The sequence below is a fragment of the Enterobacter sp. EC_50 genome, from assembly GCF_019584525.1.
GTDB lineage: Bacteria > Pseudomonadota > Gammaproteobacteria > Enterobacterales > Enterobacteriaceae > Enterobacter > Enterobacter roggenkampii.
On sequence record NZ_VDAF01000010.1, the window covers coordinates 57672 to 114502 of the forward strand.

Annotated in this window: 55 protein-coding genes (2 of these 55 cut by a window edge); 38 read left to right on the forward strand and 17 right to left on the reverse strand. The window is 56.5% G+C overall.

The window, feature by feature from the left end; all coding sequences use genetic code 11:
* Positions 1-705 carry the 5' portion of a LysR family transcriptional regulator gene (locus FHC48_RS10180; protein WP_059362448.1) on the reverse strand. It extends 207 nt beyond the left edge of the window, so only the first 705 of its 912 coding nucleotides appear in the window; the start codon lies at positions 703-705; its stop codon lies off the left edge, out of view.
* A gap of 175 nt (positions 706-880) precedes the next feature.
* Between FHC48_RS10180 and FHC48_RS10185 the strand changes: the two genes are divergently transcribed.
* The 7 genes from FHC48_RS10185 (at position 881) to uspE (ending at position 8056) form a co-directional block, all read left to right on the forward strand.
* Entirely contained in the window at positions 881-2191 is a 1311-nt protein-coding gene (locus tag FHC48_RS10185; RefSeq protein WP_045336041.1) for a M20 family metallo-hydrolase, read from the forward strand.
* Positions 2191-3636 carry a M20 family metallopeptidase gene (locus FHC48_RS10190; protein WP_045372886.1) on the forward strand — a complete coding sequence of 482 codons (1446 nt, stop codon included), beginning with the start codon at positions 2191-2193 and terminating at the stop codon, positions 3634-3636. Before FHC48_RS10185 ends, FHC48_RS10190 begins: the two co-directional genes overlap by 1 nt.
* Before the next feature lie 41 nt (positions 3637-3677).
* Complete coding sequence (gene abgT, locus FHC48_RS10195) at positions 3678-5204, forward strand: p-aminobenzoyl-glutamate transporter (protein ID WP_059362451.1); 1527 nt, start codon at positions 3678-3680, stop codon at positions 5202-5204.
* Positions 5205-5214: 10 nt separating this feature from the next.
* Positions 5215-5730, forward strand: a complete 516-nt coding sequence (gene ogt, locus FHC48_RS10200; RefSeq protein ID WP_021241159.1) for a methylated-DNA--[protein]-cysteine S-methyltransferase — start codon at positions 5215-5217, stop codon at positions 5728-5730.
* A 183-nt stretch (positions 5731-5913) separates the two neighbouring features.
* Positions 5914-6666: a fumarate/nitrate reduction transcriptional regulator Fnr gene (gene fnr, locus FHC48_RS10205; protein ID WP_006174991.1), complete on the forward strand. Its 753-nt coding sequence runs from the start codon at positions 5914-5916 to the stop codon at positions 6664-6666.
* A gap of 135 nt (positions 6667-6801) precedes the next feature.
* Positions 6802-6996 carry a hypothetical protein gene (locus FHC48_RS10210; protein ID WP_008500541.1) on the forward strand — a complete coding sequence of 65 codons (195 nt, stop codon included), beginning with the start codon at positions 6802-6804 and terminating at the stop codon, positions 6994-6996.
* Between the two features lie 109 nt (positions 6997-7105).
* Positions 7106-8056 (forward strand): universal stress protein UspE, encoded by a 951-nt coding sequence (gene uspE, locus FHC48_RS10215; RefSeq protein WP_008500542.1) that lies wholly within the window; start codon positions 7106-7108, stop codon positions 8054-8056.
* Positions 8057-8178: 122 nt separating this feature from the next.
* Here the strand turns inward: uspE and pntB are convergent, their stop codons facing one another.
* Positions 8179-9567: a Re/Si-specific NAD(P)(+) transhydrogenase subunit beta gene (pntB, locus tag FHC48_RS10220; RefSeq protein WP_021241158.1), complete on the reverse strand. Its 1389-nt coding sequence runs from the start codon at positions 9565-9567 to the stop codon at positions 8179-8181.
* Positions 9568-9577: 10 nt separating this feature from the next.
* Positions 9578-11107, reverse strand: a complete 1530-nt coding sequence (gene pntA / locus FHC48_RS10225; RefSeq protein ID WP_021241157.1) for a Re/Si-specific NAD(P)(+) transhydrogenase subunit alpha — start codon at positions 11105-11107, stop codon at positions 9578-9580.
* Between the two features lie 535 nt (positions 11108-11642).
* On the opposite strand from pntA, the gene ydgH reads away from it, so the two are divergent.
* The 3 genes from ydgH (at position 11643) to folM (ending at position 14916) form a co-directional block, all read left to right on the forward strand.
* On the forward strand, positions 11643-12587 hold the full coding sequence (ydgH, locus tag FHC48_RS10230; RefSeq protein ID WP_023327293.1) for a DUF1471 family protein YdgH: 945 nt from the start codon (positions 11643-11645) through the stop codon (positions 12585-12587).
* A 184-nt stretch (positions 12588-12771) separates the two neighbouring features.
* Positions 12772-14154, forward strand: a complete 1383-nt coding sequence (locus FHC48_RS10235; RefSeq protein WP_059363745.1) for an amino acid permease — start codon at positions 12772-12774, stop codon at positions 14152-14154.
* A 39-nt stretch (positions 14155-14193) separates the two neighbouring features.
* Complete coding sequence (folM, locus tag FHC48_RS10240; RefSeq protein ID WP_220420529.1) at positions 14194-14916, forward strand: dihydromonapterin reductase; 723 nt, start codon at positions 14194-14196, stop codon at positions 14914-14916.
* On the opposite strand, the gene FHC48_RS10245 is transcribed toward folM, so the two are convergent.
* Positions 14913-15248, reverse strand: coding sequence for a GlpM family protein (locus tag FHC48_RS10245; RefSeq protein WP_023617531.1), 336 nt, complete (start codon positions 15246-15248; stop codon positions 14913-14915). The genes folM and FHC48_RS10245 overlap by 4 nt on opposite strands.
* A 128-nt stretch (positions 15249-15376) precedes the next feature.
* Between FHC48_RS10245 and rstA the strand changes: the two genes are divergently transcribed.
* From rstA to tus, 4 genes are all read left to right on the forward strand, one after another.
* On the forward strand, positions 15377-16093 hold the full coding sequence (rstA, locus tag FHC48_RS10250) for a two-component system response regulator RstA (RefSeq protein ID WP_021241154.1): 717 nt from the start codon (positions 15377-15379) through the stop codon (positions 16091-16093).
* A gap of 244 nt (positions 16094-16337) precedes the next feature.
* Positions 16338-16598 carry a hypothetical protein gene (locus FHC48_RS10255; RefSeq protein ID WP_059363747.1) on the forward strand — a complete coding sequence of 87 codons (261 nt, stop codon included), beginning with the start codon at positions 16338-16340 and terminating at the stop codon, positions 16596-16598.
* Positions 16599-16673: 75 nt separating this feature from the next.
* Positions 16674-17972: a two-component system sensor histidine kinase RstB gene (gene rstB, locus FHC48_RS10260; RefSeq protein ID WP_008500552.1), complete on the forward strand. Its 1299-nt coding sequence runs from the start codon at positions 16674-16676 to the stop codon at positions 17970-17972.
* Between the two features lie 72 nt (positions 17973-18044).
* The gene (gene tus, locus FHC48_RS10265) at positions 18045-18974 is read left to right on the forward strand and encodes a DNA replication terminus site-binding protein (protein ID WP_059363748.1); all 930 of its coding nucleotides are present in this window, start codon (positions 18045-18047) and stop codon (positions 18972-18974) included.
* Here tus and fumC read toward each other — a convergent pair whose 3' ends face one another.
* Together fumC and fumA are read right to left on the reverse strand one after the other, a co-directional pair.
* Positions 18975-20369, reverse strand: a complete 1395-nt coding sequence (gene fumC / locus FHC48_RS10270) for a class II fumarate hydratase (RefSeq protein ID WP_059363749.1) — start codon at positions 20367-20369, stop codon at positions 18975-18977.
* A 183-nt stretch (positions 20370-20552) separates the two neighbouring features.
* A complete protein-coding gene (fumA, locus tag FHC48_RS10275; RefSeq protein WP_008500555.1) occupies positions 20553-22199 on the reverse strand; it encodes a class I fumarate hydratase FumA in 1647 nt (548 codons plus the stop codon).
* Positions 22200-22398: 199 nt separating this feature from the next.
* Here fumA and manA point away from each other — a divergent pair, with 199 nt between their 5' ends.
* The gene (gene manA, locus FHC48_RS10280) at positions 22399-23574 is read left to right on the forward strand and encodes a mannose-6-phosphate isomerase (RefSeq protein WP_059363750.1); all 1176 of its coding nucleotides are present in this window, start codon (positions 22399-22401) and stop codon (positions 23572-23574) included.
* 99 nt (positions 23575-23673) lie between these two features.
* Positions 23674-25206, forward strand: coding sequence for a YdgA family protein (locus FHC48_RS10285; protein WP_008500557.1), 1533 nt, complete (start codon positions 23674-23676; stop codon positions 25204-25206).
* A 124-nt stretch (positions 25207-25330) separates the two neighbouring features.
* Here FHC48_RS10285 and FHC48_RS10290 read toward each other — a convergent pair whose 3' ends face one another.
* Complete coding sequence (locus FHC48_RS10290; protein ID WP_032663672.1) at positions 25331-26359, reverse strand: Mal regulon transcriptional regulator MalI; 1029 nt, start codon at positions 26357-26359, stop codon at positions 25331-25333.
* Between the two features lie 179 nt (positions 26360-26538).
* Between FHC48_RS10290 and malX the strand changes: the two genes are divergently transcribed.
* The 3 genes from malX to add all read left to right on the forward strand — a co-directional run bounded on the left by malX (position 26539) and on the right by add (position 30450).
* Positions 26539-28131 (forward strand): maltose/glucose-specific PTS transporter subunit IIBC, encoded by a 1593-nt coding sequence (gene malX / locus FHC48_RS10295; RefSeq protein ID WP_023343984.1) that lies wholly within the window; start codon positions 26539-26541, stop codon positions 28129-28131.
* 48 nt (positions 28132-28179) lie between these two features.
* Positions 28180-29352 (forward strand): MalY/PatB family protein, encoded by a 1173-nt coding sequence (locus FHC48_RS10300; protein ID WP_220420530.1) that lies wholly within the window; start codon positions 28180-28182, stop codon positions 29350-29352.
* A gap of 96 nt (positions 29353-29448) precedes the next feature.
* Positions 29449-30450, forward strand: a complete 1002-nt coding sequence (gene add, locus FHC48_RS10305) for an adenosine deaminase (protein WP_023343982.1) — start codon at positions 29449-29451, stop codon at positions 30448-30450.
* Positions 30451-30505: 55 nt separating this feature from the next.
* Here the strand turns inward: add and FHC48_RS10310 are convergent, their stop codons facing one another.
* Positions 30506-31546 carry an oxidoreductase gene (locus tag FHC48_RS10310; protein ID WP_039023863.1) on the reverse strand — a complete coding sequence of 347 codons (1041 nt, stop codon included), beginning with the start codon at positions 31544-31546 and terminating at the stop codon, positions 30506-30508.
* A gap of 243 nt (positions 31547-31789) precedes the next feature.
* Here FHC48_RS10310 and blr point away from each other — a divergent pair, with 243 nt between their 5' ends.
* The 12 genes from blr to gstA all read left to right on the forward strand — a co-directional run bounded on the left by blr (position 31790) and on the right by gstA (position 41956).
* Positions 31790-31915, forward strand: a complete 126-nt coding sequence (gene blr / locus FHC48_RS10315) for a division septum protein Blr (protein WP_168112406.1) — start codon at positions 31790-31792, stop codon at positions 31913-31915.
* Positions 31916-32146: 231 nt separating this feature from the next.
* Positions 32147-32362 carry a transcription modulator YdgT gene (gene ydgT, locus FHC48_RS10320; RefSeq protein WP_006174966.1) on the forward strand — a complete coding sequence of 72 codons (216 nt, stop codon included), beginning with the start codon at positions 32147-32149 and terminating at the stop codon, positions 32360-32362.
* A gap of 86 nt (positions 32363-32448) precedes the next feature.
* Positions 32449-32889, forward strand: coding sequence for a DUF2569 domain-containing protein (locus FHC48_RS10325; protein WP_021241142.1), 441 nt, complete (start codon positions 32449-32451; stop codon positions 32887-32889).
* A gap of 76 nt (positions 32890-32965) precedes the next feature.
* Complete coding sequence (rsxA, locus tag FHC48_RS10330; RefSeq protein WP_008500564.1) at positions 32966-33547, forward strand: electron transport complex subunit RsxA; 582 nt, start codon at positions 32966-32968, stop codon at positions 33545-33547.
* Positions 33547-34125 (forward strand): electron transport complex subunit RsxB, encoded by a 579-nt coding sequence (rsxB, locus tag FHC48_RS10335; RefSeq protein WP_008500565.1) that lies wholly within the window; start codon positions 33547-33549, stop codon positions 34123-34125. Before rsxA ends, rsxB begins: the two co-directional genes overlap by 1 nt.
* Positions 34118-36139, forward strand: coding sequence for an electron transport complex subunit RsxC (gene rsxC, locus FHC48_RS10340; protein ID WP_059363753.1), 2022 nt, complete (start codon positions 34118-34120; stop codon positions 36137-36139). The genes rsxB and rsxC overlap by 8 nt, the downstream gene beginning before the upstream one ends.
* Entirely contained in the window at positions 36140-37192 is a 1053-nt protein-coding gene (gene rsxD / locus FHC48_RS10345) for an electron transport complex subunit RsxD (RefSeq protein WP_059363754.1), read from the forward strand.
* Positions 37193-37202: 10 nt separating this feature from the next.
* Entirely contained in the window at positions 37203-37823 is a 621-nt protein-coding gene (gene rsxG, locus FHC48_RS10350) for an electron transport complex subunit RsxG (protein WP_059363757.1), read from the forward strand.
* Positions 37824-37825: 2 nt separating this feature from the next.
* On the forward strand, positions 37826-38512 hold the full coding sequence (locus FHC48_RS10355; RefSeq protein WP_008500569.1) for an electron transport complex subunit E: 687 nt from the start codon (positions 37826-37828) through the stop codon (positions 38510-38512).
* A complete protein-coding gene (gene nth / locus FHC48_RS10360) occupies positions 38509-39144 on the forward strand; it encodes an endonuclease III (RefSeq protein ID WP_008500570.1) in 636 nt (211 codons plus the stop codon). The genes FHC48_RS10355 and nth overlap by 4 nt, the downstream gene beginning before the upstream one ends.
* A gap of 592 nt (positions 39145-39736) precedes the next feature.
* The gene (dtpA, locus tag FHC48_RS10365; RefSeq protein ID WP_059363759.1) at positions 39737-41245 is read left to right on the forward strand and encodes a dipeptide/tripeptide permease DtpA; all 1509 of its coding nucleotides are present in this window, start codon (positions 39737-39739) and stop codon (positions 41243-41245) included.
* A gap of 105 nt (positions 41246-41350) precedes the next feature.
* Positions 41351-41956 (forward strand): glutathione transferase GstA, encoded by a 606-nt coding sequence (gene gstA, locus FHC48_RS10370; RefSeq protein WP_008500572.1) that lies wholly within the window; start codon positions 41351-41353, stop codon positions 41954-41956.
* A 77-nt stretch (positions 41957-42033) separates the two neighbouring features.
* On the opposite strand, the gene pdxY is transcribed toward gstA, so the two are convergent.
* The 5 genes from pdxY to anmK all read right to left on the reverse strand — a co-directional run bounded on the left by pdxY (position 42034) and on the right by anmK (position 46616).
* On the reverse strand, positions 42034-42894 hold the full coding sequence (pdxY, locus tag FHC48_RS10375; protein ID WP_059359835.1) for a pyridoxal kinase PdxY: 861 nt from the start codon (positions 42892-42894) through the stop codon (positions 42034-42036).
* Between the two features lie 66 nt (positions 42895-42960).
* The gene (gene tyrS, locus FHC48_RS10380) at positions 42961-44235 is read right to left on the reverse strand and encodes a tyrosine--tRNA ligase (protein ID WP_059363762.1); all 1275 of its coding nucleotides are present in this window, start codon (positions 44233-44235) and stop codon (positions 42961-42963) included.
* A 125-nt stretch (positions 44236-44360) separates the two neighbouring features.
* Positions 44361-45017, reverse strand: a complete 657-nt coding sequence (gene pdxH, locus FHC48_RS10385; protein ID WP_008500575.1) for a pyridoxamine 5'-phosphate oxidase — start codon at positions 45015-45017, stop codon at positions 44361-44363.
* A gap of 57 nt (positions 45018-45074) precedes the next feature.
* On the reverse strand, positions 45075-45404 hold the full coding sequence (mliC, locus tag FHC48_RS10390; RefSeq protein ID WP_085930290.1) for a C-type lysozyme inhibitor: 330 nt from the start codon (positions 45402-45404) through the stop codon (positions 45075-45077).
* Between the two features lie 87 nt (positions 45405-45491).
* Positions 45492-46616, reverse strand: coding sequence for an anhydro-N-acetylmuramic acid kinase (gene anmK, locus FHC48_RS10395; RefSeq protein ID WP_059359831.1), 1125 nt, complete (start codon positions 46614-46616; stop codon positions 45492-45494).
* A gap of 255 nt (positions 46617-46871) precedes the next feature.
* On the opposite strand from anmK, the gene slyB reads away from it, so the two are divergent.
* Positions 46872-47339, forward strand: a complete 468-nt coding sequence (gene slyB / locus FHC48_RS10400) for an outer membrane lipoprotein SlyB (RefSeq protein WP_059363764.1) — start codon at positions 46872-46874, stop codon at positions 47337-47339.
* Between the two features lie 199 nt (positions 47340-47538).
* Entirely contained in the window at positions 47539-48900 is a 1362-nt protein-coding gene (locus tag FHC48_RS10405; RefSeq protein ID WP_059363765.1) for a GGDEF domain-containing protein, read from the forward strand.
* A gap of 35 nt (positions 48901-48935) precedes the next feature.
* Here FHC48_RS10405 and slyA read toward each other — a convergent pair whose 3' ends face one another.
* Complete coding sequence (gene slyA / locus FHC48_RS10410) at positions 48936-49376, reverse strand: transcriptional regulator SlyA (protein WP_021241135.1); 441 nt, start codon at positions 49374-49376, stop codon at positions 48936-48938.
* 186 nt (positions 49377-49562) lie between these two features.
* Between slyA and FHC48_RS10415 the strand changes: the two genes are divergently transcribed.
* From FHC48_RS10415 to FHC48_RS10425, 3 genes are read left to right on the forward strand one after another with little or no spacing between them, the layout of a single operon-like run.
* Positions 49563-49799: a DUF1656 domain-containing protein gene (locus tag FHC48_RS10415; protein WP_008500581.1), complete on the forward strand. Its 237-nt coding sequence runs from the start codon at positions 49563-49565 to the stop codon at positions 49797-49799.
* A gap of 2 nt (positions 49800-49801) precedes the next feature.
* Entirely contained in the window at positions 49802-50662 is an 861-nt protein-coding gene (locus FHC48_RS10420; protein ID WP_023292627.1) for an HlyD family secretion protein, read from the forward strand.
* Positions 50662-52695 (forward strand): FUSC family protein, encoded by a 2034-nt coding sequence (locus tag FHC48_RS10425; RefSeq protein ID WP_220418903.1) that lies wholly within the window; start codon positions 50662-50664, stop codon positions 52693-52695. Before FHC48_RS10420 ends, FHC48_RS10425 begins: the two co-directional genes overlap by 1 nt.
* Here the strand turns inward: FHC48_RS10425 and sodC are convergent.
* The 3 genes from sodC to FHC48_RS10440 all read right to left on the reverse strand — a co-directional run bounded on the left by sodC (position 52674) and on the right by FHC48_RS10440 (position 54457).
* Entirely contained in the window at positions 52674-53192 is a 519-nt protein-coding gene (gene sodC / locus FHC48_RS10430; RefSeq protein WP_010430333.1) for a superoxide dismutase [Cu-Zn] SodC, read from the reverse strand. The two genes, FHC48_RS10425 and sodC, sit on opposite strands and share 22 nt — an antisense overlap.
* Positions 53193-53272: 80 nt before the next feature.
* Positions 53273-54169, reverse strand: a complete 897-nt coding sequence (locus FHC48_RS10435) for an aldo/keto reductase family oxidoreductase (protein ID WP_021241132.1) — start codon at positions 54167-54169, stop codon at positions 53273-53275.
* A gap of 48 nt (positions 54170-54217) precedes the next feature.
* Positions 54218-54457, reverse strand: coding sequence for a DUF1289 domain-containing protein (locus tag FHC48_RS10440; RefSeq protein ID WP_008500587.1), 240 nt, complete (start codon positions 54455-54457; stop codon positions 54218-54220).
* A gap of 149 nt (positions 54458-54606) precedes the next feature.
* On the opposite strand from FHC48_RS10440, the gene eptA reads away from it, so the two are divergent.
* Both eptA and FHC48_RS10450 read left to right on the forward strand, forming a co-directional pair.
* A complete protein-coding gene (gene eptA / locus FHC48_RS10445; RefSeq protein ID WP_059363768.1) occupies positions 54607-56232 on the forward strand; it encodes a phosphoethanolamine transferase EptA in 1626 nt (541 codons plus the stop codon).
* Between the two features lie 41 nt (positions 56233-56273).
* Positions 56274-56831, forward strand: the 5' portion of a protein-coding gene (locus FHC48_RS10450) for a TetR/AcrR family transcriptional regulator (RefSeq protein WP_021241130.1). 42 nt of this gene lie beyond the right edge of the window; the window shows 558 of its 600 coding nt (coding positions 1-558); its start codon is at positions 56274-56276; its stop codon lies off the right edge, out of view.

Here is a 56831-nt window from a genome sequence, read left to right on the forward strand (position 1 = left end):
AACCAGGCTTATGCAGGAAGAAAAGGTTTCGCAGACCACACCAATTTGCGGTATTTGCGAGCGATGGCTAAATACCTCTTCTAGCTGCTTATAATAACTTCCCCGCGGCGTCGGCATTGTCCAGTTATAATGCAGGAGTTCGTTAATCGACGTTGCCCCCGTTGCCGGATGCCCTTCGCGACAAAATACCGCAAATGGCTTCTCAAAGAGTTTTTCAAACGTAAATTCCTGGTCGTAAGGTCCCTGATAATAAGTATTGATGGTGAAATCCAGCTCTCCCTGCCGTAATTCGTTGATCATCGACACCAGCTGCCCTTCCATTATCCGCACTTTGACCTGCGGATGTTGGGCATGAAAGCGGGTGATAACGGCGGGCATCAGGCTGCGCGAAACGCTGGCCCCCATCCCGATGTTGATCTGCCCGGCCTGTTCCCCCTGCCGCTGACGAATGTCATCCTGCGCCGCGCGCAGCTCTTCCAGAATTAACCGGGCGCGCTGGTAAAAACCCTCGCCGCATTCGGTCAACGCCACGCCCTTACTCCTGCGCACGAAAAGCTGCGCCGCCATGCCCTCCTCCAGCTCTTTGATGGATTTGGTCAGCGCCGGCTGCGAAAGATTCAGCGTCCTGCTGGCACCGCGAATGCTGCCCTGACGTGCGACTTCAACAAACGCCCGGAGATGATGGAATTTAACCTGAAATGACATAGCCCGACCGATAACCGTTGTTTATCAGAGTAAAGAAACTGTCATCTACTTTACTGGAAAGGGATGTGCGAGGGTAATTCCTGAACGGTTAAAACTGTGAAAAATCGGTTAGTGATAAGTAAAAACTATCACAGCGTGAAGCAGTTCACATATTTTCATGATGACAGGAACAGATATGGACACACTGGCGCAGTACATCCAGACGTTAACCCCGCAACTGAGCGCGTGGCGTCGCGATTTTCACCATTTTGCGGAATCCGGCTGGGTAGAGTTTCGTACCGCCGCGAAAGTTGCGGAGACCCTGAACTCGCTGGGTTACGAACTGGCGATGGGCCGTGACGTGGTCGATGCCGAAAGCCGGATGGGGCTGCCCGATGAGGCAACCCTGGCGCGAGAGTTTGCCCGCGCGCGGGCGCAAGGCGCGCCTGAGAAATGGCTGGCGCCGTTTGAAGGCGGCTTTACCGGCATTGTCGCCACCCTGAATACCGGCCGCCCGGGCCCAACCCTGGCGTTTCGCGTGGACATGGACGCCCTTGATTTAAGCGAAGCGCTCGACGACAGCCATCGCCCGTTCCGCGACGGGTTTGCCTCCTGCAATCCGGGTATGATGCACGCCTGCGCGCACGACGGCCACACCACCATTGGTCTGGGACTGGCACAGGTGCTTAAGCAGAATGAAGCCCGGCTCAACGGCACCATTAAGCTGATCTTCCAGCCTGCTGAAGAAGGCACGCGCGGCGCGCGCGCCATGGTTGCCGCCGGGGCGCTGGATGACGTGGACTATTTCACGGCCATTCATATTGGTACCGGCGTCCCTGCCGGTACGGTGATCTGCGGCAGCGATAACTTTATGGCCACCACCAAGTTCGACGTGAGCTTCACCGGCGTGGCCGCACACGCGGGCGGTAAGCCGGAGGACGGGCGTAACGCCCTGCTCGCCGCCGCGCAGGCCGCCCTCGCCCTGCACAGCATCGCCCCGCACAGCGACGGCGCATCCCGGGTGAACGTCGGCGTGATGCAGGCGGGCAGCGGGCGCAACGTGGTGCCCGCGAATGCCCTGATCAAAGTTGAAACCCGCGGCGAAAGCGAAGCGATTAATCAGTATGTCTTTGAACGCGCGCAGGCCGTCATTACCGGCGCGGCGGCGCTCTATGGCGTGAGCGCGGAGATGCGCCTGATGGGGGCTGCCACCTCCAGCGCGCCGACACCGGCGTGGGTGGATTATCTGCGCGAACAGGCGAGCCAGGTTTCCGGGGTTGTTCATGCCATCGATAAGGTGAAAGCGCCAGCGGGTTCCGAAGACGCCACGCTGATGATGGCCCGCGTGCAGCAGAACGGCGGCATGGCGTCCTATATGGTGTTTGGCACGGATTTGAGCGCCGGACATCACAACGAAAAATTCGACTTCGATGAGCAGGTCATGACTATCGCCATCGAAACGCTGGCGCGAACAGCGCTCAATTTCCCGTGGACGCGAGGTGTGTGATGCAGGAGAACTACGCTTTTATTGCCGATGCGATCGACACGCGATGTCGGACGTTAACCGATATTGCCGACGCGATCTGGGATCGTCCCGAAACCCGCTTTGAAGAGTTCTGGTCCGCCGAACGGCTGGCCAGCGAGCTGGAAGCAGAAGGCTTCACGCTGACCCGCGAGGCAGGCGGTATTCCCAATGCCTTTATCGCCAGCTTCGGCAGCGGAAAACCGGTTATCGCCCTGCTGGGCGAGTACGACGCGCTGGCCGGGTTAAGCCAGCAGGCACACTGCGCGACGGCGCAAACCGCCACGCCGGGGGCTAACGGCCACGGCTGCGGACATAATCTCTTAGGCACCGCAGCGCTTGCGGGCGCGGTGGCGGTGAAAAGCTGGCTGGAGCAGCACGGCGGCAGCGGAACGGTGCGTTTTTACGGCTGTCCCGGTGAAGAAGGCGGCTCCGGGAAAACCTTTATGGTGCGCGAAGGGCTGTTTGATGACGTCGATGCCGCCGTCACCTGGCACCCGGAAGCCTTTGCCGGGATGTTTAACGTCAGTACGCTGGCGAATATTCAGGCCGCCTGGCGTTTTCACGGCGTGGCGGCGCACGCGGCCAACTCCCCTCACCTGGGACGCAGCGCCCTGGACGCCGTGACGCTGATGACCACCGGCACCAACTTCCTTAACGAACACATCATCGAGAAAGCGCGCGTCCATTACGCCATTACCGACACCGGCGGGATTTCGCCCAACGTGGTGCAGGCGCAGGCCGAGGTGCTGTACCTGATCCGCGCCCCGGAGATGGCGGATGCGCAGCAGATCTACGAGCGCATCGAGAAAATCGCCCAGGGCGCGGCGATGATGACCGAAACGACCGTCGAGTGCCGCTTTGATAAAGCCTGCTCCAGCTACCTGCCGAACCGCACGCTTGAGGCCGCGATGTATCGCGCCCTGCAGCACTACGGCACGCCGGAGTGGACCGACGAAGAGCGAGAGTTTGCCCGCGAGATCCGCGCCACGCTGACGCCCAACGATCTGCAAAATAGCCTGAAAAATATTGCCGCCACGGGTGGTGAAGCGGGTAAAGCCTTTGCCCGTCGTCATCAGGCGACGCTGCTGGTGGATGAAGTCGCGCCTTATGCCGTCACCGACAACGTGCTGGCAGGTTCAACCGACGTGGGTGACGTCAGCTGGAAAATGCCGGTCGCCCAGTGCTTCAGCCCCTGCTTTACCGTCGGCACGCCGCTGCACACCTGGCAGCTGGTATCTCAGGGGCGAACCTCTATTGCCCACAAGGGCATGCTGCTGGCCGGGAAAGTGATGGGCGCGACCGCGCTCAATCTGCTGCAGGACGCCGCGCTGCTGAAAAAATGCCGTGAAGAGTTCGAACAACAACTAGAAGAAAAACCGTACGCGTGTCCGATCCCACCGGGCGTGACACCGTCACCTTTAAAATAAAAAAACACAACACAACAACACAACACTCCCGAGGAACGCCCATGAGTATGTCATCCATACCTTCGCATTCCCCATCCGGTAAGCTCTATGGCTGGGTTGAAAGGATCGGCAATAAAGTGCCGCACCCTTTCCTGCTTTTTATCTATCTGATTGTGATTTTGATGGTCGCCACCGCCGTGCTCTCCGCCTTTGATGTCAGCGTGCGCAGCCCGGCCGACGGCAGCCTGGTGGCGGTGAAAAACCTGCTGAGCATTGAAGGGCTGCACTGGTTTTTACCCAACGTGATTAAAAACTTCAGCGGATTCGCCCCGCTCGGCGCCATTCTGGCGCTGGTGCTGGGCGCCGGGCTGGCTGAACGCGTCGGCCTGTTGCCCGCATTGATGGTGAAGATGGCTTCTCACGTCAGCGCGCGCTACGCGAGCTACATGGTGCTGTTTATCGCCTTCTTCAGCCATATCTCCTCCGACGCCGCGCTGGTGATCATGCCGCCGATGGGGGCGCTGATCTTCCTCGCCGTCGGGCGCCATCCCGTGGCGGGCCTGCTGTCCGCGATTGCGGGGGTGGGCTGCGGTTTTACCGCTAACCTGCTGATCGTGACCACCGACGTGCTGCTCTCGGGCATCAGTACGGAGGCGGCGAAAACCATTGATGCGGCCATGCACGTCAGCGTGATCGACAACTGGTACTTTATGGCAAGCTCGGTCATTGTCCTGACGATTGTCGGCGGGCTGATTACCGATAAGATCGTCGAGCCGCGGCTGGGTAAATGGGAAGGCCGCAGTGATGAAAAGCTGGAAACCCTGAGCAAAGAGCAGCGCTTCGGCCTGCGCGTGGCGGGGATTGTCTCGCTGGCGTTTATTGCCGCGGTGGCGCTGATGGTGGTACCGGAAAACGGCATATTGCGCGATCCGGTTAAACATACGGTCCTGCCCTCGCCGTTTATTCAGGGCATCGTGCCGCTGATTATCCTCTTCTTCTTTGTTGTTTCGCTCGCCTACGGTATCGCCACCGGCAAAATCCGCCGCCAGAGTGACCTGCCGCAACTGATGATCGAGCCGATGAAGGAGATGGCGGGCTTTATCGTGATGGTGTTCCCGCTGGCCCAGTTTGTGGCGATGTTTAACTGGAGCAACATGGGCAAGTTTATGGCCGTGGGCCTCACCGACGCGCTGGAGGCTGCCGGGCTAAGCGGCGTGCCGGCGTTTGTCGGTCTGGCGCTGCTGTCATCCCTGCTGTGCATGTTTATCGCCAGCGGCTCCGCCATCTGGTCGATTCTGGCCCCGATCTTCGTGCCGATGTTTATGATGCTGGGGTTCCACCCGGCTTTCGCGCAGATCCTGTTCCGCATCGCGGACTCTTCGGTTATCCCGCTGGCGCCGGTTTCGCCGTTTGTTCCGCTGTTTTTAGGCTTCCTGCAGCGCTATAAACCCGAGGCCAAACTGGGTACCTACTATTCGCTGGTTTTACCCTACCCGCTTATCTTTTTAGGGGTATGGCTGGTGATGCTGGTGGCGTGGTATCTTGTCGGCCTGCCGATTGGGCCGGGGATCTACCCGAGGCTGAACTAAGGGAATGAGGATGCTGAGATTACTCGAAGACAAGATTGCGACGCCGCTTGGGCCGCTGTGGGTGATCGCGGACGAGCAGTTTTGCCTGCGCGCCGTTGAGTGGGAAGAGCACAGCGACCGCATGGAAGAACTGCTTGCGATTCACTACCGCGCCCAGGGGTATGAACGTATCCGCGCCACCAATCCGGGTGGACTGAGCGACAAGCTTGCAGCGTACTTCGAAGGCGATCTCAGCATCATCGACACGCTGCCCACCGCCACGGCGGGCACCCCTTTTCAGCGCGAAGTGTGGCAGGCGCTGCGGGCCATTCCCTGCGGACAGGTGATGCATTACGGCCAGCTCGCGGAGCAGTTAGGTCGCGCTGGGGCCGCACGTGCCGTAGGTGCCGCGAACGGCTCTAATCCGGTCAGCATCGTGGTGCCCTGCCATCGCGTTATTGGCCGCAACGGCACCCTCACCGGCTATGCCGGTGGCGTGCAGCGAAAAGAGTGGTTGCTGCGTCACGAAGGGTATCTCTTACTCTAGTTCCCAGGCTTTTTGTGCTTAATTTTCTTCCGGTTAGGCTAAAAATCCATAATCAAGCTGTGGAATTTCAAGAAGATGGCGACACATTGCCGTCTCTTGTCCTTATTGAGGGTTTGTCAGGCTTACGTACTTACCAAAAAGATGTTAAAATTGACCAATATCAATTAAGGCTTGAGCAAACCTATGATCCCGGAAAAGCGAATTATACGACGCATTCAGTCTGGCGGTTGTGCTATCCATTGCCAGGATTGCAGCATCAGCCAGCTCTGTATCCCGTTTACCCTGAATGAGCATGAACTCGATCAGCTTGATAATATCATCGAGCGTAAAAAGCCTATTCAGAAAGGGCAGACGCTGTTTAAAGCGGGAGACGAACTGAAATCGCTCTATGCTATCCGTTCTGGCACCATCAAGAGCTACACCATCACCGAGCAAGGTGATGAGCAGATTACCGGATTCCATCTGGCAGGTGACCTGGTAGGCTTTGATGCCATCGGTACGGGCCATCACCCGAGCTTTGCTCAGGCACTCGAAACCTCGATGGTTTGCGAAATTCCGTTTGAAACCCTGGACGATCTGTCCGGCAAGATGCCTAACCTGCGTCAGCAGATGATGCGTCTGATGAGCGGTGAGATCAAAGGCGATCAGGACATGATTCTGCTGCTTTCCAAAAAGAATGCAGAAGAGCGCCTGGCCGCGTTTATCTACAACCTCTCCCGCCGCTTCGCCGAGCGTGGCTTCTCGCCGCGTGAATTCCGTCTGACCATGACGCGTGGCGATATCGGTAACTACCTGGGTCTGACCGTGGAAACCATCAGCCGTCTGCTGGGTCGTTTCCAGAAAAGCGGGATGCTGGCCGTTAAGGGTAAATACATCACTATCGAAAACGGTGAAGCGCTGGCCGTTCTTGCCGGGCACGCCCGCAACGTGGCGTAAACGCCATACGTATACTGCCAGACCGATAAATTTTCCTGATTTATGGGTCTGGCCTGTTACCCCGTCTTATATCTGCACTTTTCACCGTAGCACGTCCCCACACAGCACCCAAAAGGGTCTCGTTGAGGTTATGAATTGAGAGAAAGTCTGTTTTTCGTTTCAGTCGTGATTGCCTCAGTGACCTTTATCTTCATCTGGATCATGCTTGTCGGCCCAATGAAGGGGGAGGAAAAAACCTACGTTCAGGACTCCACGACCTTTGCGATAGCGGTGATGGTGCTGCTGTTTATTGCGTTTATCGCGGTAACGACCACGGTGCTTTTCCTCTGATAAATTTTCATGAATTATTGATCTGGCAAAAGCTCTCCTCTGTTTCATTCAGGATATATAGGTTACTCTTTTAATTACAGACTGTGGTGACAGTAGTAAGGAGACCTGTATGGCCAAGTATCAAAACATGCTGGTAGCAATCGATCCGAATCAGGACGATCAGCCGGCATTACGACGTGCTGTGTATTTACATCAACGGATTGGTGGCAAAATCAAAGCGTTTTTGCCGATCTATGACTTCTCGTATGAGATGACCACCCTTCTGTCGCCTGACGAGCGCACCGCTATGCGTCAGGGCGTCATCAGCCAGCGTACCGCGTGGATCCGCGAACAGGCGAAGTATTACCTGGAAGCGGGCGTGCCCATTGATATCAAAGTGGTCTGGCACAACCGACCTTTCGAAGCCATCATTCAGGAAGTCGTTGCCGGTGGGCACGATCTGCTGCTGAAGATGGCGCACCAGCACGACAAGCTGGAATCCGTGATCTTCACCCCGACCGACTGGCACTTGCTGCGTAAATGCCCTTGCCCGGTCTGGATGGTGAAAGACCAGCCGTGGCCTGAAGGCGGGAAAGCCGTTGTGGCGGTAAACCTCGCCAGCGAAGAGGATTACCATAACTCGCTGAACGAGAAGCTGGTGAAGGAGACCCTCCAGCTTGCCGACCAAGTCAACCACACCGAAGTGCATCTGGTAGGTGCCTACCCGGTTACCCCGATTAACATCGCCATTGAGCTGCCGGAATTTGACCCGAGCGTGTATAACGACGCCATCCGCGGTCAGCACCTGCTGGCCATGAAAGCGCTGCGCCAGAAATTCAGCATCGATGAGAAAATGACCCACGTGGAAAAAGGGCTGCCTGAAGAGGTGATCCCGGACCTGGCTGAACACCTGCAGGCGGGGATTGTCGTGTTGGGTACCATTGGACGTACCGGTATTTCTGCCGCCTTCCTCGGCAACACCGCCGAGCAGGTGATCGACCATCTGCGCTGCGACCTGCTGGTTATCAAGCCGGATGAGTACCAGACGCCGGTTGAGCTTGACGATCCGGAAGACGATTGACCCGCAAGATGAAAAAAAACCGTCGGCGAACCGGCGGTTTTTTTTGCCGGGTGGCGGCTACGCCTTACCCGGCCTACGGGTTTGGTAGGCCCGGTAAGCTTGCGCCACCGGGCTTTACCCTGTCAGAGCGCTTTCAGAATCGCATCCACGCTGGCTTTGGCATCGCCAAACAGCATGTGGGTGTTCTCTTTGAAGAACAGCGGGTTCTGCACCCCGGCATAGCCGGTATTCATTGAACGTTTAAACACGATCACGTTCTGCGCCTTCCACACTTCCAGAACCGGCATCCCGGCGATTGGGCTACGCGGATCGTCCTGCGCCGCCGGGTTAACGGTGTCGTTAGCCCCAATGACCAGCACGGTGTCGGTGTCGGCGAAATCATCGTTGATCTCGTCCATCTCCAGCACGATGTCGTAAGGCACTTTCGCTTCCGCCAGCAGCACGTTCATGTGGCCTGGCAGACGCCCCGCCACCGGATGAATACCAAAACGCACCTTGATGCCGCGCGCGCGCAGCTTCTCGGTGATTTCCGCGACCGGATACTGCGCCTGTGCCACCGCCATGCCGTAGCCCGGGGTGATAATGACCGAGTGCGAGTTTTTGAGCATTTCGGCGGTATCTTCCGCGCTGATCTCACGGTGCTCACCCACTTCCTCATCGGAGCCGGTAGACGAGCCGTCAGAACCAAAGCCACCGGCGATGACGCTGATGAACGAGCGGTTCATCGCCTTACACATGATGTAAGACAGGATCGCACCCGAAGAACCCACCAGCGCACCGGTGACGATCAGCAGGTCGTTGCTCAGCATAAAGCCCGCCGCCGCCGCCGCCCAACCGGAGTAGGAGTTCAGCATGGAGACCACCACCGGCATATCCGCACCACCGATGGACGCCACCAGATGCCAGCCGAAGGCCAGCGCGATGATAGTCATCACCAGCAACGCCAGCACCTGCAGACCGACGCTTTCGGTACGCACGAAGACCACCAGCAGCACAAACGACACCACCAGCGCCGCCAGGTTCAGCTTATGGCGGTTTGGCAGCATCAGCGGCTTAGAGGAAATCTTCCCGCGCAGCTTGCCGAACGCGACAATGGAGCCGGTGAAGGTGACCGCACCGATGAAGATACCGAGGAACACTTCCGTCAGGTGAATATTCACCAGAATCGGTTCCAGACCAGGCGTGTGGTACAGGTAGCTGTTGAAGCCCACCAGCACTGCGGCCAGACCCACAAAGCTGTGCAGAATCGCCACCAGCTCCGGCATCTCGGTCATTTCAACGCGTTTCGCCAGGCGAATACCAATCGCACCGCCGATGATCATCGCCACCAGGATCCACGCCACGTTGCCGGTGTCCGGCCCGAAGATGGTGGCAATCAGCGCAATCGCCATCCCGGCGATACCAAAGTTATTCCCCTGCTGAGACGTTTCGTGTTTGGAAAGCCCCGCCAGACTGAAAATAAACAGGATTGCAGCAACAATGTATGCGGCTGTCACTAATCCTCCAGACATATGCTACCCCTTAGCCTTTACGAAACATTTTCAGCATGCGCTGAGTCACGGTGAAACCACCGAAAATATTGATACTGGCGATCAGCACCGCGATAAAGCTCAGGAAGCTGATCCAGCCGCCGTGGCCAATCTGCAGTAACGCCCCCACCACGATGATCCCGGAGATGGCGTTGGTTACCGACATCAGCGGCGTATGCAGCGCATGGGAGACGTTCCACACCACGTAGTAGCCCACGACGCAGGAGAGCGCGAAGACGGTAAAGTGGCCGAGGAACTCTTTCGGCGCGACGTCAGCCAGCCAGCCGAACAGAATAATCACCAGCGCCATGATCGCGTATTTGCGCCACGGGGAAGCCGGTTTGGCAGGTTCTTTTGGTTCAGGCGCCGCTTTAGGCGCTGCCTGAGGCTGGGCCGAAACCTGAATCGGTGGCGCAGGCCAGGTAATTTCACCTTCACGCACCACGGTCACACCGCGCACCACCACGTCGTCAAAATCGACGGTGATGTTGCCGTCTTTTTCTTTGCAAAGCAGCTTCAGCAGGTTAACGAGGTTGGTGCCGTACAGCTGAGACGATTGTGTCGGCAGGCGACCCGGCAGATCGGTATAGCCGATCACCTTCACGCCGTTTGCGGTCGTGGTCACCTGATTCGCTACGGTATATTCGCAGTTGCCGCCGTTTTGCGCGGCCAGGTCGACAATCACGCTGCCCGGCTTCATGGAGTCCACCATCTCACGGGTAATCAGCTTCGGCGCCGGTTTACCCGGGATAAGCGCGGTGGTCACAATGATGTCGACATCTTTCGCCTGCGCGGCGAAGAGTTCCATTTCGGCTTTGATAAAGGCTTCGGACATCACCTTCGCATAACCATCACCGCTGCCCGCTTCTTCCTTGAAGTCCAGCTCAAGGAATTCGGCCCCCATACTCTGGACCTGTTCTTTCACCTCAGGACGGGTATCAAACGCGCGAACGATAGCGCCCAGGCTGTTTGCCGCACCGATGGCAGCAAGTCCCGCCACGCCCGCGCCAATCACCATCACCTTCGCCGGAGGGACTTTACCCGCCGCGGTGATCTGACCGGTAAAGAAGCGACCAAATTCGTGGGCCGCTTCAACAATGGCGCGGTAGCCCGCAATGTTTGCCATCGAACTTAAGGCGTCCAGCGACTGGGCGCGCGAAATACGCGGCACGGAGTCCATCGCCATCACGGTGACGCCGCGCGCGGCCAGTTTTTCCATCAGCTCAGGATTTTGCGCAGGCCAGATAAAGCTCACCAGCGTGGTGCCCGGATTCAGCAGCGCAATCTCACTCTCTTCCGGTGCGTTGACCTTCAGAATAACCGGCGACTGCCACACGTCGGCACTGTCCACCACTTCCGCACCAGCCTGAATAAAGGCCTCGTCATCGAAACTCGCCAGTTTGCCCGCGCCGCTTTCAACTGCGACGGTAAAACCCAGCTTAAGCAGTTGCTCCACCGTTTTCGGTGTTGCCGCTACGCGGGTTTCATTGGCTAACCGTTCTTTTGGTACCCCAATACGCATAGTTTTCCCTTCCATCGGTTTTTGATGATGGTTTAACGATAAGTGCCCGCGGTTTGTATCATTTTTCGCCATCACGCAAGCAATGAGACACAATTCACCCCGGAAAATAAAACAGTAACAAACTGTCTATAACCTACTGAAAATAGCGGCCGTGATCTACCGCCAGAAAACACTATTTCTTACTTTATCTGTGAAAAATAAGCGATCGGCGTCACTGACAGTGATATTTACCTTAAATTCATCGCCAGAACCGATAATTCGCGCAAGCGAAGCGGTAAAAACATGATATAGCGCCATAAGAGAACAACTTATTAACATTAAATTAACTTGTAAAAGTCATAAGCTTTATCAGTTTTACTTGTCAAACGCGTGTTTTTTCAACATATCACTAAATGTTATCGAATAAGGTGATTCAGTGAGCACAGGCAGTGAAAAATGGCGCAGACAGCGACGGGTTTTAAATGCCATAATCGGGACCGTCTCAAATTAACAACAATACCAGTACATGGTTTGCGCAAGGCGAAGGATCATTTTTATGAAGCTTAAGAACACACTCCTGGCGTCCGCACTTCTCTCCGCGACCGCCCTGTCTGCGAATGCCGCAACAGAGTTAACGCCGGAGCAAGCGGCAGCGTTAAAACCTTTTGACCATAAGGTCATTGTGGGTCGTTATAATTCTATTGGCGACGCCGTCGCCGCTGCATCAAAGGCCGCTGATAAAAACGGGGCAGCCTCGTTTTATGTTGTTGACCAGTCTGATAACGGCAACAGCGGTAACCAGCGCGTGACCATTGCGCTGTATAAGGACAACGCGCCAAAAGCTGACGCACCGAAAAACCGCGTGATTAACGGTGTTGTTGAACTGCCGAAAGATCAGGCGATTGCGCTGGAACCGTACGACACCGTCACCGTTCAGGGCTTTTACCGCAGCCAGCCTGAAGTGAACGATGCCATCACCAAAGCCGCGAAAGAGAAAGGGGCCTACGCTTTCTACATCGTGCGTCAGGTCGATGCTAACCAGGGCGGCAACCAGCGTATTACCGCGTTCATCTATAAAGAAGATGCGAAGAAACGTGTTCTGCAGAGCCCGGATGCGATTCCGGCAAACTCAGAAGCCGGTCGCGCGGCGATAGCGAAAGGCGGCGAAGAAGCGAAGAAAGTGGAAATCCCAGGCGTCGCAACGACGGCTACGCCAAGCGCTGAAGTGGGCCGTTTCTTTGAAACGCAGTCCACGAAAGGTGGCCGTTATTCGGTTACGCTGCCAGACGGTACCAAAGTTGAAGAGCTGAACAACGCCACTGCCGCGCAGATGGTGCCGTTCGACAGCATCAAATTTACCGGCAACTACGGCAACATGACGGAAGTCTCTTACCAGGTCGCGAAGCGTGCGGCGAAGAAAGGGGCGAAGTTCTACCACATCACCCGCCAGTGGCAGGAACGTGGTAACAACGTGACCATCAGCGCCGATCTGTACAAGTAACAAAATCGTTTAAAAAAGGCGGCGCAATGCCGCCTTTTTTGTTACTTTTTTTGAATTTCTGCCACACGTCATTGCATGCTTTCGTTACACTCCGTAAAATCCCGCGCCTTAGTGTGATCCACCATTTTTATGCGCCTGAGCGAAATAATTATTCTGGATTTTGACCTTTCATAACAGGAAGCCAATGGAAAAGAAACTTGGCCTGAGTGCTCTGACTGCACTCGTTTTAAGCTCAATGCTGGGTGCGGGCGTATTCAGTTTGCCGCAAAATATGGCGGCCGTCGCCAGCCCGTCTGCCCTCATCATTGGCTGGGGCATTACGGGTGTCGGAATATTGCTGCTGGCCTTCGCCATGCTGCTGCTGACGCGCATTCGCCCGGATCTGGACGGCGGCATTTTCACCTATGCCCGGGAAGGTTTCGGCGAGCTGATTGGCTTCTGCTCCGCCTGGGGATACTGGCTGTGTGCGGTGATCGCCAACGTCTCCTATCTGGTGATCGTTTTCTCGGCCCTCAGTTTCTTTACCGATACGCCTGAGCTGCGCCTGTTTGGCGACGGGAATACCTGGCAGTCTATTGTGGGCGCCTCGGTGTTACTGTGGTTCGTCCACTGGCTGGTGCTGCGTGGCGTACAAACGGCCGCCAGCATTAACCTGGTGGCGACGCTCGCGAAACTGGTTCCGCTCGGCCTGTTTATCGTTCTGGCCTTCATTGCGTTCCGTATGGACGTGTTCACGCTCGATTTCAGCGGCGTTGCGCTGGGCGTCCCCGTCTGGGAGCAGGTGAAAAACACGATGCTGATTACCCTGTGGGTGTTCATCGGTGTTGAAGGCGCGGTTGTGGTTTCCGCCCGGTCCCGAAATAAACGCGATGTGGGCCGCGCCACGCTGCTGGCGGTACTGGCTGCGCTCGGGGTCTATCTGCTGGTGACGCTGCTGTCGCTGGGCGTGGTGGCGCGTCCTGAGCTGGCTGAAATGCGTAACCCGTCAATGGCGGGCCTGATGGTGAAAATGCTCGGCCCCTGGGGCGATGTGGTGATTGCCGCTGGCCTTATCATCTCCGTCTGCGGAGCCTACCTGAGCTGGACCATCATGGCGGCTGAAGTGCCTTTCCTGGCCGCGACGCACAAGGCGTTTCCACGCCTGTTTGCGCGTCAAAACCAAAACAGCGCGCCGTCTGCCTCACTCTGGCTGACCAACATCAGCGTTCAGATCTGTCTGGTGCTGATCTGGCTCACAGGTTCAGACTATAACACGCTGCTGACCATCGCCTCGGAGATGATTCTGGTACCCTATTTCTTAGTGGGTGCGTATCTGTTAAAAATTGCCACACGCCCGGCGCATTATGTCGTCGGTGTCGGAGCCTGTATTTACGGCCTGTGGTTGTTGTATGCTTCCGGACCTATGCATCTGCTGCTGTCGGTGGTGCTGTACGCACCGGGTCTGCTGGTGTTCATCTACGCCCGCCGCACGCATCAGCTGGAGAACGCGCTGAAACGCCGTGAGATGGCCTTAATTGGACTGTTACTGGTTGCTGCCGTGCCGGCAACCTGGATGTTAGTGGGATAGCATCGCCTTTCCCATTGTTGAACTGTAAAGGAGAATACGATGGGAAATGCACCGCTTCGCCCCATACTGATCACCGGCGGAGGCCGCCGTATCGGCCTCGCCCTCGCCCATCATTTTCTCAACCTTCGCCATCCGGTCATTGTCAGCTACCGCACGGAATACCCGTCGATTGAAGGGCTGCGCAAAGCCGGGGCGGTCTGCATTCAGGCTGATTTTTCAACCGATGAAGGCATTCTGGCCTTTGCGGAAAAGGTGAAATCCACCACAACGGGTCTGCGCGCCGTGCTCCATAACGCCAGCGCATGGCAGGCCGAAAAGCCGGGTACGTCACTCAGCGAAACGCTCTCCGCCATGCTGCAGATCCACGTCAATGCCCCTTATCTGCTTAACCACGCTCTGCAGGATCTGCTCCGCGGCCACGGGCATGCTGCGGGCGACATCATTCACTTCACGGATTATGCGGTGGAGCGCGGCAGCGACAAGCACATTGCCTATGCGGCCAGTAAAGCCGCGCTGGATAATATGACCCGCTCGTTTGCCCGCAAGCTCGCCCCCGAGGTGAAGGTGAACGCCATCGCCCCGGCAATGATCTTATTCAACGAAAACGATGATGCGGAGTATCGCCAGCAGGCGCTGAATAAATCGCTGATGAAAATTGCCCCGGGCGAGAAAGAGGTCATCGACCTCGTGGATTACCTGCTCACCAGTTGCTACGTCACCGGCAGAACCTTTGCCGTGGACGGCGGCCGACCGCTGCGCTAGTGAAAGCGGCTCCAGAAGAAAATTAACACCCAGGCGCTGAGCCCCCAGCAGACCACCGCCCCGCTCAGCGCCAGGGGAAGACGCAGAAAACCGGTGAAATACCACAGCGAAAGCAGATAGAGAAAATACGGGATGATTGACCACATGCCAAACACGATGGTCGTGCGTAACGCTTCCGTGCCGCGTTCAGACGCCACAATATAGTGGGCAATGAGTGCAAAGGTCGGGAAGAGAGGGATCAGCCCGGCAATATAGTAGTTTTTCGTTTTTGCCAGAATGCCAATCAGCAACACCACCAGCGCACCCAGCGCGGCTTTGATCACCAGAGCCATCGTTTTCCTTATAATAATCAACTCACCCTATGGGCCAGAATAACGGAACCGGCGTTAATTTTGAAAGATTAATGGAAGGTTAAGGTTTCGCGGTGTATGTTGGCTTTTTTCACGAAAACAGACGCTGTATGAATAAGATTGTTTATGTTGAAGACGAACCCGAAGTCGGGCAGCTGATCGCCGCCTATCTGGGTAAACATGATATGGACGTCATTGTTGAACCTCGTGGCGATCGTGCCGAAGAGGTGGTCGTCCGTGAAAACCCGGATCTGGTGCTGCTGGATATCATGTTGCCGGGCAAAGACGGCATGACGCTCTGCCGCGACCTGCGCGCCCGGTGGGAGGGCCCTATCGTCCTGCTCACCTCACTGGACAGCGATATGAACCATATTTTGTCGCTGGAGATGGGTGCCAATGATTACATTCTGAAAACCACACCGCCTGCCGTCCTGCTCGCTCGCCTGCGCCTCCATTTACGCCAGCACGCCAGCATCGAACGCGAAGCACCGGCGCCGTCTCTGACGCCGCACAAAGCGATGCGTTTCGGTACGCTGTCTATTGATCCGATTAACCGTCAGGTGCTGCTCTCTGGCGAGCTTATCGCCCTTTCCACCGCAGATTTTGACCTGCTGTGGGAGCTGGCAACGCATGCCGGGCAGATCATGGATCGTGACGCGCTGCTGAAAAACCTGCGTGGCGTAAGCTATGACGGAATGGACCGCAGCGTGGACGTGGCGATTTCGCGTCTGCGCAAAAAACTGCAGGATAACGCCACCGAGCCCTACCGCATTAAAACCGTGCGTAACAAGGGCTATCTGTTTGCCCCACATGCGTGGGAAACCTGATCGCCGGACAGGATAACCTGCGCGAAATAAAGGCATTACGCGAGAATGCCCTTCTTTCGCGCGTTTATTTTTACGTTTGCGCAACAATTAACTTGCTAAGCACGCAAACTATTCCATAATTACCTTCTCGACTCTCCTTTCTTCAGCTCGCCCCGCTCTTGCGATTGTTTTACTCATTTTCGCCGTGAAGCTTTCACGACATCTCTCCAATAAATCTTGAAATGAGGATTTAAGCTCATGAATTATGTATAGCTACGGTCAGGTAGAAGCGATAAAAACCAATCTTGAGTGGATTGTTAATCAGGCAACCCTGAACCACGCCTCCCCCTCTCGCACCGATCAAAAAGCGCTCTTTGACCTGCTGGAACTCATCCAGTCTTACGAAATACTGCTGGATCTCATCAGCGAATACGGAACGGATGTGATTGATACGCACATTGCAGAAGGCCTGGCCATGACGGAAAAACTCATCGCCAAGGTAAAAAACAGCGCAAAAGCCATGTAAGACGCTCCACAGACATGAAAAACGCGAAGGCTTTTCATGTATATTCTGCACATAGCGTTTTTGCGGTGAGATCCAATGAAAAAGCTGTTTGTGCAGTTTTATCTTTTACTGTTTGTCTGCTTCCTGGTGATGACCATGCTGGTCGGGCTGGTGTATAAATTTACCGCCGAACGTGCGGGCAGGCAGTCTCTGGACGACCTGATGAAAAGCTCGCTCTATCTGATGCGCAGCGAGCTGAGAGAGATCCCGCCACACGACTGGGCGAAAACCCTGAAAGAGCTGGATCTCAATCTGTCATTCGATTTACGCATCGAGCCGTTGAAAGATTTCGATCTGGACCCGCCCGCCATGCAGCGTCTGCGCGACGGGGATATCGTCGCGCTGGATGAGAAATACACCTTTATCCAGCGAATTCCGCGCAGCCATTACGTGCTGGCCGTCGGGCCGGTGCCCTATCTCTATTATCTGCATCAGATGCGCCTGCTGGACATGGCGCTGATGGCCTTTATCGCCATTTCACTCGCGTTTCCGGTTTTTATCTGGATGCGCCCGCACTGGCAGGACATGCTGAAACTCGAATCCGCCGCACAGCGTTTTGGCGAGGGGCATTTTACAGAGCGTATTCACTTCGACAGCGGTTCCAGCTTTGAACGTCTGGGCGTGGCCTTTAACCAGATGGCCGATAACATCAATGCCCTTATCGCCAGCAAGAAACAGCTGATCGACGGGATCGCGCACGAGCTGCGCACGCCGCTGGTGCGCCTGCGCTATCGTCTGGAAATGAGCGAGAACCTGACGGAAGCAGAGTCTCAGGCGCTTAACCGCGACATTGGCCAGCTTGAAGCGCTGATTGAGGAGCTGCTGACCTACGCGCGCCTCGATCGCCCGCAAAACGAGCTAAACCTCAGCACGCCGGATCTGCCCGCCTGGCTGCAAACCCACATTGATGACGTTCAGAGCGTAAACCCGCAGCGCACGCTGTTGACGCGCGTCACGCCGGGTGATTACGGCGCGCTCGATATGCGCCTGATGGAGCGCGTGCTGGACAATCTGATGAACAACGCCATGCGCTACAGCGAAAGTACGCTGCAGATTGGGTTGGATTTGCAGGGCAATCAGGCCCGCCTGACGGTAGAGGATGACGGACCGGGGATTGCCCCGGAGGCACGCGAAACCGTGTTTGAACCGTTTGTCCGCCTCGATCCCAGCCGCGATCGCGCCACCGGCGGATGCGGTCTGGGGCTGGCAATCGTTCACTCTATCGCGCAGGCGATGGGCGGCACGGTGCATTGCGAAGAGAGCGAGCTCGGCGGCGCGCGCTTCTGCTTTAGCTGGCCGGTGTACCATAACATCGCCCTTCCCGTCCCTGCCTGACTTCAACCGCACGCTGGCCTGACCCGGCGTGCTGTGCTATATGATAAGTATGTTGTAACTAATGAGGGGCTTATGGCGACCTACGATCTTATTGAACGGCTGAACAGCACGTTTCGGGAAATAGAACACGAGCTGCAGACCCTGACAGAACGTTTGCAGACCTGCCGCCTGCTGGCCGCGCGCGTCTTTACCCTGCCCGAGGTGGCCAAAGGGGCCGAGCACGATCCGCTGGACACCATCGACGTGAAGCAGCACATCGGCAAGGCCGCACTGGAGCTGGCGATGAAACACTATCGCCATCTTTTTATCCAGCAGCAGTCTGAACAGCGCAGCAGCAAGGCGGCCGTGCGGCTGCCGGGCGTGATCTGTCTGCAAACCGATGCAGTAGCGCGCGAGGCGCTGGAAAGCCAGATTGCCCATATCAACAGTCTGAAAGCGGCATTTGAGAAGATCGTTACCGAAGAGTCGGGCCTGGCCCCCGCCGCCCGGTTTGAGTGGGTGCACCGTCAGCTTCCGGGGTTAATTACCCTGAATGCCTATCGCACGCTGACGGTTCTGCGCCATCCCGCCACGCTGCGCTTCGGCTGGGCGAATAAGCACATCATTAAAAACTTCACCCGGGATGAAATTCTGGCGCAGCTGGAAAAGAGCCTGAAGACGCCGCGCACCGTCGCGCCGTGGTCGCGTGAGCAGTGGATCGAGCGCCTGGAGCAGGAGTACCACAGCATCGCCTCGCTGCCAGCGGATACGCGCCTCAAAATTAAGCGCCCGGTGAAGGTGCAGCCTATCGCCCGCGTCTGGTATTCCGGCCAGCAAAAACAGGTGCAGTATGCCTGTCCAACGCCCCTGATTGCGCTTTATGATGCCGACCAGGGGGCTATCGTGCCGGATATTGGTGAGTTGCTGAATTACGATGCTGAAAATGTCCAGCACCGTTACCGACCTCAGGCGCAGCCGCTTCAGCTCATTATTCCGCGGCTGCACCTGTACGTGGCGAGTTGATTATTTCAGACTGCCGACCATCGCCTCGGGGCGCACCCAGGCATCAAACTCCGCCTCCGTCAGATAGCCCAGCGCCAGGGCGGAGGCTTTCAGCGTCAGCCCCTCCTTATGCGCTTTTTTGGCGATCTCGGCGGCTTTATCGTAGCCGATATGGGTATTGAGCGCGGTCACCAACATCAGCGACTCATTTAACAGCTGGCTGATGCGCTCGCGGTTTGGCTCGATCCCCACCGCGCAGTGTTCGTTAAAGCTCTCCATGCCGTCCGCCAGCAGACGAATCGATTGCAGAACATTGTGGATCACCATCGGGCGATAGACGTTCAGCTCGAAGTTGCCGGATGCACCGCCCAGGTTAACGGCCACGTCGTTGCCCAGTACCTGACAGCAGAGCATAGTCATGGCTTCGCACTGGGTCGGGTTGACTTTACCCGGCATGATGGAGCTGCCCGGCTCGTTTTCCGGAATGCTGATTTCACCGATGCCGCAGCGCGGGCCCGAGGCCAGCCAGCGCACGTCGTTGGCGATTTTCATTAGCGACGCCGCCAGCCCTTTCAGCGCGCCGTGGGTGTGGACCAGCGCATCGCAGGTCGCCAGCGCTTCGAACTTGTTGGGCGCCGTGACGAACGGCTGTCCGGTTATGGCCGCAAGCTCCTCCGCCACGCGCACCGCATACTCCGGATGGGTGTTTAACCCGGTGCCGACCGCCGTGCCGCCGAGCGCCAGCTCCGCCAGGTGCGGCAGGCTGTTTTCAATATGCTTCAGGTTGTGTTCCAGCATCGCCACCCAGCCGGAAATCTCCTGGCCGAGCGTCAGCGGCGTGGCGTCCTGCAGGTGCGTACGGCCAATTTTGACGATATCGCGGAAGGCCTGCGCTTTCTCGTTGAGCGTGGATTTGAGGACGTTGAGCTGGGGGATAAGCTGCTCGCGGATAGCAATCACCGCCGCCACGTGCATGGCCGTGGGGAAGACGTCGTTAGAACTCTGGCTCTTGTTGACGTCATCGTTCGGGTGAACCTTGCGCTCCATGCCGCGCACGCCGCCCAGCAGCTCGCTGGCCCGGTTCGCCAGCACTTCGTTCATGTTCATGTTGCTCTGGGTGCCGGAACCGGTCTGCCAGATGGCGAGCGGAAATTCGTCGGGATGCTTGCCCGCCAGCACTTCGTCGGCGGCATTTATGATGGCGGTGGCCTTGTCTGCCGCCAGCAGGCCTAAATCCTGGTTTACCTTCGCGGCTGCGCGTTTGGTGAGCGCCAGCGCCTGAATCAGCGAAACGGGCATTTTTTCAGTCGAGATACGGAAATGCTCCAGCGAACGCTGGGTTTGCGCGCCCCATAGCTTGTCGGTCGGGACGTCGATGGCGCCCATCGAGTCTTTCTCATGGCGTACCGTGGTCATTACTTTCTCCTTGATAACACTGTCGGGATTGCTCACATGCTTAAGGGATAAGTATTGATGACTTCTGAGAAACGGTATGGCGCTTTGTGCGCTCTTTTTGGTGTCGGGTGGCGGCTTCGCCTTACCCGACCTACGAGAATGTAGGCCGGGTAAGCGTCAGCGCCACCCGGCATTTTCTTCAGACTACTTCACACACGCCGAACACTGAGAGGACTGGATCTGCTTGAAGAAGTCGTTGCCTTTGTCATCCACGAGGATAAACGCCGGGAAGTCTTCCACCTCAATTTTCCAGATCGCTTCCATGCCCAGTTCCGGGTATTCCACGCACTCCAGGCTCTTGATGCTGCCCTGCGCCAGCACCGCAGCCGGGCCGCCGATGCTGCCGAGGTAGAAGCCGCCGTGCTTGTGGCAGGCGTCCGTTACCTGCTGGCTGCGGTTGCCTTTCGCCAGCATGATCATGCTGCCGCCGTTAGCCTGCAGCTGGTCGACGTACGAGTCCATACGGCCCGCCGTGGTTGGGCCTAATGAGCCAGAGGCATAGCCTTCAGGCGTTTTCGCCGGGCCCGCGTAGTAGATCGGGTGATCTTTAATGTACTGCGGCAGCCCTTCGCCGTTGTCCAGACGCTCTTTCAGCTTCGCGTGCGCGATGTCGCGGCCCACGATAATCGTGCCGTTGAGGGAGAGACGGGTCGAAACCGGATACTGAGACAGCTGCGCCAGGATCTCTTTCATCGGACGGTTCAGGTCAACGCGAACCGCTTCCCCCTCGCCCGCTTTACGCAGTTCTTCCGGGATGTATTTGCCCGGGTTGTTCTCCAGCTTCTCGATCCAGATGCCGTCGCGGTTGATCTTCGCCTTGATGTTGCGATCCGCAGAGCAGGAGACGCCCATCCCGACCGGACAGGATGCACCGTGACGCGGCAGACGGATCACGCGCACGTCGTGGGCGAAGTATTTGCCGCCAAACTGCGCGCCGAGGCCCAGATTGCGCGCTTCTTCCAGCAGCTCCTGCTCAAGCTGCACGTCGCGGAACGCCTGGCCGTGCTCGTTACCTTCGGTTGGCAGGCCGTCGTAGTATTTGGTTGAGGCCAGCTTCACGGTCTTCAGCGTGCTTTCCGCCGAGGTACCGCCAATCACAAACGCGATATGGTACGGCGGGCACGCCGCGGTGCCGAGGGTGCGCATCTTCTCAACCAGATAATTCTTCAGCTTGCCCGGGGTGAGCAGCGCTTTGGTCTCCTGATAGAGATAGGTTTTGTTGGCCGAACCGCCGCCTTTGGCGATGCAGAGGAATTTGTACTCATCCCCGTCGACGCTGTAGATGTCAATCTGTGCAGGCAGGTTGGTACCGGTGTTGACCTCTTTGTACATGTCCAGCGCCGCGTTTTGCGAATAGCGCAGGTTGTCTTCGGTGTAGGTGTTATATACGCCGTGCGCCAGCGCCGCTTCATCGCCGCCGCCGGTCCAGACGCGCTGGCCTTTTTTACCGACGATGATCGCCGTACCGGTATCCTGGCAGGTAGGCAGAATGCCTTTCGCCGCGATATCGGAGTTACGCAGGAACTGCAGGGCAACGTACTTGTCGTTTTCGCTGGCTTCCGGGTCGCTCAGAATATCGGCCACCTGCTGCTGGTGCGCAGGACGGAGCATAAACGAGGCGTCGTGGAAAGCATGCTGCGCCAGCAGCGTCAGCGCCTGCGGATCCACCTTGAGGATCTCTTGTCCTTCAAACTCAGAGACGGAGACGTGATCGCGGGTTAACAGGTAATACTCGGTCTGATCCTTACTGAGGGGGAAAGGATCCTGATAATGGAAGGGTTTATTCGACATTGGTCTCTCACTTACTGCTTCGGTCTGTTTATTCAGGGCAGATGTTCCGCTGCCCGGCTTAAAAGCGAGTCAGCTTATCCTACACAATTTTTTAACAAAAACTGAGACTAGTACGACTTTTTACATCCACAGGTTACTTCCATGTGGTTTATTGCTTTAATACCCGGAGTTTATTCCACATTTGAATCAGGGCTTGATAATGCAAAAACTCATCAACTCAGTGCAAAACTACGCCTGGGGAAGTAAAACTGCGTTAACGGATCTCTACGGTATCGCGAACCCAAACAACCTGCCGATGGCAGAACTGTGGATGGGGGCGCACCCGAAGAGCAGCTCAAAAATTGAAGACGCCAGCGGCCAGGCACGCAGCCTGCGTGACGTAATTGACGCCGATAAAGCCGCGCTGCTGGGCGACAAGGTGGCTCAGCGCTTTGGCGAACTGCCGTTCCTGTTTAAAGTGCTGTGCGCTGACCAGCCGCTCTCCATCCAGGTTCATCCGAACAAGCAAGCGTCTGAAATCGGCTTTGCGAAAGAGAACGCGGCGGGTATTCCGTTAGACGCCGCCGAGCGTAACTACAAAGATCCTAACCACAAGCCGGAGCTGGTGTTCGCGCTGACGCCGTTCCTGGCGATGAACGCGTTCCGCGAATTTTCAGAGATTATCTCCTTGCTGCAGCCGGTCGCGGGTGCCAATAACGCTATCGCGCATTTCCTTGAAAACCCGAATGCCGAGGCGCTAAGCCAGCTGTTTGCCAGCCTGCTGAACATGCAGGGTGAAGAGAAGTCCCACGCGCTGGCGGTACTGAAAGCCGCTCTGGACAGCCAGCAGGGTGAACCGTGGGAGACCATCCGTCTGATTTCCGAATTCTACCCGGACGACAGCGGCCTGTTCTCCCCTCTGCTGCTGAACGTGGTGAAGCTGAATCCGGGTGAAGCAATGTTCCTGTTCGCGGAAACCCCGCACGCCTATCTGCAGGGCGTGGCGCTGGAGGTGATGGCCAACTCTGACAACGTGCTGCGCGCGGGCCTGACGCCGAAATACATCGACATCCCCGAGCTGGTTGCCAACGTCAAGTTCGTGGCGAAACCTGCCGCGGAGCTGCTGACTCAGCCGGTGAAAAACGGCGCAGAGCTGGACTTCCCGATTCCGGTTGAGGATTTTGCTTTCTCCCTGCACGACCTGAGCCAGACAGAAACGACCATCGCACAGGAAAGTGCGGCGATCCTGTTCTGCGTGGAAGGCGAAGCGACGCTGCACAAAGGCGAACAGCGTCTTGTGCTTAAGCCCGGTGAATCAGCATTCGTTGCAGCCAATGAGTCTCCGGTTAGCGTAAGCGGCACCGGTCGACTGGCGCGCGTTTTCAATAAGCTTTAAGCACTTACTGAATTTTTTAACAACTCTTGCTAAGCTAGTTGCAGGCTTAATATCTCCAGGCGGTTTTTACCGCCTGGTTTCATTTTAGGGATAGTCGCAATGAAAAAATCGGTCGTAGCGGTAGGAGTGATTGTAGCGTTAGGCGTGGTCTGGACGGGTGCCTCCTGGTTTACCGGGAAACAGCTGGAAGGACGCCTGGCTGAGATGGTGGCGCAGGCTAACGGAGAGATTAAGCGCAGCGCGCCGGAAGCGGGCCTTGAGCTGAGCTACCAGAATTATGAGCGCGGCGTGTTTACCAGCCGTATGCAGGTTGTGGTGAAGCCGGTTGCCGGTACGGAAAACGGCTGGCTGAAACCGGGTCAGAGCGTGGTGCTGGATGAAGTGGTGAGCCACGGTCCCTTCCCGCTGGCGCAGCTAAAGTCGTTTAACCTGATCCCGTCAATGGCGTCCGTTCACACGGTCCTGGTGAATAACGACGTCACCAAACCGCTGTTCGACCTCGCAAAAAATACCTCACCTTTCGAAATCGACACCCGCATCAGCTATGCCGGTGACACCAGTTCCGATATCGCGCTGAAAGCGCTGAACTACGAGAAAGAGAATGAGAAAGTCGCCTTTAGCGGTGGTCACTTCAAACTTGACGCGGACCGCGACGGGAACGTGTTCTCCCTGACGGGTGAAGCGGAAAGTGGCCTGGTCAACGCCGTGAACGAATACAATCAAAAAGTTCAGCTCACCTTCAACAACCTGAAGGCCGACGGCAACAGCCGCATGACCGATTTTAAAGAGCGTATCGGCGATCAGAAACTGTCTCTCGATAAAGTCGCCATTGCGGTTGAAGGCAAAGAGATGGCCGTGCTGGAAGGCATGGACGTCAACGGCAAATCCGACGTTTCCAAAGACGGTAAGAGCATCAATACCCAGCTGGATTACACGCTGAAGAGCCTGAAAGTGCAGAATCAGGATCTGGGCACCGGCAAACTGTCGCTGAAGATCGGCAATATCGACGGCCAGGCGTGGCACGAATTTAGCCAGAAATACAGCAAAGAGAGCCAGGCGCTGCTGACCGATGCCGCGCTGCAGCAGAACCCGGAAGTGTACCAGCAGCAGGCGATGGCGGTGCTGTTCAACAACCTGCCAATCCTGCTGAAAGGCGAGCCGGTGATCACCGTTGCGCCGCTGAGCTGGAAAAACAGCAAAGGCGAAACCAGCTTTAACCTGTCGCTGTTCCTGAAGGATCCGGCCACCGCCACGGGTGAACCGCAGACGCTGGCGCAGGAAGTGGATCGCAGCGTGAAGTCGCTCGACAGCAAGCTGACCATCCCGATGGATATGGCGACCGAGTTTATGACCCAGATTGCGAAGCTGGAAGGCTACGGCGATGAAGATGCCGGCAAGCTGGCGAACCAGCAGGTGAAAGGTCTGGCGGCCATGGGCCAGATGTTCCGCATCACGAAGGTGGACAACAACACGATTTCCACCAGCCTGCAGTACGCCAACGGCCAGGTCACGCTCAACGGCGACAAAATGCCGCTGGAGGATTTTGTCGGCATGTTTGGCATGCCTGCTCTGGGGATGCCGGAACCGGCTGAACCGGCAGCGCCAGCCGAACCGGCGGCACCGCAGCAGTAAACGTCAAAACCCCTCGCATGAGGGGTTTTTATTGCCGGGTGGCGCTGACGCTTACCCGGCCTACGATTCCGGGCCGTTGCAGGCCCGTGTAAGCGCAGCACCGCCGGGCGATGTGCAGCGGAGATTATTTCACCGGCACCAGCCGCGCCGCCACAATCTGGTGCCCGGCCTGAACGTCCGTATTGTCGATGCGCTGCATGATCCTGTCCGCCAGGGTGTAGCCCATCTCCCGCGCTGGGGTCGTGGCCCAGACGATCGGCAGATCGTCGAGCGCGTTTTCACCGACGTCGGCGAACGCCCCCAGCGCCACCTGGTGGCCGAAGAAGGTTTCCACCCCGCCCTCGCCGCTCTGACGCCCGGCGCGGATCAGGCCAAACCAGGCGCCCATGGCGATCACATCGTTATAGCAAATGACGGCGCTGATGGTCGGGCTGCTGCGCAGCAGCGCGCCTATCGCTTCCGCCGCCATCTTCTGGCTGGACTCACACTCAACAACCCACTCGCTGTGGAACGGCAGGCCGTATTTAATCAGCGTCGCGCAGTAGCCGCCGACCCGTTCGGCGCGGGTCAGGGACGAGCTTTTGCCGCCCAGCCAGGCAATGCGCTGATGGCCGCGACGAATAAGATGCTCGGTCAGCATTTGCGCCGCCTGCATGTTATCCGGGCGCAGCGTATCGGCTTCATCGAGGTAGCTGGCGCGTGAAGCAAACACCAGCGGCACGCCTTTTTCAGCGGCACGCTCGCACAGCTCGCTGCCCACGCCCGACGCCCCGGCGACGATCACCCCGTCCACACCCTGATTCAGCAGCATATCGAGCCGGGAAAGCAGCTGATCGGCCTCGCGACCGCCGTGAAGCAGAAAGACCATCCGCCCCTGCGCTTCAAGCGCTTCGGTTAAGCCGGCGGTCAGCTCCGCATAGAACGGTGACGTCAGGTCACGGACAATCAGGCCAATCACCCCGCTTTGCCCGCCGCGCAGCGCCGACGCCTGGCGGTTTCGCACAAAGCCCAACTGCTCAACCGCCTCGTTCACCCGCTGACCGGTCGCGGGAGAGATGCGTCCTTTTCCGCTCAGTACCAGAGAAACGGTGCTGACGGAAACCCCCGCCGCCAGCGCGACATCGTTGATGGTGACTTTTTTCGCTACAGCCATGTGTTGGCGTGACTCCCTGAAAAATGAGATCGGTAAAACGTTTTATCAATACGTTATCTTTATACTACCAGTCAAAGCCTGAGAATGTGATTTAGCGCGCACTAAACTTTGATAAAACGTTTTATCTTCTCGCAGCATTGAAGCAGACAAACTGATTTTAACCATAAAGGAGTCGTTTTATGACGGCGAAAGCAGCACAAAAAATATCGCTGTGGGAATTTTTCCAGCAACTGGGTAAAACCTTTATGCTGCCCGTGGCGCTTCTCTCGTTCTGCGGGATCATGCTCGGGATCGGCAGTTCGCTCAGCAGTAAAGACGTCATCACGCTGATCCCCTTCCTCGGCGCGCCCGTGCTGCAGGCGATCTTTATCTGGATGAGTAAAGTCGGCTCCTTTGCCTTCAGTTTCCTGCCCGTGATGTTCTGTATCGCAATCCCGCTGGGCCTGGCCCGCGAGAACAAAGGCGTCGCAGCGTTTGCCGGTTTTGTGGGCTACGCGGTGATGAACCTGGCGGTTAACTTCTGGCTGACCGCAAAAGGCATACTGCCGACCACCGACGCCGCCGTGCTGAAGGCCAACAACATTCAGAGCGTGATTGGTATTCAGTCCATCGACACCGGGATCCTCGGGGCGGTGATCGCCGGGGTAATTATCTGGATGCTGCACGAGCGCTTCCACAATATCCGCCTGCCGGATGCCCTGGCTTTCTTCGGCGGCACCCGCTTTGTCCCGATCGTGACCCTGGTCGTTATGGGTCTGTTTGGTCTGATTATTCCGCTGATTTGGCCAGTTTTCGCTATGGGCATCAACGGCATTGGCCGCATCATTAACGGCGCGGGAGATTTTGGTCCGATGATCTTCGGCACCGGCGAGCGTCTGCTGCTGCCGTTTGGCCTGCAGCATATCCTGGTGGCCCTGATTCGCTTCACCGAAGCGGGCGGCACCATGGAGGTGTGCGGTCACGACGTGAGCGGCGCGCTGACTATCTTCCAGGCGCAGCTCAGCTGCCCGACGACACACGGCTTCTCCGAAAGCGCAACCCGCTTCCTGTCTCAGGGTAAAATGCCTGCCTTCCTCGGCGGCCTGCCGGGTGCTGCGCTGGCAATGTACCACTGCGCGCGCCCGGAAAACCGTCATAAAATTAAAGGCCTGCTGATTTCCGGCGTGATCGCCTGCGTCGTGGGCGGTACCACCGAGCCTATCGAGTTCCTGTTCCTCTTCGTCGCGCCGGTGCTGTATCTGATTCACGCGGTGCTGACCGGGCTGGGCTTCACCGTGATGGCGGTGCTGGGCGTCACCATCGGCAACACTGACGGTAACGTGATCGACTTCGTGGTGTTCGGGATCCTGCACGGCCTGTCGACTAAGTGGTATCTGGTCCCTGTCGTGGCGGCAATCTGGTTTGCGGTGTACTACGGGATCTTCCGCTTCGCCATCACCCGTTTTAACCTGAAAACGCCAGGCCGCGATATTGATACGGCCACCAGCGTTGAACAGGCGGTTGCCGGTACCGTGGGCAAATCCGGCTATAACACCCCTGCCATTCTGGCGGCGCTGGGCGGTGCGGATAACATCACCTCGCTGGATAACTGCATTACCCGCCTGCGTTTGTCGGTGGCGGATATGTCAAAAGTGGATACCAACGCCCTCAAGGCCAACCGGGCCATCGGCGTGGTACAGTTAAACCAGCACAATTTGCAGGTGGTTATCGGCCCGCAGGTACAGTCAGTGAAAGATGAGCTGGCGACCCTGATGCGAACAGTAGAAGCCTGATGCCTCAGCCCCCTCACCATGAGGGGGTTTTACGTTAAGGATTAAAGCATGTTTGATTTCTCAACCGTCGTGGATCGACACGGCACCTGGTGTACGCAGTGGGACTATGTCGCCGACCGCTTTGGCGCGGCGGATCTGCTGCCCTTCACCATCTCGGATATGGATTTCGCCACCGCCCCCTGCATAACCGACGCGCTGCAACAGCGCATTCATCACGGCGTGTTTGGCTATAGCCGCTGGAAAAACGACGAGTTTCTCGCCGCCGTCGCACACTGGTTCCAGCAGCGCTTTAACACCCGAATTGATACCGAAAGCGTGGTTTATGGCCCCTCCGTCATCTACATGGTCTCGGAACTGATTCGCCTCTGGTCAAAACCCGACGACGGCGTGGTGGTTCACACCCCGGCATACGATGCCTTTTACAAAGCCATAGAGGGAAACGGGCGTCGTGTTGTGGCGGTTGAAATGGAAAAACAGGCCGCTGGCTGGCAGGGCAATATGGCAGCCCTGGAAGCGGCGCTGGCGAAACCGGAAAACAAAATTTTGCTGCTGTGCAGCCCGCAGAATACGACCGGCAAGGTCTGGACGCGGGATGAATTGACGCAGATGGCGGAACTCTGCGAGCGCTATGACGTGGCGGTTATCAGCGATGAAATCCATATGGACATGGTGTGGGGAGAACATCGTCACACGCCGTGGACCGCAGTGGCGCGGAGCAAATGGGCGCTTCTGACCTCCGGCTCGAAAAGCTTTAACATTCCGGCGCTGACGGGGGCTTATGGCCTGATCGGCGATGAAGAGAGCCGTAACGGCTATCTCAGCGCGTTAAAAGGTCGGGACGGGCTCTCTTCCCCTTCCGTGCTGGCGCTAACGGCGCATATCGCCGCCTATCAGCAAGGGGGGCCGTGGCTGGATGCCCTGCGGGGTTATCTGGAAGACAATCTGTTGTATATCGCTCAGGAAGTAAACCGCGCTTTTCCGAAACTCAACTGGCAGCCGCCGGAAGCGACCTATCTGGCCTGGATCGATCTGCGTCCGCTGAACATTGACGATCGGGCGCTGCAAAAAGTGCTGATCGAGCAGCAAAAGGTCGCCATCATGCCGGGATATACCTATGGAAAAGAGGGAAATGGCTTCGTACGCCTGAATGCGGGCTGCCCGCGCAGCAAGCTCGAGCAAGGGGTTCAACGCCTGATTGCTGGCATTAATACGCTTCTATAATCAATTTGCGCAACGGAATATTCCCTTGCGCAAATAGCTTTTTACCCCGTTTTGTTTTTATAATATGGCGCACTTTAACCAGAAAAGAGTGCGACCATGATTGATACACGCCTGCCTTTAACTGATATTCATCGTCACCTTGACGGTAACATTCGTGCCCAAACCATCCTCGATCTTGGCCGCCAGTTCAATTTAACGCTTCCTGCTCAGACCCTTGAGTCCCTGATCCCTCACGTACAGGTGACCTCTAATGAACCGGACCTGGTCAGCTTCCTGAGCAAACTCGACTGGGGCGTGAAAATGCTGGCGTCGCTGGATGCCTGCCGCCGCGTGGCGTTTGAGAACATCGAAGATGCCGCCCGCAACGGCCTGCACTACGTCGAGCTGCGCTTCTCGCCGGGCTACATGGCGATGACCCACAACCTGCCCGTTGCAGGCGTCGTGGAAGCCGTCATTGAAGGCGTCCGCGAAGGGTGTAAAACCTTCGACGTTCAGGCTCGCCTGATCGGCATCATGAGCCGTACCTTCGGTGAAGCCGCCTGCCTGCAGGAGCTGGAAGCGCTGCTGGCCCATCGTGATGCCATCACCGCCGTCGATCTCGCCGGTGACGAGCTGGGCTTCCCGGGCAGCCTGTTCCTCTCCCACTTCAACCGCGCGCGCGATGCCGGCTGGCACATTACCGTGCACGCGGGTGAAGCGGCTGGCCCGGAAAGCATCTGGCAGGCTATCCGCGAGCTGGGCGCCGAACGTATCGGTCACGGCGTGAAGGCGGTAGAAGACCGCGCCCTGATGGATTTCCTGGCGGAGCAGCGTATCGGGATTGAGTCGTGCCTGACGTCTAACATTCAGACCAGCACCGTAGCATCGCTGTCGCAGCACCCGCTGAAAACCTTCCTCGAGCACGGCGTGCTGGCCTCGCTGAATACGGACGATCCGGCGGTTCAGGGCGTGGATATCATCCACGAGTACAACATCGCGGCACCGCAGGCGGGTCTGAGCCGCGAGCAGATCCGTCAGGCGCAGATCAACGGGCTGGAGATCGCCTTCCTGACGCCTGCAGAGAAGCAGGCGCTGCGGGATAAGGTGGCAACCGCGTAACCCCCTTTGCCGGGTGGCGGCTACGCCTTACCCGGCCTACAGCAACGTCAAAAACTTATGCCAGACAGAGCGTCGCGCGATGTTTGGCAGATTCGATCCCCAGCTCAATCAGCTCCATAATCTGTATCGCCTGGCTGGCCGGAACCGGATTCTCTCCCGTGCCGTTCAGCGCATCGCGGATAGCGGCATAATACGCCGGATAGTTACCCGGTATCGTCAGCAAGGTCTCCTCGACCAGCTCCTCGCCTTCCACCCGCGTGACGACGCCGTCGCGCATATCATAGCCCCAGTCTTCCTGCGGCAGACGCTCACCGTTTTTCAGCCTGTCTTCCTGCGGATCGAGACCAAACTTCACGTAGCTGCCGCGCGTGCCGTGAATAATGTAACGGGCAGATTCTGCCGCCGCGACCATCGTCCCGTGCAGCACAATTCGCCGCTGCGGGTAACTGAGCACCGCGTGGAAGTAATCGGTCGTCTGCGCACCGGGCCTGAGCTGGGCCAGATCGACCGTCATGCTCACCGGCAGGCCAAAGAGATTGACGGCCTGATCCAGCAGATGCGGGGCTAAATCATACCAGATACCGCTGCCAGGACCGGCCTGCTCGCGCCAGCGGTTTCGTACCTGCGGGCGAAAGCGGTCAAAGTGCGACTCAAAAAAGAGGATCTCCCCTAACGTACCTTCACTGAGAAGCCGTTTTACCGTCAGAAAATCACTGTCCCAGCGGCGGTTATGGAACACCGACAGCAGCCTGCCCAGACTCTTTGCCAGTGCATCCAGCTCGCGAGCCTGTGACAGTGTCACGGTAAAGGGCTTATCGATAACCACATGCTTTCCGGCTTCCAGCGCGGCCTTTGCCAGCGGAAAGTGGGTATCGTTCGGCGTGGGAATGACGATTAAATCAATGTTTGGATCGTTGAAAAGATGTTTTGGCTCGGAGACAACCGGCACAGAAGGCCAGTCTGCATGGACTTTAGCAGCGTCGCTGCTGGATACCGCCGCCAGCGCCATCCCCGGCGTCCCGGCTATCAGAGGCGCATGAAACGTTTTGCTCGCGTACCCGTAACCAATAAGCCCAACGCGGATATTATCACTCATAGTGTCATCCTCTTTTAAGTCGTTCTTATTTCACACTGGCTAGTCTGGCATTATCACGGATTAATAATGTGCCGTATGACGTAAAATAGCAGGTTATACGGATTGTTTTTGTTACATAGTATTAACCTACTGATTTTGTTTAAGGGAACCGTTCCCAAAGCCCTTGCCGTCAGGGAAACGTCGCTGTAACATTTGCGCCCTGTCTTTATGGATAAAGTACAATTACACATCATGACGTCAATTATTAATCGAATCATTGAATTAGCGGGATGGATTGTCCTTGGGGTGTCGGTCATTTTGCTGGGCGTTGCCAGCCATATCGATAACTACCAGCCGCCGGAGCCTGTCACCGTCGCTCAACCTAAGTAACCGGTTACTGCAATAAAGAGTGACATAATATGTCAGTTACTTATTGCCAGCCCTGGTGAACACGGTTAACCTTCTCTTCCGGGCATCGTCTGATGCCTGAGTTTCAGCAAAGAAAACTCCTAATTTCGTCGCGTTACCTGAGTGGGCTGTTTACGTCTTTATTAATCCGTTTATTATTCGAACGAATTACCTTAACTGGTATTACTCACTTTTATATGGAAACTTATTAATATGACAGTTCAGGACTATTTATTAAAATTTCGCAAGATCAATTCGCTTGAGAGCCTGGAAAAACTGTTTGACCATCTGAACTACACCCTGTCGGATAATCAGGAAATCATTAATATGTATCGCGCCGCTGACCATCGCCGTGCGGAGCTGGTCTCCGGTGGCCGTTTGTTCAACGTCGGCGAAGTGCCAAAGTCCGTGTGGCGTTACGTTTTATAAGAAAGTAGCCATCCGCGCGAAATGTTATATACTCTCCGCCCTGCCAACTGGCTGTACAACATTTCGCGCAGATTATGGGAGAGTTCATGACCGCAACGCCTGGAGAACGCATTGGAGGCTGGTTAATCGCCCCACTGGCATGGCTGCTGGTTGCCTTATTAAGCGCATCACTTGCGCTGCTGCTTTATACCACCGCACTGATTACCCCTCACGCCATTCAGACTCTGTTGTCGCAAAGCGTGCTTAATATTGCTTTGTGGTTTGTGTCGTTCGTTTTCGCGATCGGGATGTGGTACTACACGCTGTGGCTGACCATCGCCTTCTTTAAGCGCCGTAAGAATGTGCCTAAGCACTACATTATCTGGCTGCTGGTTTCGGTCCTGCTGGCGGTGAAGGCGTTTGCTTTTTCGCCCGTTTCAGACGCGCTGGCCGTTCGTCAGCTGCTTTTCCCGTTGCTGGCCGCGGCGCTGCTGGTGCCCTACTTCAAGCGTTCGACGCGGGTGAAAAACACCTTCGTGAACCCGTAATAACCCTACAGATAACCTGTTGTCGCCTGCCTGGGTTTGTCCGATAATAGGCGGCTTTTTTATTTCAGGCTAAATAATGACCGATTACTTACTGCTCTTTGTCGGCACCGTGCTGGTTAACAACTTCGTTCTGGTGAAGTTCCTTGGCCTGTGCCCGTTTATGGGCGTTTCCAAAAAGCTGGAAACGGCAATGGGTATGGGGCTGGCGACGACCTTCGTCATGACGCTGGCGTCCATCTGCGCGTGGTGGATTGATACCTGGATCCTCATCCCGCTGGGGTTAACCTATCTCCGTACGCTGGCCTTTATTCTGGTTATCGCGGTGGTGGTGCAGTTTACCGAAATGGTGGTGCGCAAAACCAGCCCGGCGCTCTATCGCCTGCTGGGCATCTTCCTGCCGCTGATCACCACTAACTGCGCCGTTCTCGGCGTGGCGCTGCTGAACATCAACCTGGGTCATAACTTTATGCAATCGGCGCTGTATGGTTTTTCTGCGGCTGTCGGTTTCTCTTTGGTCATGGTGCTGTTTGCCTCTATTCGCGAGCGCCTGGCAGCAGCGGATATTCCTGCGCCCTTCCGCGGTAACGCAATTGCGCTGGTCACCGCCGGTTTAATGTCTCTGGCCTTTATGGGCTTTAGTGGTCTGGTGAAGTTGTAATGAATGCTATCTGGATTGCCATCGCCTCTATCAGCGTCCTGGGGTTGGTGTTTGGCCTTATCCTGGGTTACGCCTCCCGCCGTTTCGCGGTAGAGGACGATCCCGTTGTTGAGAAAATTGATGAGCTTCTGCCGCAAAGCCAGTGCGGGCAATGTGGCTACCCGGGCTGCCGCCCTTACGCTGAAGCGGTAGGCATCCAGGGCGAAAAAATTAACCGCTGCGCCCCCGGCGGCGAAGCAGTCATGCTGAAAATTGCCGCCCTGCTTAACGTTGATCCGCAGCCGGTTGATGGCGACGCGGACGTGCAGGAGCCGGTCCGCGCGCTGGCCGTGATCGACGAAGCGAACTGCATCGGCTGTACCAAATGTATTCAGGCCTGCCCGGTCGACGCCATTGTTGGCGCCACGCGCGCCATGCACACCGTGGTGGCGGACCTGTGCACCGGCTGTAACCTCTGCGTAGCCCCCTGCCCGACGCAATGTATCGAGCTGCGCCCGGTTGAAACGACTACCGAAAGCTGGAAATGGGATCTTCAAACCATTCCGGTTCGCAATATTCCTGTGGAACAACATGCTTAAGTTATTTTCTGCTTTCAGAAAAGAGAAGATTTGGGACTTTGACGGGGGTATTCACCCACCGGAGATGAAAAGCCAGTCTAACGGCACGCCGCTGCGTCAAATACCGCTGGCGACCCGTTTCGTCATGCCGCTCAAGCAGCACATTGGCGCTGAGGGTGAGCTGTGCGTGAAAGAAGGCGATACGGTTCTTCGCGGCCAGCCGCTGACCTTTGGTCGCGGACGTATGCTACCGGTGCACGCCCCCACCTCCGGTAAGGTGGTCGCTATCGCGCCTCATACGGTGGCGCATCCGTCAGCGCTCGCAGAGCTGAGCGTGATTATTGAAGCCGACGGCGAAGACCGCTGGATCGACCGCGATGGCTGGAGCGACTACCGCTCCCGCAGCCGCGAGGCGCTTATCGAACGCATTCATCAGTTCGGCGTTGCTGGCCTGGGTGGCGCAGGCTTCCCGACCGGCGTCAAGCTGCGCGGCGGTGGCGATAACATTCAGACGCTGATTATCAACGCCGCCGAATGCGAACCGTACATCACCGCCGACGATCGTCTGATGCAGGACTGCGCCGCCCAGGTGGTGGAAGGCATCCGCATCCTCGCGCACATTCTGCAGCCGCGAGAAGTGCTGATTGGTATCGAAGACAATAAACCGCAGGCTATCTCAATGCTGCGCGCCGTGCTGGCGGGCAGTCACGATATTAGCCTGCGCGTTATCCCGACCAAATACCCCTCTGGCGGTGCTAAACAGCTGACGCAAATTCTCACCGGTAAGCAGGTTCCGCACGGCGGACGCTCTTCAGATATCGGCGTGCTGATGCAGAACGTCGGGACCGCGTACGCCGTGAAGCGCGCGGTGATCGACGGCGAGCCGCTGACCGAACGCGTGGTAACGCTGACCGGGGAAGCGGTCTCTCGTCCGGGCAACGTCTGGGCGCGTCTGGGTACGCCGGTGCGTCACCTGCTGGAGCAGGCTGAGTTTTGCCCGGCCAGCGACCAGATGGTGATCATGGGCGGCCCGCTGATGGGCTTTACCCTGCCGTGGCTCGATGTGCCGGTAGTCAAAATCACCAACTGCCTGCTCGCCCCTTCCCCGACCGAGATGGGTGAAGAGCAGGAAGAAAAAGGCTGTATTCGCTGCAGCGCCTGTGCCGACGCCTGCCCGGCGGATCTACTTCCGCAGCAGCTGTACTGGTACAGCAAAGGCCAGCTGCACGACAAGGCGACAGCCCATAACCTGGCCGACTGCATCGAATGCGGCGCCTGCGCCTGGGTCTGCCCTAGCAACATTCCTCTGGTGCAGTATTTCCGCCAGGAGAAGGCGGAAATTTATGCCATCTCCATGGAAGAAAAACGCGCGGCGGAAGCCAAAGCGCGCTTTGAAGCGCGCCAGGCGCGACTGGAACGCGAGAAAATCGCCCGTCAGGAGCGCCATAAGCAGGCCGCCGTTCAGCCCGGCGAGAAAGATCAGGATGCGATTACTGCCGCACTGGCTCGCGTTCGCGAGAAAAAAGCGACCGCGGCGCAGCCTGTGGTGATCCCGGCCGGCGAGAAGCCGGACAACAGCGAAGCCATTGCGGCGCGTGAAGCACGTAAAGCTCAGGCTCGCGCCCGTCAGGCTGAAAAAGCGCAAACGGTCCAGACGGATGCTGAGATCGACCCGCGTAAAGCGGCCGTTGAAGCGGCAATAGCCCGCGCCAAAGCGCGCAAGGCCGGCGAGCAGAACGTGGTGGTTGAGCAGGAAGCGGTCGACCCTCGCAAAGCGGCCGTTGAGGCGGCGATTGTCCGTGCCAAAGCCCGCAAAGTGGCGCAGCAGACGCCAACCGCAGAACCCGACGCGCCGGTCGATCCGCGTAAAGCCGCCGTCGAAGCGGCGATTGCCCGCGCTAAAGCCCGCAAAGCGGCGCAGCAGGATGAGCAGCCGCAGGCCGCCAACGATGACCCGCGCAAAGCCGCCGTCGCCGCCGCCATTGCGCGCGTTCAGGCAAAGAAAGCCGCACAGCAAGCAGTTAACGAGGATTAAATGGTTTTCAGAATCGCAAGCTCCCCTTACACCCACAATCAGCGCCAGACATCGCGCATTATGATGCTGGTCTGCCTGGCGGCGCTGCCGGGCATTGCCGTTCAGTGCTGGTTTTTCGGCTGGGGAACCCTGTTCCAGATAATCCTGGGCTGTGCCAGCGCCTTAGCGGCGGAAGCCCTTGTCCTTAAGCTGCGCAAGGCGGCGGTCTCCCGCATTCTGGCCGATAACTCCGCGCTGCTGACCGGGCTGCTGCTGGCGATCAGTATCCCGCCGTTTGCTCCATGGTGGATGGTGGTCCTCGGCACCGTGTTTGCGGTGATCATTGCCAAACAGCTGTATGGCGGACTCGGCCATAACCCGTTTAACCCGGCGATGATCGGCTACGTGGTGCTGCTGATCTCCTTCCCGGTACAGATGACCAGCTGGCTGCCACCGCACGAGATTGCGGCCACGGTTCCGGGCTTCATGGATGCTCTGCACGTGATCTTTACCGGCCATACGGCGCTCGGTGCCGATATGAACGCGCTGCGCATGGGCGTGGACGGGATCAGCCAGGCGACGCCGCTTGATACCTTTAAAACGTCCCTGCATGCCGGGCACAGCGTCGAGCAAATCATGAAATCGGCGATCTACAGCGGCGTGCTGGCGGGAGCCGGCTGGCAGTGGGTCAACCTGGCGTATCTGCTGGGCGGCCTGTTCCTGCTGCAGCAGAAAGCCATCCGCTGGCATATTCCGGTCAGCTTCCTCGTGACGCTGGCGATCTGCGCCACGCTGGGGTGGGTATTCTCTCCTGAATCCCTGGCCAGCCCGCAGCTGCACCTGCTCTCCGGGGCGACCATGCTGGGTGCCTTCTTTATCCTGACGGATCCGGTGACGGCCTCAACGACTAACCGCGGGCGCCTGATCTTCGGCGCGCTGGCAGGCCTGCTGGTCTGGCTCATCCGCAGCTTTGGCGGGTACCCGGACGGCGTGGCTTTTGCCGTCCTGCTTGCCAACATTACCGTTCCGCTCATCGACTATTACACGCGTCCGCGCGTGTACGGTCATCGCTAAGGGTCTCGCCATGTTCAAAACGATGCAAAAACACGGCGTCACGCTGGCTGTCTTCGCCGCGGTCCTGACAGGGCTGACGGCGCTGGTAAATGCGCTGACCAAAACGACCATCGAAGAGCAGGCCTTGAAGCAGCAAAAGGCGCTGTTCGATCAGGTGATCCCGGCGGAATTCTACGATAACGACCTGCAAAAAAGCTGCTTTGTGGTAGACGCGCCGCAGCTTGGGAAAGGCCCGCACCGCCTCTTTATTGCCCGCAAAGGGGATAAACCGGTTGGCGCGGTGATGGAAGCGACGGCGCCTGACGGCTATTCCGGTGCCATTCAGCTCCTCGTGGGCAGTGATTTCTCCGGCACCATACTGGGCACCCGCGTGACGGAACACCATGAAACGCCGGGTCTTGGCGATAAAATTGAAACCCGTCTGAGCGACTGGATTTTGCACTTTGCCGGTAAAGTGATCCATGGTGAAGATGACACCGCGTTTGCGGTGAAGAAAGATGGCGGCGAGTTCGACCAGTTCACCGGGGCGACCATCACCCCACGTGCGGTGGTGAATGCCGTAAAACGAGCCGGGCTATACGCTGAAACGCTGCCCGCGCAAATCAACAATCTTCCGGCCTGTGAGGAGTAATCATGAGCCAGGTTAAAGAGGTTATTGTCCAGGGGTTGTGGAAAAACAACTCCGCGCTGGTACAGCTTCTGGGGATGTGCCCACTGCTGGCGGTGACATCCACCGCCACCAACGCGCTCGGTCTGGGTCTGGCAACCACGCTCGTATTGACCCTGACCAACCTCTCCATCTCTGCCCTGCGCCGCTGGACGCCGTCGGAAATTCGTATTCCTATTTACGTCATGATCATTGCGTCGGTGGTCAGTATTGTTCAGATGCTGATTAACGCCTACGCGTTTGGTCTGTACCAGTCGCTCGGGATCTTCATTCCCCTTATCGTCACCAACTGTATCGTGGTCGGGCGTGCGGAAGCCTTTGCGGTGAAAAACAGTCCGGCCATGTCGGCGCTGGACGGTTTTTCTATTGGCATGGGTGCCACCTGCGCCATGTTCGTGCTGGGCTCGCTGCGCGAGATCCTCGGCAACGGTACGCTGTTTGACGGCGCTGATGCGCTGCTGGGCGGCTGGGCCAAAGCGCTGCGTATTGAAGTGTTCCACACCGATACGCCATTCCTGCTGGCGATGCTGCCGCCCGGCGCGTTTATTGGCCTTGGCATGATGCTGGCGATAAAATACCTGATTGATGAGAAACGTAAGCGCCGCGCGGCTGAGCGCAGCGTTCTGGAAGGGACACCCGAGAAGGCCTCATGAATAAAGAAAAGCGCATTGCGATCCTGACCCGTCTGCGGGACGAGAACCCGCACCCGACGACGGAGCTGAATTTTACCTCCCCGTTTGAGCTGCTGATCGCCGTGTTGCTCTCTGCACAGGCTACCGACGTGAGCGTCAATAAAGCCACCGCCCTGCTCTATCCGGTCGCCAATACGCCGAAGGCCATGCTGGAGCTGGGCGTGGAAGGCGTGAAGTCCTATATCAAAACCATCGGCCTGTTTAACAGCAAAGCCGAGAACGTCATCAAGACCTGCCGAATTTTGCTGGAGCAGCACGGAGGCGAAGTGCCGGAAGACCGCGCTGCGCTGGAAGCCTTGCCGGGCGTGGGTCGTAAAACCGCGAACGTAGTACTCAATACCGCGTTTGGCTGGCCCACTATCGCCGTCGATACGCATATCTTTCGCGTGTCTAACCGGACCAACTTCGCGCCGGGGAAAAATGTCGAGCAGGTCGAAGAGAAGCTGCTGAAAGTGGTTCCGGCAGAATTTAAGGTTGATTGCCATCACTGGCTGATTCTGCACGGTCGTTACACGTGTATTGCCCGTAAGCCTCGCTGCGGCTCCTGCATTATTGAAGATCTCTGCGAATACAAAGAAAAAGTATATCCCTGAGGCATCTCAATCCCCTGGCTAAAGAAGGGCTTTCAAACGCTCTTCTTTTGACCGTTATTTGTTCGCCTTTCGTTTCGCCTCACCTGTCACTTATTCGGCCCTTTAACGCTGAAACAGGTTAATAGTTTTTTCATAGCCGAAAATTTCTATACATCTGTGATCGCGATCACCCTGATAACTTCATGTTGTATTTTTGTTGTCAAAATCGACCCAAACCCTTTATCTGACAAGACACTCCTCTTTCTTTGCCGACGATAAGACCAGCTATTTTTCAGAATATGGGCTATATCACTACCACAAGCGGCAAATAGCAGAACATATCGCCAACAGCCCGTACTGACCGGTGATTACCAGTCGAAAAAGCTACCTTTACTCAGCGTATGAAATTTAACGCTGAATAACATTTGTATGAACCGACGATTATACCACCCAGGATATATGTAACAGATTATTACAAACGTATTGCCAGATGGGGCAGGATAGTGAACATTACCCGCCGTTTCTCCTCCCAATATAACTATAAGGCGTATGGACTACGGCCATCACGCTATGAACACCCCCGTTAATATGGGATGTAAAAAAAGAGGTATATGTGTCGACTGCAAACAATAAACCAACAGATGAAAGCGTGAGTCTGAACGCTTTTAAACAACCTAAAGCGTTCTATCTCATCTTCTCTATCGAGTTATGGGAGCGTTTTGGTTACTACGGCCTGCAAGGGATCATGGCGGTTTACCTGGTGAAACAGCTGGGTATGTCCGAAGCCGATTCCATCACGCTGTTCTCCTCCTTCAGTGCTCTGGTGTACGGTCTGGTCGCTATCGGCGGCTGGCTGGGCGATAAAGTCCTCGGAACTAAACGTGTCATCATGCTGGGCGCCATTGTTCTGGCGATTGGCTATGGACTGGTAGCATGGTCAGGGCATGATGCCGCTGTCGTGTATATGGGCATGGCCACGATCGCCGTGGGTAACGGTCTGTTCAAAGCGAACCCGTCTTCCCTGCTCTCTACCTGCTACAGCAAAGATGACCCGCGTCTGGACGGTGCATTTACCATGTACTACATGTCCATCAACATCGGTTCGTTCTTCTCGATGCTGGCAACTCCATGGCTCGCAGCGAAATTCGGCTGGAGCGTGGCGTTTGCGCTGAGCTTCGTCGGTATGCTGATCACCGTGGTGAACTTCCTGTTCTGCCGCAGCTGGGTTAAAAACTACGGTTCAAAACCAGACTTCGAGCCTGTGCATATGGGCAAACTGCTGGCGACCATCGTAGGCGTTGTGGTCCTGGCGGCCATCGCTACCTGGCTGCTGCACAACCAGGGTATCGCACGTGCCGTTCTGGGCGTTGTGGCGCTGGGTATCGTGGTTATCTTCGCGAAAGAAGCATTCGCTATGCAGGGTGCTGCCCGTCGTAAGATGATCGTGGCCTTCATTCTGATGCTGGAAGCGATTATCTTCTTCGTGCTGTACAGCCAGATGCCAACCTCTCTGAACTTCTTCGCCATTCGTAACGTTGAGCACTCTATTCTGGGCATCGCGTTCGAACCGGAGCAGTATCAGGCACTGAACCCGTTCTGGATCATGATTGGTAGCCCGATTCTGGCCGCGATCTATAACAAGATGGGCGACCGTCTGCCAATGCCGCACAAGTTTGCTATCGGTATGGTGCTGTGCTCCGGCGCGTTCCTGGTGCTGCCGCTGGGTACCAAATTTGCTACCGACGCCGGTATCGTATCCGTTAACTGGCTGATCCTGAGCTACGCGCTGCAGTCTATCGGCGAACTGATGATCTCTGGTCTGGGTCTGGCAATGGTTGCACAGCTGGTTCCGCAGCGTCTGATGGGCTTCATTATGGGTAGCTGGTTCCTGACCACTGCCGGTGCAGCAATTATCGCCGGTAAGATTGCGAACCTGATGGCTGTGCCGGAAGACGTCACTGACCCACTGGTTTCCCTGAACGTCTACGGTACCGTGTTCATGCAGATTGGTATCGCGACTGCCGTTATTGCCGCTCTGATGCTGCTGACCGCACCGAAACTGAATCGCATGACTCAGGACGACGACAAGACCGCTAAGGCGACCAAAACCGCTACTGCGTGAAATCCGTGAGAAACGACTGACCAGAAGCCGCTAATTGATTAGCGGCTTTTTTTTTATCCGTTTGCGCACTAACATAGCTGAAACCTCAGCGAAAAGGAGTTACCGATGAAACTGTTCTACAAACCGGGCGCGTGCTCTCTTGCTTCCCATATCACCCTGCGCGAGAGCGGCAAAGATTTCACGCTGGATGGCGTTGATCTGATGAAAAAACGTCTGGAAAACGGCGATGACTTTCTTGCCATTAACCCGAAAGGACAGGTTCCGGCGCTCCTGCTGGATGACGGTACCCTGCTGACCGAAGGCGTGGCGATTATGCAGTTCCTGGCCGATAGCGTGCCCGATCGCCAGCTGCTGGCCCCGGTCAGTACCATTTCTCGCTATAAAACGCTGGAATGGCTGAACTACATTGCCACCGAGCTGCACAAAGGCTTTACGCCGCTGTTCCGCCCGGATACGCCGGAAGAGTTTAAGCCGACCCTGCGCGCCCTGCTGGAGAAAAAGCTGCAGTACGTTAACGAATCGCTGAAAGACGAACAGTGGATTGGCGGCTCACGCTTCACGATCGCTGATGCGTATCTGTTCACCGTGCTGCGCTGGGCACGTGCGGTTAAGCTGAATCTGGAAGGGTTAGACCACATTGCATCGTATATGAAACGCGTGGCTGAACGTCCTGCGGTGGCTGCGGCGCTGAAAGCGGAAGGTCTTAACTAATATCGCCCGGCGGCGCTGCGCTGGCACGGGCCGACGGGTTTTGTAGGCCGGGTAAGCGCAGCGCCACCCGGCATCGTTTAAAGCTGGGTTGCGCTGAAATAGTGCTCCGGCTTCGCGATACGATCCTGTGCCGCGACCACCTGCAGTTCATATTCCTGCATCTCTTTCGTCGCAATCATAATTTCGTACACCGCTGCCGTAACGTGCTCCAGCGCGTCCCTCACCGTTGCACCCTGAAGCAGTTTCACCAGCAGCAGCCCGCTGGTCACATCGCCCACGCCCACCGGCTGACGCGGGCCAAAATCCACCAGCGGACGGCTGATATGCCAGGCATCCTCTTTCGTCACCAGCAGCATCTCAAAGCGATCCTGGCTTAGCCCTGCGCGCGCGAGGTGTTTTACCAGCACAACCTCAGGCCCCTGCGCGATCAGCTCGCGTGACGCGCTTACGGCCTCTTCTACGCTGTTAACCGGATGCTCGCAGAGAATTTCCAGTTCGACCAGGTTTGGCGCAATGATATCGCTGGCGGGCAGCGCATGGCGAACGTGGAATTCTGCCACGCCTGGCGCCACGATACAGCCTTTCTCCGGATGGCCCATAACGGGGTCGCAGAAGTATTTTGCCGACGGGTTGACAGCCTTTACCTGACGCACGATGCCGAGGATATGTTCCCCCTGCTCCGCTGAACCAAGATAACCGCTCAATACGGCGTCACAGCGCTTGAGCTGGCCGATATCGGCAATGCCCTGCACCACCTCGGTGAGGTGCGAAGGCGGCATCACGCAGCCGGCCCATTTGCCATACTGCGTGTGGTTAGAGAACTGAACGGTATTGAGGGGCCAGACGTTGACGCCGAGGCGGCGCATCGGGAATTCCGCAGCGCTGTTGCCAGCATGCCCAAAAACAACGTGGGACTGAATGGCGAGGATGTTCTTCATTTTGTGCTTACCAAACCCTGAAAAAACAAAAGGGGCGTGGTTTCCCACGCCCCTCGAGACTGTTAATTATTTCCAGCAGACAAGGCAGTAGTTTTTCTTACCGCGACGCAGCAGGGTGTAGCGGCCATACAGACGGTCGCCATCAACAAAGGTGTATTCCGGGTCAGCCTGCTTTTCACCGTTGATGGTGATCGCGTTTGAGGCGATGGTTTTACGCGCCTGACCGCGGGAAGGCTGCAGCTCAGAATCCACCAGCGCCTGCATCAGGTCAGCCCCTTTCTCCATCTCAACCATTGGCACGCCGTCCTGCGCCAGCTGTTCGAAGTCCGCTTCGCTCAGATCGCTCAGGGTACCGTTGAACAGGCTTGCAGTAATGCGTTTTGCCGCGGCCAGACCTTCTTCACCGTGAACCAGTTTGGTCACTTCATCTGCCAGCACGTACTGCGCGCGTGGCGCTTTACCGCTGTTCTTGTCTTCTTCTTCCAGCGCATTGATGTCTTCAATATCCATAAAGGTGAAGAACTTCAGGAAGCGATAAACATCGGCATCCGCCGTGTTGATCCAGAACTGGTAGAATTTGTACGGGCTGGTTTTCTTCGGATCGAGCCATACCGCGCCGCCTTCGGTTTTACCAAATTTGGTACCGTCAGCTTTGGTAATCAGCGGAACGGTCAGACCAAAGACCTGATTCTGGTGCAGGCGACGGGTCAGGTCGATACCGGAGGTGATATTACCCCACTGGTCAGAACCGCCAATCTGCAGGGAAACACCGTGCAGTTTGTTCAGGCAGGCAAAGTCATACCCCTGCAGCAGGTTGTAGGAGAACTCGGTAAAGGAGATTCCCTGGTCGTCACGGTTCAGACGCTGCTTCACGGCCTCTTTGTTAATCATCTGGTTAACAGAGAAGTGCTTGCCGATGTCGCGCAGGAAGGTCAGCACGTTCATGCTGCCAAACCAGTCGTAGTTGTTCGCGGCAATCGCGGCGTTATCGCCACAGTTGAAGTCGAGGAACGGTGCAACCTGTTTGCGGATCTTATCGACCCACTCCTGCACGGTATCTTCGGTGTTCAGTTTACGCTCAGCGGCTTTAAAGCTTGGGTCACCAATCAGACCGGTCGCGCCGCCCACCAGGGCAATAGGCTTATGGCCCGCCATCTGGAAGCGTTTCAGGCATAACAATGGAACAAGATGCCCCAAATGCAAGCTGTCAGCGGTGGGATCGAAGCCGCAATAGAGCGCGATCGGGCCTTGCGCCAGTCGCTCTGCTAACGCTTCCTCGTCCGTCACCTGGGCCACGAGGCCCCGCTCTTGCAATTGTTTAATCAAGTTACTGCTTGCCATCAAATTCTCCATGTATAAACGACTGCACCTTTGCCGGTACACGACTTTTCGCCTGATGCGAAAGGACCATAGAATAAAGCGCAAGCGCGGTGTGCGCTAGCGCTTAAATCAACAAATTTCGGGGATTACGGCGCCAGTCTGTCGATTTTCCAGCCGCCATTCTCGCGCTGGTATAAAAAGCGGTCGTGCAGGCGATGTTCGCCCCCCTGCCAGAATTCGATTTGCTCAATCGGGATGCGGAAACCACCCCAGAAGCTCGGCAGCGGGATTTCACCCTGCTGGAACTTCTGCTTCAGCTCGAGGAATTTACTTTCCAGCACGCCGCGGGCGGAAATGCGGCTGGACTGTTTTGATACCCAGGCGCCAATCTGGCTGTCACGCGGACGACTGTGGAAATACTTCACCACTTCCAGCGTCGAGAGACGTTCCGCCTTGCCGGTCACCATGACCTGACGTTCCAGCATGTGCCACGGGAACAGCAGGCTGATACGCGGATTGTTTTCCAGATGGTGCGCTTTGCGGCTGCCAAGGTTGGTATAGAACACCAGCCCTTTCTCGTCATAATGCTTGAGCAATACGATACGCTGATACGGTTGACCGTTTTCATCTACCGTTGCGACAACCATCGCCGTTGGGTCGGCAAGTTTCGCTTCGCAGGCCTGTTTCAGCCAGCGTTCAAAAAGCACGAGGGGTTCAGCGGGAAGATCCTGGCGACGCAGGCCGCCTTTGGTGTATTCACGGCGCAGATGCGCAATTTGCTGCAGTTCATCGTTATCTGACATGGCGTTAGCTGACATTGAGAGTGGGTGGCGCTATTGTGCGCCGCCCCTGTAAAAATCTCAACGCTTCGGATTTTCGAGCTGGCAATTGTTCAGCACAATACGGTCGCGTTTGTAGACCGTGGCGCTGTCGCCTTTCGACCAGAAGACATAGATACCGTCGGTGTAGCGTGCGCCCGAGGCCGAAATGCCCTGCTTCAGCGTCAGCAATTTATTGTCGTAAACAAAACTGGCTTCCTGGCGCGGATTGTTCAGCTTCACGGTCAGCGGTTTTTCGTCGCAGCGATACTCCAGGGTATCGGTCTGCATGCGCTCAACGAGCTGGTTGTAGACGCTGCATCCTGACAGCAGCAAAGGGGCGGCAATAAGAAGAAGTTTTTTCATGGGCATATTCCGAAGACTATCCTGGTCCTGGAGGGCATGACTGCCCCCCTGTTTCGTTCCATTTTAACGACGACGCGCCGCGCTGAATTTCAGTTAACTCTGATTATGACGCGGATTTGCCGGGAAAATCGCCCCAAGGACGCTCGCCTCGCGCGCGCCGGTTACCGACGGTAAATTGCCCGGCAGCCCGGCAATGGTGCGCCAGGCAAGCCAGGCGAAGGCCAGCGCCTCCATATCATCACCGCTGATGCCGGCCTCATCGGTCGTCGACACTTCGGTGCCCGGCAGCAGCCCGGCAAGACGCGCCATCACCAGCGGGTTACGGCTTCCCCCGCCGCACACCAGCAGGCGTTCACATCCGCCGCTAAGCAGCACCTGTTCAGAAATCGACACGGCCGTAAGCTCGGCAAGCGTCGCCTGAACATCCTGCGGCGCGAGCGCCGGGAATGACGCCAGCTGGCGCTCAAGCCAGCCAAAGTTGAAGTATTCACGCCCCGTGCTTTTCGGTGCCGGTAAGGCAAAATAAGGATCGCTCAGCATGGACTGCAGCAGCGGGAGAATCACCTTACCCTCACTCGCCCACTCCGCGTTTTTATCATACGGTTGCCCGCACTGACGCCAGATCCAGGCATCCATTAACATATTGCCCGGGCCGGTATCGTAGCCGCGGACCGGCTGCCCCGGAATAAGCATCGACAGATTGGCGATCCCACCAATGTTGAGCACCATACGCCGTTCTGAAGGGTGTGCCAGCAGCGCCTGATGAAACGCGGGCACCAGCGGTGCGCCCTGTCCGCCAAGGGCAATATCGCGACGACGGAAATCGCCGACCACCGTGACGCCCGTTTTCGCCACAATCTGGTTGTTATCGCCGATTTGCAGGGTGTGCGGGGCATCGCCGATGGGTTCATGCCAGACCGTTTGTCCGTGACACCCGATGGCCACCACATCCTGCGGACGAAGATGTTCTTTTTGCATCAAAGCCTGCACCGCATCCGCAAACAGCGCCCCCAGGCGAACATCCAGCTGTCCAAGCTGCGAAAGGGTCAGCTGCTGCCCCTGACAGATACTGAGAATATCCTCTTTCAGTGAAATGGGGATTGGCCAGGTCAGGCTCGCCTGCTGCGCCACCATGTTCTCATCAATGGCAGCCAGAACGACATCTACCCCATCCAGACTGGTGCCTGACATCACACCAATGTAGCGACCCGATTTCATGCGCTTTCCTTACGTTGCGTGGGCTAAGGATATCCACTCAACCATAAACGGCGTCGCTTTGCCATCCGGCAATAATATTTTTTAACAATGTCAGACGGGTAGCGTGGGCGGATCCTGTTTATGTCTCGTTAAGTCAAATTCAAGTACAATTTTCCTATTGTTAGTGCAAAGATATGAACGATGGCCCCTTATGCCATATAATTTAGCCATAACGGATGCGCCCCATCGGGCGTTTTTGGTGAACAGGAGATTCAAATGATTTTACGTGTACTGGGCGTTTCGCTGATTGGTTTAATTCTGGCTGGCTGTGTGAATGACAGTTCACTTTCTGGCGACGTGTATAGCGCTTCTGAAGCGAAACAGGTTCAGAACGTGACTTACGGTACCGTTGTTAACGCACGCCCTGTACAGATTCAGGGTGGTGATGAAAACAACGTGATGGGCGCCATCGGCGGTGCCGTTCTGGGTGGTTTCCTGGGTAATACCGTCGGCGGCGGTACGGGCCGTTCTCTGGCAACAGCCGCAGGCGCAGTGGCCGGTGGTGTAGCAGGCCAGGGTGTTCAGGGTGCGATGAACAAAACTCAGGGCGTCGAGCTGGAAATTCGTAAAGACGACGGCAGCACCATTATGGTTGTTCAGAAACAAGGCAGCACCCGCTTCTCCGCAGGTCAGCGCGTTGTGCTGGCAAGCAACGGAAGCCAGGTGACCGTTTCTCCACGTTAATTAAAAATGGATGTGGCCATTGGGCCACATCCATTTACAATATACATCACTTATACGAATATTTTTACAAAATATATTCACCACACAAATATTTAATCTCATCGTATATTGTCTCCGCGCAAAGTATTTATTGCATTACTTGCTTAGACTCTTCGCAATTACCTCTTCATAATTTATTTCTCATTTTGTAAAAACTTATATGCTTGCGAATAGTCGTTGTCTAAAAGGTCGTTATATCTCGTTCTGTTTCGGTTGCCTTGTCGTCATCGGAATATTACAAGCTCTCTTTTCAAAAGTGGTTGAATGGGTTCCCTCCTTCTCGCCTCTTTTGTTCCCTACGCTCACCATTTTTTTACTCGTGTTTCACCTGTTTATTGCCTGCTTTATGGCAATGAAATACTGGTGTGATAAGCGGCGGCTCTATCTGATTGCGATCGCCTTTGCCTTTGCCGGTTCGGCACTGTTGATGGTCGGAACGCTGTCCAGCTTTCCAGCGTGGCTGAACCTCTATCAGTTCAACGTCGTGAACTACAACGATGCGATGATCTACTTTATGTTCCGCCACTTTTTAATGGCGGTGTTGTTCATCGTTGCGGCAATACTCTATCCTACGCGCGATTACCCCTTTTCACGGTTGGCGAATATCTCAATTGTGAGCGGGGCGTTTCTCTTTACCGCCTGCGTTGTGGGACTGGCCTGGATATATTCCAGTCACTCGCCCTTGTTATCCATTGACCTGGTTGATAACGAAACCCGTCAGTTTATGGTGCTATGGAGCCAATGCATAAATATTTCTTTAATTGTCTTCTGGGTGGTTTCATTAGTAACGCTGATGTTTGTCACGCGCGTGCGCAATTTATTCTGGGTAGGCGGAAATTTCCTGTGCGTTTGCTATATCGTCACGCTCGCCATGCTGTTAGTAGGCGGACATGCTGAAGATATATCGTGGTATCGCGCCCGGCTATTTGAAACCGTCGCTACGCTGATGATTATTTTTGTACTGCTCTACGACGTCTTCATGCTGTACCGTGATTCCCATTTAAAATATCAGCAGTCATATCAAAATTCGATTCGCGATCCGCTTACGCGCCTGTATAACCGCAGCTATTTTTATGAATCGTTAAACCAGGCGCTGGACATGGCGAAACCCAGCCGCCCAGTTTCGGTTATCGTCAGCGATCTCGACCGCTTCAAGCGTATCAACGATAACTATGGCCACCTTCAGGGAGACAAAGTCTTACAGTTTGTCGCCAATCTGCTGATGGATTCCGTACGCCCGCAGGACATCGCGGCTCGAATCGGCGGTGAGGAGTTTGTGCTGATGCTGGCCAACACCTCTTCAGATGCAGCCCACCAGGTGGCGGAACGTATTCGGTTGAAGCTAAGCAGCTTTGATAAAACCAGCAGCGGAGGGCAGCTACCTGAGCCGATTACCATCAGCATGGGAGTATTTACGGCGACGTCATCGTCCGTGACCGCAGAAGCGTGCGTGGAGAGTGCCGACAAGGCGATGTATGAAGCGAAGGAGACAGGCCGTAATCGAGTGGTGGTCTTTAAGTAAAAAAAGGCCTTGCTGCTGCAAGGCCTTAGTGTTTATCAGTCGCGAGACTGTAGCTCATGGATGTTTTGCTCAAGGCGAGCAATGAGGCTAATGAGCATTTCCAGCTCCGCCGGTGAAACGCCTGAAAGGATTTCACCGCGCGTTTTGGTAATCACAGCTTCCATTTCAGTAATGATAGGCGCCGCTTTCTCAGTGAGTTTTATCCGCTTGGCGCGACGATCGCTGGCGCAGGTTTGTCGGGAGATCAGCCCCTTCTCTTCCAGCTGGTCAAGCGTGCGCACCAGTGACGGTTGCTCAATGCCTATCGCTTTTGCCAGTTGAATTTGCGACTGGTCGGGCGGCAGCTGATGAATGTTGTGCAGCGTGACCCAATGCGTCTGCGTCAATTCCAGAGGTTTCAGGCGATGGTCAATCAGAGCACGCCAGACGCGTACCAACCTTGCCAGATCAGAACCTAATGGCGATTCCAATTTCATCTCCTTATAATTAGCTTGCTAAGTTATTATACTGATTTTAGAATAGTGTGCAGCATTTGTAATGGCAAAACAAATGCAATACTGCATTCATCTAACTCAAAAGTATGACTTACACTGAATTGTGATGCTTCTTCATACTCAGACAAGCCAACACGGCATTCTGTTCACTGCAAAGGATCTCTGCTCGTGACCTTTTTTCATCGCTCAGAGGGTTTACCCCTCCAGGACCTGATCTTCGGTGCGTCAGTCTACTTCCCCCCTCTGTTTAAGGCCGTGCTGGTGGGCTTTATTCTCTGGCTCATCGCGCATCGCCTGCTTCGCGACTGGATGTATTCCGGCGAAATCTGGCATCCCATGCTGATGGATCTTTCCCTGTTTGCCCTCTGTGTATGCCTGGGCCTTGCTGTTCTGATCGTGTGGTGACTATGCCCCTGAAAACGCTGAAGTACTTTTCCACCCTGTTTGTTCTGGTCCTTGCGCTGGTCGCCGGATGGTGGCTCTGGAATTATTACATGCAGTCACCCTGGACGCGTGACGGTAAGATTCGCGCTGAGCAGGTCAGCATTACCCCGCAGGTATCGGGAAGCATTACGTCGCTGCTGGTTAAGGATAACCAGTACGTTAAAAAGGGAGAGGTTTTATTCCGAATCGACGACACGCCGTACCATATCGCGATTCTGAATGCCCAGGCGCAGCTGGCAAAAGCCCAGTCTGATCTGGCAAAGGCCAACAACGAGGCCAACCGCCGCCGTCACCTGTCGCAAAACTACATCTCCGCGGAAGATTTAGACACCGCCAACCTCAACGTTAAGGCGATGCAGGCGAGCGTCAACGTGGCTGAGGCGACGCTGAAGCAGGCGCAGTGGGAGCTGACCCAAACCGTGATTACCGCCCCTGTCGATGGATGGGTGACCAACCTTTCCGCCCGCGTGGGTAACTATGCCACCACGGGACAGCCCGTTTTCGCCCTGGTCGACAGCCACTCCTTCTACGTAGTGGGCTACTTCGAAGAGACCAAGCTTCGGCATATTCGCGAGGGATCGCCAGCAGCGATTACGCTGTACAGCGGCTCGCAAAGGTTACAGGGTCACGTCTCCAGCATTGGTCGCGCCATTTACGATCAAAGCGTTGAAACAGATTCCGGCCTGGTGCCGGATATCAAACCGAACGTCCCCTGGGTGCGTCTCGCTCAACGCGTGCCTGTTCGCGTGGAGTTTGACCATTTACCGCAGGGCATCACGCTGGTATCCGGCACCACCTGCACTGTCTCCATCGGAACCCCTTAATGAAGCTGCAGGCGCTCTCCTGGCAAAACTCGCCGTGGATGAAAGCGACGCGTCCTCAGTGGCGCTACGCGCTGCGTAACGGCATTGCCATGTGTCTGGCGCTGACCGTCGCCTATTACCTGAACCTGGATGAGCCGTACTGGGCGATGACCTCTGCCGCAGTGGTGAGTTTTCCCACCGTTGGTGGGGTGATCAGTAAAAGCCTTGGGCGTATCGCCGGCAGCCTGCTGGGTGCCACGGCGGCGTTAATTATCGCCGGCCACACGCTGAACGACCCATGGCTGTTCCTGCTGAGCATGGCGGCATGGCTGGGATGCTGTACCTGGGCCTGCGCCCATTTCACCAACAACGTCGCCTACGCTTTCCAGCTGGCGGGCTATACCGCCGCCATTATTGCCTTCCCGGTGGTGAATGTGCTCGATACCACCGAGCTGTGGGATATTGCACAGGCGCGCGTCTGCGAAGTGATTGTCGGGATCCTCTGCGGCGGATTTATGATGATGATCCTCCCCAGCACCTCCGACGGCACCGCGCTTATCACCGCCCTCAAGACCATGCACACCCGGCTGCTTGAGCACGCGAGCCTGCTCTGGCAACCGGATACCAGCGATGAGATCCGCCTCGCGCATGAAAAGGTGATAGGACAGATCCTGACGATGAATCTGTTGCGTATTCAGGCGTTCTGGAGCCACTACCGCTTTCGCCGTCAGAACACCCTGCTTAACTATTTGCTGCACCAGCAGCTGCGCATGACCAGCGCCATCTCCAGCCTGCGCCGGATGCTGCTCAACTGGCCAACGCCGCCGGAAAACACGCGCGCGGTGATTGAAACGCTGCTCGCAACCCTTGCGCGCCCGGATGCAGACATCTACACGGTCGCGCGAATAATCGCCCCGCTCGCCCCGGTGGATGCATATGATTATCGCCATCGCGCCTTCTGGCAGCGTCTGAATTACTTTTGCCGACTCTACCTGCGCAGCAGCCGCTGGATTAACGCGGTTGAGAATGCCACGCCGGTCACGGAGTTCAACGTTCCCGGGAGCCCGGCTCTCGCCCGCCATACCGACTACCTGGAAGCGCTGTGGAGCGGTTTTCGTACCTTTTGCGCGCTGATGCTGGTGGGCGCGTGGAGTATCACCACGCAGTGGGAGTCCGGTACGGCGGCCCTGACGCTCGCCGCCATCAGCTGCGTGCTTTACTCCGTCGCGGCCTCGCCGTTTAACTCGCTGACGCTCCTGCTGCGCACCCTGGTGCTGCTGTCGCTGTTCAGTTTCGTGGTGAAGTTTGGCCTGATGGTGCAGATAAGCGATCTCTGGCAGTTCCTGCTGTTCCTCTTTCCGCTGTTGACCACCATGCAGCTACTCAAACTGCAGATGCCGAAGCTGGCGGGACTGTGGGGACAGCTGATTGTCTTTATGGGCTCGTTTATCTCCGTGACGAATCCACCGGTGTACGATTACGCCGATTTTCTCAATGACAACCTGGCAAAGATCCTTGGCGTGGGGCTGGCGTGGCTGGCCTTCGCGGTGCTGCGTCCCGGCTCCGATGCCCGCAAAAGCCGCAGGCATATCCGGGAGTTACGCCGGGGGTTTGTCGACCAGCTCAGCCGCAAACCGCATCTTCGTGAGAGTGAATATGAATCGCTGGTTTATCATCACGTCAGCCAGCTCAATAACAGCCAGGACGCGCTTTCCCGGCGCTGGCTGCTGCGCTGGGGCGTGGTGCTGCTGAACTGCTCGCACGTGGTCTGGCAGCTTCGCGGGTGGGAAACGCGTTCCGACCCGCTGTCGCAGGTGCGTGACGTTTGCATCTCCCTGCTGCGCGATGTCATGAGCGAACGCGGGGTCCAGCAGCGGCCGCTGGAAGCCACGCTGAATGAACTGCAGCGGATCTGCGATACGCTTGCACGACATCATCTCCCCGCCCCCCGCGATTTGGCCTCGATAATCTGGCGGCTACACTGCTCGCTGTCGCAGCTGGAACAGGCACCACCGCCGGGTACGATTGGGGATCAGATCACGCCGCAGGCATAACGCGCCCCGCCGCCGCCAAGCGGTTTAGGCTGATCGGACATATTGTCGCCGCCGACGTGGATCATCAGCGCTTTGCCTTTCACCTCATCCAGCTTTTTCAGACGCGGCGCGACAACGGGATCGGTGGCTTTACCGTCGTTATTGACTACCAGCACGGGCAGATCGCCCAGATGTCCCATGCCTTCCGGGCCCTCATGCTTGCCGGAGTGCTGCGGGTCAAGGTGACCGCCTGCCGCTTCCGCAGCCGACGGTTTCCCCTCTTTTAACGCGGGCTGGCAGCTTCCTTTGGCGTGAACATGAAAACCATGCTCACCGGGCGGGAGTGCTTTAAGATTCGGGGCGAACTCCAGTCCTTTATCGGTTTCCGTGATTTTCACCGTACCGATGGACTGACCCACACCCTGAGAGGTGACGAGATTCATTTCCACTTCGTCGCTGGCTGCCTGCGCCCCTGCGCAAACAACCAGCGTGACCAGTGCCAGAGCAAAACGCTTCATATGACCTCCGCTGGTTATTTTTTGCCCCTTAAGTGTATACCAGAGGCAAAGATTTCACCGGAAAGTCATCTTCTGGCGGTTTATGGCACGTCGTAACCCAGCGCGGCCTTGCGGATGCGGAACCACTGCTGGCGGGTCATCTGCAGCTCTTCAGCCGCCAGTGCAGAACGCACGCGTTCTATTTTGCCGGAACCAATAATCGGCAGCGGTTTTGACGGCAGACGCAGGATCCAGGCGTAAACCACCTGTTCGATGCTCTCCGCGTTCAGCTCGCGGGCGATGGTGTCCAGCTCGTTACGCAGCGGCTGGAATTCATCATCATTGAACAGGCGTCCGCCTCCCAGGCATGACCAGGCCATCGGGCGAATGCGCAGTTGCTGCAGCTGGTCAAGCGTACCGTCCAGCAGCAGCGGCTGGTGTACCGGGGAGATCTCCACCTGGTTGGTGGCCAGGGTAAACGGCAGACGAGACTGAAGCAGTGCAAACTGCGCCGGGGTAAAGTTGGAAACGCCAAAGTGACGCACTTTGCCGCTCTGATGCAGGTTCAGGAAGGCTTCTGCCACCTCATCGGCATCCATGAGCGGATCCGGACGATGGATTAACAGCAGGTCGATACGGTCGGTCGCCAGGTTGACCAGCGACTGCTCAGCGCTCTTGATGATATGCGCGCTGTCGGTGATGTAATGCCCAAGGGCGTGTTCCGGTTTTGCCGTGGTGGCAATCCCGCACTTCGTGACGATCTCCATGCGGTCGCGGAGTGCCGGAACCAGCTTGAGCGCCTCGCCGAATGCGGCTTCACACTGATAGCCACCGTAAATATCCGCATGGTCGACCGTGGTAACGCCCAGATCGATATGCTCTTCAATAAAGCTCGCCAGCTGGAGGGGGGACATATTCCAGTCCATCAGGCGCCAGTAGCCCATCACAAAACGGGAGAATTCTGGCCCCTGGGGGGCAAGGGTAATTCGCTGAACCATAACATTTTCCTCAAGGACGTGATGTCATGAGTATACGCAATTACCGTGTTAAAAAAGTGAAGGTTGCTGGGGTTCTTCGGTCTCACCGGCTTTGTTTGCGCGTATTTTGCGCAGAAGACGCTGTCGGCAGAGGCGTAACACCTCCTGCTTTTGCGTGTCGCTAAAGTTTTGCCAGTTAAAACGCTCGTCGCGGGTACGCATGCACCCGCGGCAATATCCGCGTTCATCCACCTGACAAATCCCCCGGCACGGGCTCTGGATGGGGAAAAACTCCAGCTGCTCTGCCACACTCACCTCCGGATAACCACTCTCACCTACAGTGAAGACGCTAAACGCGCCACGTGCAAGGCCCATACCACAGATTTGTGGCATTAAGGTTTCACTAATCTTCCTTCTTTATACTCGGCCCATCATGACAATGACAGGTTTACCGATCGATGTGGTTAATCAAAAAGTTACAATGTAACGACATTAAATTTACTCTGGGCTGTGCACTCTTTTTTACGTTGATTAATGGGCTGTTTATCCAGCGCAGCTGGGCCATTATTGCCCCTGCGCACCTGCACGACATCCTCTTTGCCGCGTCCGTACCGCTGGTGCTGTTTTGCGGCTGGGTGATTGTCTTTAGCCTGCTGAATATCCCCTATATCCGTAAGCCGCTGCTGATCGTCTTAACGGTCGGATGCGCTGCGGCCACCTACTTTATGTACACCTACGGCGCGGTGATCGATCAGAACATGATTGTGAACGTGTTCGAAACCAACTCTCAGGAAGCGACAGCCCTGGTGACCCCGCAGATGATTCTGTGGATTGTTATCGCAGGCCTCGTTCCCTCCGTGGTGCTGGCGTTGACCCGTATTCGTACCTGGAAATGGTGGTATGCCCTGCTGACGCGCGTCGCCGCGATGCTCGGCGCCCTGCTGGTGATTATCCTGATTGCCGCCGTGTTTTATAAAGATTACGCCTCGCTGTTTCGCAACAACAAAAGCATCGTCAAAATGGTGACCCCGGCCAACTATGTCAGCGCCGTGGTGAAGTACAGCAAAATGCGCTGGTTTGCCGGCGATCAAACGCTGGTGCGGATTGGCGAAGATGCCCATAAAGGACCGTTGATTTCCGGCCAGCAAAAGAAAACCGTTCTGGTGCTGGTCGTTGGGGAAGCCTCTCGCGCGGCGAACTACTCCCTGAATGGTTACGATCGTGAAACGAACCCGGAGCTGAAAAAGCAGGATGTGATTAACTTCCCGCAGGCCTCCTCTTGCGGCACCGAAACCGCCGTTTCCGTTCCGTGCATGTTCTCGGGCATGACGCGCAGCAAATACGATGCCGACCTGGCTCACCATCAGGAAGGTCTGCTCGATGTGCTGAAGCATGCGGGGATCAACCTGCTCTGGCGCGACAACGACGGCGGCTGTAAAGGCGCCTGCGATCGCGTGCCGCATACCGATATGACGCAGTGGAATCTGGATCAGTTCTGCAAAGACAAATCCTGTATTGATGATGTGAATTTCTACCGTCTGGACAACGTGCTGGATGGTCTGAAGCAGGACACGGTGCTGGTTATCCACCTGATGGGGAGTCATGGACCGGCATACTATCGCCGTTACCCGGACAATTTCCGGAAATTCACCCCTACCTGCGACACCAATGAAATTCAGGATTGCGACCATCAGGCGCTGATGAATACCTATGACAACACCATCCTGTATACCGACAGCATGGTCAGCAAAACCATTGATGTCCTGAAAGCGCGCCAGGCAAGCATGAACACCGCCCTGATTTATCTCTCGGATCACGGTGAGTCACTGGGTGAAAGCGGCATTTATCTGCACGGTACGCCGTACATGCTGGCGCCGGAGCAGCAAACGCACATTCCGTTTATGTTCTGGCTGTCACCCGACTACGCGAAAAACTTTGGCATCAATGAACAGTGTTTACGCGACCACGCTGCAAAAAATGCGGTTTCCCAGGACAATTTGTTCTCGACCGTACTGGGTATGATGGACGTGAAATCAGACGTTTATCAACAGCAGCTGGATATTCTGAGCGCATGTCGGCAATAAACTCGCTTGCATTAGACCGAACGGTCTATTAGAGTGCGGCCATGAGCAGAAATACTGAACACGATACCCGCGAACATCTCCTGGCGACCGGCGAGCGTCTTTGCATGCATCGCGGGTTTACCGGTATGGGGTTGAGCGAGTTATTAAAAACCGCTGAGGTACCGAAGGGGTCGTTTTATCACTACTTCCGGTCCAAAGAAGCCTTTGGCGTGGCAATGCTGGAGCGTCATTACGCGGGCTACCACCAGCGTCTGGCGACCCACTTTGCGTCGGGTGAAGGAAACTATCGGGATCGTGTTCTGAACTACTATCAGGAAACGCTGAACCAGTTCTGTCAGCAGGGCATTATCAGCGGATGCCTGACGGTCAAGCTGTCTGCCGAGGTGTGCGATCTTTCCGAAGATATGCGCTCGGCGATGGATAAGGGTGCCCGCGGCGTGATCGCCCTGCTGGCACAGGCGCTGGAAAAAGGCCGCGACGAAAAAACGCTGGCCTTTACCGGCGACCCCTTAATGCAGTCTCAGGTGCTCTATTCCCTGTGGTTAGGGGCCAATCTGCAGGCAAAAATTTCGCGCAGTGCCTTGCCGCTCGAAAGCGCG

Bases quoted from the DNA above. Each gene is read 5' to 3' on its own strand.
- FHC48_RS10435 (WP_021241132.1), bottom strand. From the start codon at position 54,169: ATGGTTCAGCGAATTACCCTTGCCCCCCAGGGGCCAGAATTCTCCCGT.
- pdxY (WP_059359835.1), bottom strand. From the start codon at position 42,894: ATGAAGAACATCCTCGCCATTCAGTCCCACGTTGTTTTTGGGCATGCT.
- slyB (WP_059363764.1), top strand. From the start codon at position 46,872: ATGATTTTACGTGTACTGGGCGTTTCGCTGATTGGTTTAATTCTGGCT.
- ydgT (WP_006174966.1), top strand. From the start codon at position 32,147: ATGACAGTTCAGGACTATTTATTAAAATTTCGCAAGATCAATTCGCTT.
- FHC48_RS10300 (WP_220420530.1), top strand. From the start codon at position 28,180: ATGTTTGATTTCTCAACCGTCGTGGATCGACACGGCACCTGGTGTACG.
- FHC48_RS10355 (WP_008500569.1), top strand. From the start codon at position 37,826: ATGAGCCAGGTTAAAGAGGTTATTGTCCAGGGGTTGTGGAAAAACAAC.
- FHC48_RS10290 (WP_032663672.1), bottom strand. From the start codon at position 26,359: ATGGCTGTAGCGAAAAAAGTCACCATCAACGATGTCGCGCTGGCGGCG.
- pdxH (WP_008500575.1), bottom strand. From the start codon at position 45,017: ATGTCAGATAACGATGAACTGCAGCAAATTGCGCATCTGCGCCGTGAA.
- rstA (WP_021241154.1), top strand. From the start codon at position 15,377: ATGAATAAGATTGTTTATGTTGAAGACGAACCCGAAGTCGGGCAGCTG.
- FHC48_RS10245 (WP_023617531.1), bottom strand. From the start codon at position 15,248: ATGGCTCTGGTGATCAAAGCCGCGCTGGGTGCGCTGGTGGTGTTGCTG.
- add (WP_023343982.1), top strand. From the start codon at position 29,449: ATGATTGATACACGCCTGCCTTTAACTGATATTCATCGTCACCTTGAC.
- FHC48_RS10420 (WP_023292627.1), top strand. From the start codon at position 49,802: ATGCCCCTGAAAACGCTGAAGTACTTTTCCACCCTGTTTGTTCTGGTC.
- FHC48_RS10190 (WP_045372886.1), top strand. From the start codon at position 2,191: ATGCAGGAGAACTACGCTTTTATTGCCGATGCGATCGACACGCGATGT.
- malX (WP_023343984.1), top strand. From the start codon at position 26,539: ATGACGGCGAAAGCAGCACAAAAAATATCGCTGTGGGAATTTTTCCAG.
- gstA (WP_008500572.1), top strand. From the start codon at position 41,351: ATGAAACTGTTCTACAAACCGGGCGCGTGCTCTCTTGCTTCCCATATC.
- FHC48_RS10255 (WP_059363747.1), top strand. From the start codon at position 16,338: ATGTATAGCTACGGTCAGGTAGAAGCGATAAAAACCAATCTTGAGTGG.
- ogt (WP_021241159.1), top strand. From the start codon at position 5,215: ATGCTGAGATTACTCGAAGACAAGATTGCGACGCCGCTTGGGCCGCTG.
- rsxG (WP_059363757.1), top strand. From the start codon at position 37,203: ATGTTCAAAACGATGCAAAAACACGGCGTCACGCTGGCTGTCTTCGCC.
- tyrS (WP_059363762.1), bottom strand. From the start codon at position 44,235: ATGGCAAGCAGTAACTTGATTAAACAATTGCAAGAGCGGGGCCTCGTG.
- pntA (WP_021241157.1), bottom strand. From the start codon at position 11,107: ATGCGTATTGGGGTACCAAAAGAACGGTTAGCCAATGAAACCCGCGTA.
- rsxC (WP_059363753.1), top strand. From the start codon at position 34,118: ATGCTTAAGTTATTTTCTGCTTTCAGAAAAGAGAAGATTTGGGACTTT.
- fnr (WP_006174991.1), top strand. From the start codon at position 5,914: ATGATCCCGGAAAAGCGAATTATACGACGCATTCAGTCTGGCGGTTGT.
- FHC48_RS10235 (WP_059363745.1), top strand. From the start codon at position 12,772: ATGGAAAAGAAACTTGGCCTGAGTGCTCTGACTGCACTCGTTTTAAGC.
- slyA (WP_021241135.1), bottom strand. From the start codon at position 49,376: ATGAAATTGGAATCGCCATTAGGTTCTGATCTGGCAAGGTTGGTACGC.
- rsxB (WP_008500565.1), top strand. From the start codon at position 33,547: ATGAATGCTATCTGGATTGCCATCGCCTCTATCAGCGTCCTGGGGTTG.
- folM (WP_220420529.1), top strand. From the start codon at position 14,194: ATGGGAAATGCACCGCTTCGCCCCATACTGATCACCGGCGGAGGCCGC.
- abgT (WP_059362451.1), top strand. From the start codon at position 3,678: ATGAGTATGTCATCCATACCTTCGCATTCCCCATCCGGTAAGCTCTAT.
- uspE (WP_008500542.1), top strand. From the start codon at position 7,106: ATGGCCAAGTATCAAAACATGCTGGTAGCAATCGATCCGAATCAGGAC.
- tus (WP_059363748.1), top strand. From the start codon at position 18,045: ATGGCGACCTACGATCTTATTGAACGGCTGAACAGCACGTTTCGGGAA.
- rsxD (WP_059363754.1), top strand. From the start codon at position 36,140: ATGGTTTTCAGAATCGCAAGCTCCCCTTACACCCACAATCAGCGCCAG.
- fumC (WP_059363749.1), bottom strand. From the start codon at position 20,369: ATGACCACGGTACGCCATGAGAAAGACTCGATGGGCGCCATCGACGTC.
- fumA (WP_008500555.1), bottom strand. From the start codon at position 22,199: ATGTCGAATAAACCCTTCCATTATCAGGATCCTTTCCCCCTCAGTAAG.
- pntB (WP_021241158.1), bottom strand. From the start codon at position 9,567: ATGTCTGGAGGATTAGTGACAGCCGCATACATTGTTGCTGCAATCCTG.
- FHC48_RS10310 (WP_039023863.1), bottom strand. From the start codon at position 31,546: ATGAGTGATAATATCCGCGTTGGGCTTATTGGTTACGGGTACGCGAGC.
- eptA (WP_059363768.1), top strand. From the start codon at position 54,607: ATGTGGTTAATCAAAAAGTTACAATGTAACGACATTAAATTTACTCTG.
- FHC48_RS10285 (WP_008500557.1), top strand. From the start codon at position 23,674: ATGAAAAAATCGGTCGTAGCGGTAGGAGTGATTGTAGCGTTAGGCGTG.
- rstB (WP_008500552.1), top strand. From the start codon at position 16,674: ATGAAAAAGCTGTTTGTGCAGTTTTATCTTTTACTGTTTGTCTGCTTC.
- nth (WP_008500570.1), top strand. From the start codon at position 38,509: ATGAATAAAGAAAAGCGCATTGCGATCCTGACCCGTCTGCGGGACGAG.
- FHC48_RS10325 (WP_021241142.1), top strand. From the start codon at position 32,449: ATGACCGCAACGCCTGGAGAACGCATTGGAGGCTGGTTAATCGCCCCA.
- ydgH (WP_023327293.1), top strand. From the start codon at position 11,643: ATGAAGCTTAAGAACACACTCCTGGCGTCCGCACTTCTCTCCGCGACC.
- FHC48_RS10405 (WP_059363765.1), top strand. From the start codon at position 47,539: ATGCTTGCGAATAGTCGTTGTCTAAAAGGTCGTTATATCTCGTTCTGT.
- manA (WP_059363750.1), top strand. From the start codon at position 22,399: ATGCAAAAACTCATCAACTCAGTGCAAAACTACGCCTGGGGAAGTAAA.
- FHC48_RS10185 (WP_045336041.1), top strand. From the start codon at position 881: ATGGACACACTGGCGCAGTACATCCAGACGTTAACCCCGCAACTGAGC.
- anmK (WP_059359831.1), bottom strand. From the start codon at position 46,616: ATGAAATCGGGTCGCTACATTGGTGTGATGTCAGGCACCAGTCTGGAT.
- FHC48_RS10425 (WP_220418903.1), top strand. From the start codon at position 50,662: ATGAAGCTGCAGGCGCTCTCCTGGCAAAACTCGCCGTGGATGAAAGCG.
- sodC (WP_010430333.1), bottom strand. From the start codon at position 53,192: ATGAAGCGTTTTGCTCTGGCACTGGTCACGCTGGTTGTTTGCGCAGGG.
- mliC (WP_085930290.1), bottom strand. From the start codon at position 45,404: ATGCCCATGAAAAAACTTCTTCTTATTGCCGCCCCTTTGCTGCTGTCA.
- rsxA (WP_008500564.1), top strand. From the start codon at position 32,966: ATGACCGATTACTTACTGCTCTTTGTCGGCACCGTGCTGGTTAACAAC.